The following is a 53,200-nucleotide window of genomic DNA, read 5'->3' on the forward strand; positions in this document are numbered from 1 at the left end:
TAAAAGGTGACGAACAACAGCGCAATAGTTATATCGATGCTTTAGAAGCAGGTAATAAAGATGGCAACATGGATCCTTTTGTCGATTATATTGCAGACAAAACCGAAGAAACATTAATTCAACGCAATGAAATTCTTGCAAGAAACGAAAAGAATATCGAAGAAGCAGCAAAGGAAACTAACCTAAGGCCTAAATTCCGTGATAATGAAAATGATATAGAAAGATAATGCATGTGAAAGGAGTAGCGTCTATGGTAGATAATACGGCACTCGCAAAGTTTATTACATCTTTAGGGTCACTAAACGGTTATGGCAGTACTGTTTTACAAACAAAAAAAGCGTTAGATGAAGGATCAACTAAACCACTACGCCAAAATGTTGACGATATTGCAATCTTTCAAGATTCTTTAAAAGGAATTGATGCCATTAAAAAGATTGGTTTTTCTGCTGATGGTATTATTGCTATTAATAAAGCATTCAATAGTGATTCTGATGAACAACCTAATATGCCTGGCCATTTAAGGAATGCTTATTATAATGATGATGATCGTATTGCCATTACGATTGACGAACATGCTCGTGAATCATATTTTCCTCCTGAAGTTGTCACAAAAAATAATCTTGATGAAATTGTTGATCGATACAATGACTCGGATAAATCAGAGAGAGCTGCTTGGCGGGTTTTTGCTGATTTATCTAAATTACAACCTTTTCAAGATGGCAATAAGAGAACGGCCTTGATTGCTGCTAATGCAGCTTATGGTACTTTAGAAAATGGAAATTATTTAACATTACCGTTTAACGATCTTGATCGTGTCGACTTTGTAGTCGGATTAATGCGGTATTATAACGCTAAAGATCCACAAGCTGAAGAAGCAGCATTTAAAAGAATGATGAGTGTACTACCTTCTAAGCAAGAAAGACAACTTGAATTGAGTAAGCCGATTGTTCAAGAAAACAAAAATGAGTTTAAAACCATTCGCTATAAGCGTGAATTGAATCAGTCAGACGATATTGGTTACTAGAAACCTGTAGTTAGAAAGTAGTTGTGGTGGTATACTAATTTTATTAGAATTACAAAAATTAAGGTTATTTATGGGAGAAGAAAATGAAAAAAGTGGTAAGTATTTTATTGCCTATGGTTGCTGTAATATTAGTACTTGTAGGGTGTGGTAAAAGTAGTATGATGGGCGAAAAAAAGACTGTATCAGAAGTTGATCGATTGTTGACTGAAAAAGGGCAGCAATTTCAGTTAGATTATATGCATTTCGAAGTAAAAACACCCAATCATATAACCGCTACTGATACTACTAATGGATATAAAAATTATCTTTCATTTGAAAAAATTGATACTACAAATGATAAAAGGTATGCTATATACAAAATTCAAAGTACTGGAAATGGACCATATAAGTTTTTAGACGGTAAAACAGCGGCATTAATAAAGCGAAACAAAAATAAAAATTCTGTCCTAACTATTTGTATAGGAAACAAGAAAAAGTTGACGACTAAAAGAATTGATAGAAATATACAAAAAAATCAAAATGTACAAGGTGGCAGCACCTACGATCTAAAAATTCAGAAATAAAATTGATAAGTACGATGAGAGCGTCAAACATGTGAACAGTGGAATTAAAATAGAAGAATAAAAAAAGATACCCCTTTTACAAGGGGTATCTTTTTTTGGAAAGGATTTAATATGAACAATTTTTTACTGGCCACCGCATGGTGGGGTGACAATGATGAGGAAGCGAAGACGGCCCTTAAATTTCTAACGAAACATTCAGATATACTGCATTATCAGGATTTATGGGGCTTTATTCTCGCAAAGTGTAAGTGGGGTATAATTAGATTTTTCTATACAATCAATGAATGGTTGGCCAAACTGATGCCGAGAGTGTTTGATTTAAAAGGCTTATTACATGATGCCGGTTTTACTGATTTAAATTCAGCGATTATTAATGGTGGGATAGTTGCGGCTTTAATGGGTTTTTTCTTGACATGGGCGTTTTTTAAAAAAAGTTTATTTCCCAACAGTTCAGAATCAGTCAAAAAGATCATTACACAGGTCTTTATTGCCGTTATTTTAATTGGTGGTACTGGTTCAATTATTGATACTTTATTTGATATATCCGAAAAAACATATACCTCAGTTACTGGTGAAACAACTAAGAATGATTTGGCTATGACGTTGATCAAAAATAATACAACCGATTTATTTAAAGTGGCTGATAATGGTTGGAAGAGCGATAAAGCAAGTCAGAATAGTTTAAATAAAGATAATTTTGAGAGTTCTGATATGTCAGCTATACTGTCGTATAAAAAAGTAGATGAGTTAAAAGAAGATAACAAGGAAATGGGCTACTTGGCATATAGATCAAATTACGATACTAATGGAAATCAAATTGCTACTAAAATTGCTGATGATCAAGGACTAATCAAAGTTTATGATCCCGGCTATGCACGTTATTCAGCGAAAGGCATTGTATTAATTCCAGGACTAGGGGCTTTGGCAATCGCCAAAGCCTTTATTTTGTATATGACGATCTATACAATTCTCTCCATTGGAATTGCGGCATTAATTGCACCTTTTGTCTACGCGACAGATTTAGAAAGTGGCAAACGTACTAAGGAAGTCATTAGTGATCTATTGAAAATGATTATTCTAATTGCCGCTTTAGGGATTGAATATAAGTTTTATGTCATTGCGTTAAGTTATATCGCAGATAAGTTAACCGATCCATTGCTATATGTCTTGGGTCTAATTGCGGCGACAGTCTTGCTACTATTTGGGTCACAGAAGTTCTTAAAATATTTTGGTGTTGATACATCAATTAAAAGCTCCGGATCAGGTTTATTTAAAGCGGCTGCGGCAACAACAGTGGCGACACGATTACTTAAAGGTGCTGGAACGAAAGGTAAAGAAGGTATTAAGTCAATTAAAGACCGGAATAGTACACCAAACGATGGTGCAACAGCTAGTCTAAATAATGGTGGAGGTTCAGATGTTAATACTGGTGATACAGATAATGCTAGTGATTCAATCAAGAAAACGAATATTCCAAAGGCATTAGCAAAAACAGCTGGTTATATTGGCGTTCGTGGAGTTGATGGTGCATTTCAAGATGGCACTGGTATGGCTAAAGACAAGGTTGTTGATACAAGTAAAGCCGTTGTCAACGGTGTAAAAGATAAGGTTGACGGTATCAAAGATAAAGTTGGTGGAGCGGTTGATAATATGAAAGAGGCTTATAAGTCAGGTCAAAATACCGGAGTCGATAAATATAGTCAACATATGGGTAAACCTGGAGTGGATAATACCCCAAGTGAGATAACGATGACTCCAAGCGGCGGTGGCACTTTACCAGAAGTTGACACAGCAGCTGAAGTAACGCCAACAAGTGGATCTAATACGCCAAAACAAATGTCTAAAGACTTACCAGCTGGCAGTCAAGGACAAGCCGCTGAAGCTCGTGACCAACAAACAACGTTACCAAATCCTAATGAACAAGCAGCAAATAACAAGCCAGTTATGGAAGCACAAGACACTGATACACCACTTAGTCCAAATCCTAATACCCCAAGTGCTGATTCGGAAGCGACTAATGACAAACAGGTTGCGCGTCAAAAAGACCTGAACGAGGTAGTGCACCCAGAAACACCAGCAGTACCTGCTCAAAGTCCGGTTAATGGCCAAAGTGATCAAAAAACTGTAACTGCGCCAAAAGAGATAAACGCACGTCAACAAACAGCTAAAGCACCGGTTCCTAAAAAGGCCCCTAAAACTAAAGCTGAAGTTCAACGTCGATTGGAGGAAATGAACCGTGGATAAGTATTATAATATGAAAAATATTCGAGATGTTAAGCTGCCAATGATGATTGGGAGTATGATACGGTTATTCGACATTATTATATGTGCTGTAGTTCCAATCCTCGTTTATAAATTAACCGAAATTTTTAATATGAATTCTTGGCAAATGCTAGGAATTACAGTTCTTTCATTCTGTCTAACAATTTTTTTAGTTAAACATAGTTCTCACAATCCTAAAGAACCGAATGCTAAGCTACTATTATATGGCTTTGTAATGGATCAGAAACACTATTATGCGTTAGATCGAATGCACAATTATGCTAAAGATTTAGATAACTATCGTAATTTTAAACGAAATGGAGATTACTAATGAAAAAAATTGAATCAGGATTAAATGAACCAGTAGGCTCTTTTTTTAATCACAAAGGAGATACGTCAATTCTCAATGCAGTACCTTACAAACGTTGTACACCTGAAGGAATTGTTATTAAAAAAGATGATACTTGTCAGGCATTTTTATCTGTCAAGACACTTGATTTAGATTCAATGAATGATGACGAGCTAGCAACTTTTGCAGATGCTTATACGCGCCTTAACAAGATTTATAGTGAACCGCTAAAGTTAATTTCAATGTCGCGTAAAACAGCCGTTCCTAAACAAATTGGATATTGGAAGCACAAGAGTCAAGTTTCCGCTAAACAACTGGTCACTAATCAGAATACTGATAGCGCTCGAGTTATGAACGAGATTAGTCGTTCAACGATTGGTAAGCTAGAAGATATCGAGAAAAATAAAGTCGATCTAAAGTTTTATTACATTGTGTTTGCTGATAGTCAACAAAGTTTAATTAAAAAGATTAGAGTTTTACAGGCTGTTGGGAGTCGTGACTTTGGTCTTCAGATGTGTAATAAAGAAGAAGTCACCCATATTCTTTATCGTATGAATAATATGAATGATGAAAGTGAATAAAACAGTATTTAAAAAGTGCTAGATTGAAAAAAGGAAGTAGCTTCTAATTAGAAGTTACTTCCTTTTTCTTCTTACGTTCTTTTAATTTTTTTAACAGAACACTAATCACGAGAATTTCCCAAATAATCAAGTTAATCATTCAATGCACCTACTTATTATTTTCTTTTAACTGCAATATAACACTAATAAAGCATCAACAATCTATAGTTTACGAATAATTAATAATAATAAAGAAAAATTAATGCTGAGAGACGCACGAGAAGGTCGAGTTCGTTTAATAAACCGGTGGTTGGTGGCGAAAAGACTAATAATTCAACTTACAAAAAGAATAATTACAAATATACAATAAAAGAGGTAAAATAAATGGCAAAAGAAGGTACAAATCAAGCGAACCCATTACTTAAAAATGGTCAGTGGCAAATTGAAGACCACACGCAAGGTCAAGATTGTAGTGAAGCATTGTTATTTATGATGAAAGATCGTGATCATGAATTTGCACTGCCCCTATCTGTTGTTTTGAGCTGTTTGCGGGTAGCTGAAACAGAAGGTTATGTGCCATCATTGTCAGATAATTGGTGGATAGATGTAAAAAATGCCTATTAGCTAAATGAGGTGCTCGATTGGATATTTTTAAATTAAAAACTGGCATTAACCCAGCTTACAAAATTACTAAGGTGAATTTTGAAGAAAAAACATTGAAAGAAGAACCTTACGTACAGAAACAGGTCAATACAGTATCATATTATGCAGTCTGCCCTAAATGTGATAATCCAATTCAGATTGTTGGGTTACAAAAAAATACAAGTGAATCTGGTAGAAAACCGTATGGCAGACATAATAAAGGTGACGTTATCGGGTTAGCCCCATACTCTGAAATCGATTATTTAGAGTGCCCTTTTTCTAATCCTAGCTGGGTCAAAAAACCAGGTAAGCGTAGTCCTAAAAGCCCATTAGCGAATAGGACGTTACGCGCTATGCGTGATTATTTTGACTGTGTTATCAAACTATTGGAAGAAAGGACGGGGTTGAGGTTTAGTCGTAACTTAGCGAAACAAATGTTGGAAAGTTATTTATTAGATGAAGGCTGGTTATATCGCCAAGCGACACTTAATAATATTCCCTGGATATTAGGCGAAAGTTCACCGGCAATTCCTTTATTTGGACGATATCTTTATAAAGACAGTGCTTTAAGTCAAGCTATCCACACTAAATGTACGGATATCGCACTAGAACCAGCAGCGTATTCCGCAGACTTGGTTCAAATTAGAAATAAACCAGGGCAATTTATTCGCTTGGAATTTATATTTTGTAATCATCAACAAACGATTAAAGGCGAAAGTATGCAAGAAACGATTGATTTTTGGGTTTTTTCCAAAAACAATGCTGGACATGTTGATACCATATTTAGAAAAACAATCCCAATTGAAGCCAACGATCTTGTTAATTTAATCCAGGAAAGTGAACATCGAAATATTCAATTACTCGCAATTGCGAAAGAACTAACAAAAAATTATATATAAAAATGAGGGCCTGAATCTTAATAGATTCGGCTTTTTTAATACAATCAAATAAGGAGTGAACAACATTTGTTAGAAATTATTGATAAAATTCGTGGACAGGCGGGTATGCCGCTTGATCCGCATAATAAATTTACACGGAAGCAATTAGTGAACCTAGAAAAAGAAGGCTATGACCTAGATTGGTTGAAACAGATTGCGCCACAAGGTGGCCTTTATTTCGATGAAGTCTCCGGAGTTGAAAGTGATGGGTTATTTAACTGTTTAGAAATCAATGGCTTTAGTAAGTTACCGAAGTTTGCCTGGTTGTCGGCCATGATGAACAATCAATATACAATTTCAACCCTCGATACAATGACTGATCCCAAAGATAAATTAATCAATGATATTGAAGCTGGTTTGAACGAACTATTGGATCGCTCACAGAACGCTAACAAAACCATTGATCAAGAAAAGTCTAAATCGGAATATTTAGACATGTTAGCTTACGCCGACGCTTTAACCCAAGGTGGGGAAGTCGCTAAACAAATTCGTCTGAGAATCTATATCTACGCACCGACAAGAGAGTTATTGGAGGAACGAACCGACGCTATTCGTACCGAAATCCAAACTTATGATTATAAGGCGAATGTCTTCTTATTTGAGGCTAGCCTTCAATACCAAGCGTTATTCTTAAATCTAAAAGAACAAAAAGAATTATTAAATAATCGGACCCCATTCTCAATCCGCAGCTTAAACATCGGTGGTGGGCTACCATTCCACCATCAAAGTTTACTGGATAAAAACGGCTATCCTTATGGCACCACCCAAACGGGTGGTGCTTTTATTTGGGATATTTTCGGTAAAACAAACACCCGACTATCTTATAATGGTGCCGTCTTAGGTATGATGGGGGCTGGTAAATCCAACCTTTTAAAAATGATTGAAGAAGCCATGACTGGCGCTGGTAATAAAGTCCGGGCGATCGATATTGTTGGTGACTTTAAGACTTTAACTAAGAAACAGAACGGGGCTTATGTTAATTTGGACGGTTCGGACGGTATGATTAACCCTCTAGAAATCTTTGCCACAATTATTGATCGCGGGACTTTCAAGGTTGATGAGGCCAAGTCCTTTACCCAAAATATTTCACGTATTTCGGATCAGTTTAGGTTTCTAAACCCCAGTTTCAATAATTACATGATTCAACAATTAAGAACTTACTTGAGCCAATTCTATATGACAACTGGACTATTACCGAAAGATTTTCAGACTAATCCGCAATTTAAAATAACGGGGCTGAAGGCTGAAGCATACCCAACATTAAGCGAATTTTTGGCCTATTTAAAACAAATACGTTTACCAGAAAATGCGACACCAAATCAGTTGGAAGCGTTAGAGTCGATTAAATCAACAGTGACCGATGCGATTACGAGTTATGGCAATATCTTTGATGGCCACTCTACAATTTCAGACTTATCAGCAAAGCAAATTGTTGTTTTTGGTACAGGTGAACTAGAAAGCCAAGCGGCTGAAATCTTCCACTGTCAGATATATACTGCTTTAACCATGATGTGGAACCATGCCTTGCAGAATGGGATTCAAATGAAGTACTTATATGATCAAAACAAAATCAAAAATGAGGACATTATTCGTTGTATTTTGTTCCTCGATGAATGCCACAATATTGTCAATACTAACATGTTATTTGCTGTCCAATTTGTTTCGCGATTTGAACGTGAAATGCGTAAGTTCTTCGCCGGATTATGGCTAGCGACACAATCACCAGAAGAAATGGTCCCTGAAAATGCGACTGGCGAAGCACAAGCAGCGATTAAAACGGTGCTTCAATTTACACAAAATAAAGTGTTGATGCGAACTGATTCTAGTACGATTCCGGCCGTTAAACGCCTGTTAGGAGATTCAATTACTGATTCAGAATACAACATGTTACCTAGTCTGCAGGTTGGTCAAGCAGTCGTTAACCTAGGCGCTAAGGAAACGTATAAGGTCCAATTTGAACCCGACAAATCACAATTACGTCGCTTCGAAGGTGGTCAATAGTCAATAAACTTATGAAAAGAGGTTGTTTTGATGGAGGATCAGAATTTTGATGGTGAGCTAAATAAGAACTTAGAGCTTTTAAACAAGATTCGAAAAATAAAAAAATGGTTGTCTTGGTCGACAATTATCGTCGGACTAATCAGCGTAGCAATTGCGTTTATAGTCCTTTTTACTTTTATTGCCATTGTTGGCGGAGCTTCTCAAGATAACAATTCAGGCGATAACATCAATAATGGGCCGGTTACGAACCTAAATTTACCTGCAAAGGTCGAAAGTTATCGCAGTATTGTAGTAAAGGAATGCAATGATCAGGGCTGTCCGGACTTAGTACCATATGTTTTGGCTATAATGGCTGTTGAAACTCGAGGAGAAGGTAGTGACGTGATGCAATCGTCAGAAAGTCAAGGACACGCCCCGGGTTATTTTAGTCCGCCGGAGAGTATTCACTATGGTGTTATGGCCTTACACAACTCACAAAAAACCGCTCAAGCACATGGCATTGATATGAGTGGTGTACTGTTGGGATACAACTTTGGGTCAGGTTACTTAGAATGGCTTGCTAAACAGGGGCTGACACATTCCTCTACAAAGACCGCCGATGTGTACTCTAAAACAGTTGTCGCTCCAGCATTAGGCAATACAACTGGTGCCACTTATAGCTATCCAAACCCAGTCGCCATACCTTATAATGGCGGCTTTTTATATTTAAATGGTGGTAATTTCTTTTATGATTTACTGGTTGGACAGTACTTGAAACAAGGTGGTGGTGCTTCTCCATCAGGTAATAAAATCCTAGATGAAGCTCAAAAGTATCTAGGGATTCCGTATGTATGGGGCGGTCATAATCCCGCAACGGGCTTAGATTGTTCTGGATTCGTTGGTTTAGTTTTAACTAACGTTACTGGCAAGCCTTATCCAATGTATACTGTATCGCTTGAATCATGTGGCACTGAAGTACCATTAAATCAAATTCAAGCAGGCGACATGTTGTTCTGGGGCGCTAAAGGTGCGAGTCACCATGTTGCTTTTTACATGGGTGATGGCAAGGTCATTGAAGAACCACAACCGGGTGACGTTTGTCATATTCGGACATATCATGATGGCAATGAACCCAACTTTGCGGTTCGGCCAAATCTTTAGTGAAAATCATGTCAAACTTTAATATAATGGAGGAAAATAATGGAGTTGAACGTACTAATGAATTGGAGCGCTATTGTAATTTCAGTACTAACCCTCTTTGGGATACTATATAAGGCATCAAAAGACACTAAAAGTTTAAGAAGAGATCATAACGACTTACATCGAGATAACACTGACTTAAGATTTGATCACAATAATATTTTAGATGTAGCCAAGAGTGTCAAAAGTGATACAAACAATCTTAGCCATCATCAGGGCGTTATTCAAAGTCAAATAACTATCCTATTAGATGAACGTAAAGAGAAATTTAACAGGTTAAACGGCCTGACTTATGAACAAAATAAAGTTAACACTGCTCTATCAGAAATAGCGGTATTTAACGAAGTTATGCAGCGAACACAAGCTGATAATCAGCGATTACTTGATGAAAAGCGTCTTTTAGAAGTTAAAGTTCAAAACCTAAAACAAGAAAATGAAAAGTTAATATTAGCGTTGGCAAAGTATCGTCATAAAGATAATCAATGCTCACGAGACAATGGTTTTGAAAGATAAAATCATTGTTTTAGTTAAAAAGAACCCCAAAGCGGGTTCTTTTTTATTTTCACAAATTTATTTAAGAGGTGTCAAACATGAAAAAACAAACAAGTTCAGTCAATCTAGTTTTAGTCGGGATTACCTTAGTGTCTTTTATTATTGCATCAATGAGTGGCTTTGCTTATATGGCAAGTAAAAGTGATTTTAAAAGTCAACTTGCTAATCAAAAGAATACTTACCAGCAGAAAAGTAAAAACAACAACGTTGCTTTAATCGCAAAACAGAACGAGATTGACCAGTTAAAGCGCCGAATTAGTGCCGACAATAATCAAAAAGATTCAACCACGACAGCGACAATCAACGACAATGCAGCAACAACGATTGACCATTTTGTCCGTACGATTCTTGGTGGCCAATCGGCCGCAACCATGCGGAAAACCTTAAAGCCACTTGCAACTGACGGTGTGATTCAAAAAATTGCGCCAGAAAATGTGAATGAAAAATATGATAACCAAAATCAAAGCGCTAAAATTTCCTTCCAAAATATTCAAATTTACCAAGCTTTAAACAGCGATTCTCAACAACCACAATACTATGTCGTCGCCAATTATCAAGCCGATAAAACGATTTTAAAGATGCGCATGGTGATTGAATTAACCCAACAAGCTAATAAAACTTTAATTAGTCGCGCAACCTATGACATGCAAAATACAGCCAATGGAGGTGATTCAAGTGCCAACTAATGATAGTAAAGCGCAAGTTATAACGGATTTAAAACGGCGCTTTGATTACTTTGAAGGTGAACAAAAAACCATCATTATTAAAAAGTTTCTACGCGAACGCCCACATGCAAGTGGTAACGATTATCAAAAAGTAGAGGTCGATTGGTTTGACTATGAGCCTGATTATAAGTGGTTGTTAGTCAGACTCCATGCTTCTAAAAAATACGCCCGGATTCTTTTTAGGAATGTTCATGACTGCTTTATTAAAGAATACGGAGGTGATTAAAGGTGGCCTATCAGAAAGATAAACACCGCAAGTACTACAAAAGAGTCTTATCGTTTTTCTTAATCGGAATTTTAGCGATTAGTTTAACCGCCTTTTTTAGAACGACTTCGACTTCCAAACACAATACAACTAAGACTTTACCATTTATTAGTAATGAACACTTTACGTTAGTTAAACGGGATTATAACCCGCAAACGAAATGTTTAAAGATTGCTTATGCCCTCGAAAATGACCTTGATAATCAATCACAAGAGGCAAATCAAACAACAACGACAACTGATGCAATTGAGACCCTCAGTAATATCAAATATCGCACCAATGTGCTCTCAATTACTGACCCTGGTCATCCGTTAAAGCACACCACGGTTAAAGTTAAGGATGATTTTATTGAACTTGTTGTCGACCAAGTACCCGACGATTTCAAACTCATTAAAGTGCAAATTGCGCCGGAAGCGATCAACACTAAACTTGATACTAGCGCACTGAAAACTGATGCAATCTACACTTTATATATTTTACAAAAAGATTTTAAAACAACGCATGCAACCCAAATGAACACCAAAGCCATTCAAACTAATGACTATTTGAGTTATAAATCAAGCGTTCTAAATACAAAAATAAAAAAATTGGAAACTCAAAATGCTGGTTATAATCTAGATATCAAGCAAAAACAAAAACTCATTAAGACCATTAAGTCTGATATGCAATATGATACTTCAGATCAAAAAGAAACCCATGAATCACAAATTAATGGTTACAACAATACTATCGACCAAGATAAACAGTACCAATTAGATAATGACCATACGATTAAAAAGTTGAAACAACAGTTAAAAGAGTTAGAAGAAAATAAATTGTAAATATAGGAGAATATCGCATTAGATATACCTAAAAACTGTATATCTGATGCGATATGTATCGTTTGAGATACTGCACGCTAAATATTGATATAGCAATGTTTAGCGCAAGGGATACATGTATCTTTTGCGCTCGTTTTTTTAGGGAATTTGTCCCCAGATTTTATGTTTAGGAAACCCATAGGCACAGCCTATGCCCCACCTTTCTTATGAAGGTGGGGACAGTTTCCCTTATGCTCTTTATTACCAAGATAAAAAGAAAGGATTTGATGACTTGCCAGAACTTAAAATAAGAAATGTTAATCAAAGGACAATTGACTTTTTAGACCAGAAAGCGAAGGAAGTTTCCAAAATTAATGGTTATAAAGTAAGTCGCAATGACTTACTAAAAACGATTGTTGAAGGTTATCCGACACAAGAGATTTTGAGGTACAAAGAAGATCACTTCGACCAAGCAGTTAAATTAATGACAAACAAACTACAGGAGTACATCGACAGTAACGATGCTTTAATTAAGGCTCTGCTGTTTGACGATGAAAGGAGTGGTAATCTTGATGACTAGTTTAACTTTAAAACATTTGCGCTTATCAGATGGGAACATAGCCTATCTTGATGGCTACATTCAACAACACGAATTAGTGTCTAATTATTCCGAAGCGCTCCGTGATATTTTGATGAACGCTGAATTAAATGACACCAAAACCGAAAAAAAAAATTCAGCGATTGGTAAAGAAGTTTCGATTTTATTAGAAATGTTGAAAGAGGAATTAGGTGAAGCCGCCTACGACTCGGCCAAAGAAGTTGTTGAGAGTCGCATTAAACGGCAGGTGACTAAAAATTCTAATCCGAAGAAAACTAAAGTAGCACAGACCGAACTACAGGACACTCAAACAAAACAAGATACCTCTTCTAAACCCGATGAGTTCGACGAACTATTAAAACGTAAATTAGGTAGTCGGCCATGAGACCAGGGATTATTTTAACGTCAAAATTTGTTTTACCGCAGGCCAAGGATTTTCAAAAATATATTGATTATCTGACCCGCCAACAAGCTCTATTAAAAAATGAATCTCACTCGATTAATGACCAAATTGAATTAAAACGAATTGAGGTAGGTCTCGGTTCGCTGTTTAATGAACCTGGTGAAATTGAATTAAGTTCAAATTCGAAAGACCCCAGAGCGCTGGAAGCAGAAAAAATTTTGAGTGGCCAATATGACTTTGATCGATATGATGTTTTAGATTTTTCTAAAATGGTTGGATATATGTCTCGCCAACAAGCACTAGAAAATAAAGCGACGCTATCACCATTAGAACAAAGCGAGTTAATCCGGATTAAATTCGCACGGGATAAAATTAGTCATAAGACTGTTAAACCTGACCGACCATTAAATGGGGTGTTCAGTTTAGAATCTGATAGGGTAAAACCGTCTGATTTAGAAGCCATCAAAGACAAGTTTATTACTGGCCAAAAGAACGGTTCTGTTCTATACCAAGATGTCGTAAGCTTTGATAATCAGTTCTTAAAACGCAACGGCATTTTGAAAGGGAAACAAGATCTAGATGAAGATAAATTAAAATCTGTCGCGCGCGACATGATGACTAACTTTTTTGAGAATGAACAACTACAAGACAGTGGCTTTTGGTTCGCTAGTATCCATCGCAATACCAAGCACGTGCATATTCATTTTGCAACGATTGAATTGCACAATACCCGGGAATTGATGGACACTAAAATCGGTGACCACACGTTTAAACAACCCAAGGGCAAGCGACGTTTAAAGACAATTGATCAAATGAAACAAACCTTTGTTAGTCACTTATTGAATCGTGATGAAGAACTAAAGCGTATCAGTGAACTAAGAAACCAAACGACGCTGGAAGCCAAAAAAAAAATGGCCCAAGTCGCCGACCCCAAAACCATACGCCTATTAAACGAACTTTATCGGAGCTTACCAAAGGACCGCAATAAATGGCACTACGGTGACCCCAATAAGTCATCTAATCGCAACCAAGTTGATAATCAAACTAGAACAAGGCTTGATCAGCTAACGAAAAGATTAATGAAAGATAACCCAACCTACAAGGAATATGTTCGCTTAGTCAAGAAGGAATATGTCGTTAGCCAGTCAATTTATGGTGAGTCAACACGCGATTCTAAAAACTATGAGAAAAATAAGCTGGCTGATATTAATAAGCGCATGGGCAATGCCATCTTGAACGATTTAAAAGATTATAACAACACCGCTCGTAAAAAGATACGCTGTTTATCAAAAACCGAATTTGATAAACAGCGCTTTTTTAATGCAAAAAAACAAGCAACACCGAAATTATCAAATCAAATTTTACGTCAACTTAAACGCAGCATGAATGAGGACCTAGAACATTATCGGGCTCGCCATGCTTATGAAAAAACACAACGCGAGATTGATTATTCAAATGGTTACTAACTAGGAGGTTTACTTAATGCCAAATTATAATAAAGAAGATTTTGAAAAAGCAAAACAGGTTGATATTGTTGAGTTCTGTCAAGCAAACGGCATTGCTCTAACCAATGATGGTGAACGTTACTATCGATTGGCTGATCATGACTCACTAGTAATTGATCGGCGTAAAAACACTTTCTACTGGAATTCACACCACAAGGGCGGTGACGCAATTAATTTTGTTCAAACAATCATGTATGACGACGCGCCGCACAGCAGTATTAAGGCAGTTGAAACACTATTAGATGAAGATAAAAATTACTTAAAGACAGAGCAGGTACATTTTGTTGCTGAACCTTATCAATATCAAAACAAAGAAGTTGACCGGTTTGATCGTGTGCCACAATATCTGCATGAAGTTCGCGGGATTTCGAAAAAAACGATCAACGAATTTTATGAAGCCGGTATTTTAGTGCAAGATAACTTTGGCAATGCCGTGTTCAAATGGCACGGGTCTAATCCAAATGAAATTGTTGGGGCGAGTGAACAAGGCACCACGATTAATTATGAAAAATATGGTAAGCGTGGAACACGTAAAATCATTCAAAAAAATTCAACACCTAATTTTGGTATGAGTTATCAAATCGGGGAACCCCGTAACTTAAAATTTTTTGAAAGCTCAATTGATACTATGTCATATCGTGACCTACACCCTGAGCTAAAAGATACCCTGTTAGTCTCGATGGAGGGTTTAAAACAAAACGTCGTCAACAACTATTTAGTCAATAATATTAAAACACGCCAAGCTGCACCCGATTCGATTGAAATTTGTGTCGACAATGATGAAGCAGGCCAAAGATTTTATGAAGATCTTGCTAAAGTTGAGTATACTTGTCGCTATGATGATCGCGACGTTCGTTTTGAAAGTGGGATACCAAATGAACCAGATTGTAAAGATTACAACGACGTTTTAAGGAAGCAGAATAAGCAACTTTCAGCAGAAAAAAATGCGGCGTTATCTTCTGAAATATCACCTGATGCACACTTCATTGATGTTTTAAATAAAGTATCAAACAAAACGCAAGTGGGTAAACTAAAAACCACTCCTGGTCAACAAGTTAGTCAGCGCTTGAATCAACTGTCAGCCAGATTAGGTATCACAGTCCAAAATAATTTGTCCCCCCAACAGTTCACTAAGCAATACGGCCAAGAAGCTGGTGTCTACTTGCAAGATAGTCGCGAACTTTTATTAAATCCAAATAATTCTAAAGATCAAAATGCCACCACCATTATCCGTGAATTAGTGCATCAATCATTTAATCACCCTGAACAAGCACAACTAAACTTAAATACTGAATTTATTGAAAAGCAACCAGTAGCGATTAAGCAATTAAACGCTGACCTGGTTGCTTTTTCAATTAGTCATGGTTTGAATTTGGATACAAAAAACCTTGTCGATCGGATTAAAGACTGGCGTTATGAAGAGCAACCGTTAGAAAAACTAAATCAAAAACAACAATTAATGATTAAAGATTACATTTCTGAAACTTTACCAAAATTCGAAAATCATCTAGCGGCTGACGAACAAACCACTATTGAATCAACTAATGAATTAAACACGTCAACAAACAATCAGACTACTAAGGAGGAAGAAATTCCTATCCAACAAGAACCTGAACCAGAAGTTGAACAGCGTAATCAGTTAGTAAATGCGGCTGAGGAAGAAACAGCTCAAGCGTCTCAAGCAACCGCCACTATTTATGGTAGCGACTTCCACGAAACAATCGAATCAGTCATTAAAGACCGCTACTCAGAGCCTGAAATTAGTCGTCGCGAAGTTAAGCCTGGTATGACCGAAGAGACCATAATCTTTAATACCGCCTATCAAGAACATGAACTAAAGGTCCGTTATGGTCAACAAAACCAAATTGATTTAGGTCAGAATCACCAGTCTGAAGATGGTGTGACGACCCTCAGCATGTCAAGTGATGACCAAGAAGCGGCGCTTTTGAAGTCTTTGATTAGTAGTCCCCGATTAAGTTTCCAGAAAATAACATATACCGCCAATAATGAAACTACTAGCGAGGTGCCATTGACCAAGCAAAACCATCACCAAGTCGAAAATGAACAAGAAAATGGACTTTAATTAAATAACTGACAGAGAGGTGCCTAGTAGGCACCTCTCTTTTTTTGCAGAAAGGACAGACTAACATGACAAAAACAACTCTTTACCACGGTAGCACACAAAAATTTTCAGAATTTGATTTAAAACATCTAGGCCAAAATGGTACGGCGCAAGGCGCAGGTATCTATACGACACCGGACCAAGATGTCGCAGCTATGTACGCTCAGCTGACTGATGAGCCTGGTTATATCTATCAAGTTGCCAGTGATTTAAAAAAACCATTATCGCTAGATCGCATGACTGTTAGTGACCAAGAATTATCAAAGATTATTGATCAACTTCATGAAGAAACCGACCTATTGTCCAACTATGGGGACGTTGAATATTCTGGGTATTCACTCGTAAAAGATGAAGCACTTGAGCTTTTACGTGAAAACGACAACGATGTTGATCTATTTAATGATTTAGCTTCAGCAACTGGTGATCCAGAAATAACTGCTGAAACTTTTGAATCTGTTGGCGACTATACGCACATTATCTCGCATGACCAGACACGTTTGAATAGTGATGTCTATACAATTTTGAATCCAAAGAATGTTGAAATTACAAATATCGAATCTACTAATTATGAAAAAGAAATTCCTGAAGAAATTAACAACTGGCTGCAACAAGATTTAGTACCAACACATGGAAAAGGAAATGATAAATTTTATATTTCTCAAGAAGAAGGAAAGCTTATAATCTCAGATGTCTTATCTATGGACGGAGACGTAAGTTATGACTTAAATAGAAAAGGTATTGAACTTGCAGAAATAGAACAAGAAATTTCACGGCATTTTAAAAACTACAAATCAATCGATAAATTTTATGACGACGCTGAGATTTCTACAAAAAACATGACAACTGAAAGGGAAGCAAATAAATTCACGACAATTGATGCAAGGGCAACAATCTATAATGGTGATTTCCATCAAGAAGTTGAAACGTTAGTTCAAAAGAACTATCAAAACACCACAACTAAGACAAACGAACTTGAACCAGGTATTTATCACGAGACCTTACAGTTTGACGCTGATGGTCGCCAACGACAATTAACGATGCTTTACGGCGAACAGAATAAAGTGGAACTCGGTATGGACCAGCTATCCGAAAATGGGACCACTACTTTGAAAATTGGTGGTGATCAACAGGGTGGCCAGATTATTAGAGACTTATTAGATAGTCCACAGTTGGCTGATAAGGAAGTTACTTTTACGCCGAATGACGCAGTACATTCTGAAATGGATTATCATTCGCCAAACCGAACAAAAAGATCGGTTGACCAATCTATCGGCATAGAATAAAACAAAAAAGCCCCGGCCTCAACGGTCGGAGCTTTCAAGTATTAGTATTAGCGAACTAATATAAAGAAATTGAATGAAAAAATATATCTTAGGCGTAATTAGTATAATATATAAAGTTAGCTTGAATTGCAAGCCTAACAGAATAGGAGTTATTAAAATGACTATTTATGGTATTTTAGCGGAAAAGAAAGACGCTGCCACTTATATGGCGGAAGCACTCGGAACCATTACCAAAAAGGACTTAAAGAATGGCTATATCGAAGTTAATCAATCTATTTTAGGCGGAAAAGCGGTTATAACATGGCCAGACGGACATGTTGTAGGTTTAGCGGATATGGCTAGTTATGGGGATCAGTACACAAAATGGGACTTAGCTAATTTACCGTTTTTACCAACGCATTATCGCTTTGAAGTCGCCAAGGAAGGCTATAAGCGAAAAAAGTTCAACAATGTTAAGGCAGCGCTCCAAACGGTTGATGAGATTATTATCGCGACTGACGCTGATCGTGAAGGTGAGAATATTGCCTATTCAATCCTTATTAAGGCAAGACTTAAATCAAAAATTAAGTGGCGCCTTTGGTACAACAGTTTACAAAAAAGCGAATTCCAACGAGCTTTTAAAAATCTATTACCGGCTTCCAAGACATACCCATATTTTGTGGAAGCTCAAACTCGCCAAATAGCCGATTGGAACGTTGGGATTAACTTAACTCAAGCCTATACGCTACACTTACAACAAGCCCACTTAAAAGGCACATACACAGCAGGGCGTGTTCAATCACCGGTTTTAGCGGAGGTTGTACGCAACGATCTTGCGATTAAATCCTTTAAACCGATGCCTTTCTATCAGTTAAAAGGAAACCATCAAATTGATTCCCAACAAGTTATTGAATTTAAACATGATCAAAAATTCGATACTAAGGACGAATTAATGCACTTATTAGCCGAAAATAACTTGTCTGAAGATGTTCATAACTTTCAAGTCAAAGAGATCAAAACGGAATTAAAACACAAAATTGCACCAAGATTATTCGACCTAGCCGGTATTCAAAGCTATGCAAATAGTCATTGGCAATTTGCTCTCGACAAGACATTAAGTCTAGTTCAATCTCTATATGAAAAGAAGTTGGTCTCTTATCCACGTACGGCTTGCGAATTTATTACGAATGGTGATTTTAACACTTTAAAATCTAATTTAAGCCAATTAGCGCCAATCGTTGGGGTTGAATTATCAGAAATGACCAATCAACTCCCACGACTGCAATATGTTAATGACCAAAAGGTGCAGGAACATTATGCACTGATTCCCTTAAAGCAAGCTAACATTGATTTAACCCAACTTTCAGATGATGAAAATAAGGTTTATAAAGCCATCGTTCAACGAACTTTAATGATGTTTATGGCAGACTACGATTATGAAACCACCAAAGTAACTTTAAAAAACAAACAAGTGACCTTAGCACAATCTGGTATTACGCCTGTTAATCAAGGTTGGCACCGATTTATGAATAGTGATAAACAAGAAAAGGTCGTGTTACCAAGCTATCAAAAAAAACAAACGGTTGAGGTGACTTTGCGAATTGAAGAAGGGGCTACAAAACCACCTAAGCGCTTAACACCGGCTTCATTAGGTGGTAAAAACAGTTTAATGGAACGGTTAGGTCTAGGGACCCCAGCGACGCGTTCTAGTATTGTGGAAGGCTTAATTAAACGTGACTATTTAACCGAGAAGAAAAATCAACTGTTCCCAACGGAAAAAGGCCGGCTATTTTATGATTTAATAAAAGATGATTTACTGGGGTCACCAGAAATGACCGCTAATTGGGAAAAAGCCCTGTCTAAAATTTCTGAACAAAAAATGACACAAGAGCGCTTCTTAGAACAAAATAGAAACTATATTGAATCAGCTGTCGCCAAGATTAAAAGCCAACCTATTTCTAATAAACTAGTCACAGCCGTTAGCCATCAAAATGAGCTAGCGATTGGGACCTGCCCCAAGTGCCAACAGGGGAATGTTGTACTGAAGCCCAAGCTCGCTAAGTGTGACAATAACAAGTGTGACTTTATCGTTTGGCCAACCATCGCTAAGAAGAAATTAACCACCAATCAAATTAAAACCTTAATTACAAAAGGTAAAACTCGCTTAATTAAGGGATTTACCAGTAAAAAAGGTAGCAAGTTCGATGCCAGATTAAAACTTGATGCCGATTACCGGGTCACTTTTGATTTTGAGCACAAAGCATAAAAAGCGCTTATCCCTGAGATAGGCGCTTTTTAAATTTTATTGAAATGAGGAATCTCCAGTGAAAAAAACAATGAATCCAATCGTAAAGACTATTATCATTATCATGTCAATTTTACTACTGTCAGGGCTAGCTTTTGTCAGTTACTTTTATATTCAAAAAGGCAAAGCCTACCTCAATAGTATCGATTTTGCTTTAAATAAGATAACTAACATCAATCCCAATGTTAGCTTAGCTGATCAGAGTTATGACGGGGCTAGTCAGGCCATGCGGGTGGCCCCCAGAGGGAACCGAGAGAATAAACCAAACTTTACCGCTGCCGAACTTAAAAACCAAGCTGGCTTAGCCTTATCACCGCTAGATGCCTTAGGTCGAGTGGGAACTGCGACGGTTACGTTAAGCAAAGCAACTCTTCCTAAAAAACCACAAGAAGCCACTAATTGGCAAGCAACCGGCGACTCCGGTAGTCAAGAACTCCAACATAATTACTTAATCAGTCCAATGTTGTATAATAGCGCTAATGACCAACGTAACCAGGTAACAACCACCAAATCTTTACAAAAACCCTATAAAGTGAAGTTTGAAAAGGGGGTTAAGAATTATCTTGAACGGACAAATCATCATGTTGTTTATCGCGTGACACCCATCTTCAAAGATAATGAGTTATTAGCTAGAGGGCTTCAAATCGAAGCGCAATCTGTTGAAGATCAACAGATTAAATTCAATGTCTATATTCTAAATATCCAAGATGATCAACAGATTGACTATCAAACAGGGAGCGTTACAAAAAATGGCGATCAAGGAGCTAACGCAGCGTAAAATCATATTTACTGGCACTTTACAAAGTTTAAAACGTAAGGACGCTAAAGCGCTGGCAACAATGTTAGGTGCTCAAGTTCAACCGAGTATGAACCAAAAGCTTGATTATGTTGTTGTCGGGGCCATTCAAAAGACCTTACTAGATGAAAGTTCAACTAAAAAGTTAACTTACGCTAATATTACTGAAAAACAGTTTTTAGAGTGGGCAGCCTATAAGCTAACTAGTTGGTCATATAACAGTTAGTACTTCCTTAAAGTCAAACGAATATTAACTACTTTACCTGTTCTGAATAGAAAAATCGGTCTGTTTCGGGGTGCAAGCGGCGGTGGCGGTTGGAGCGCAGCGCCCCCGTTAATTAGGGGTGTATGACGCAAAAACCACGTCATACACCCCTAATTTAAAACTAACCTTAACCCTAATCAAAAAAGCGCTAGAACCCTTGATAACAAGGTTTTTCTAGCGCTTTTGTATGGTATAATAGTTACAAGCAGTAAGTTAATGACGGTGGCTAATCTCCATGAAAGTGGGGTGATGCCTATGGTTAATAAGTGTTACTCCAGAAAGGAGAACATGTCTATATATGATGCTCTAATGCTTGCAATTACATTTGCTAGCTTAGTAGTTGAAATATTGAAATTTAACCAAAAAAAATAACCGTCTCAACTTTAGCCGGTTGACGATTATTTAGGTTAAACTATTTGATTTAAAACTACGCTACCGTCTTAAACGGACTGCGAGGGAGCTATGTTGTCGCATAGCTCCTTTTTCTATGCCTTTATTATATCACGAATTTATTACTTATGATACTAATAGAATTCTCCATTTTCATTGATTTTGCCAGATAAATAGTCGTCGATTTCAAACCTTTCATTCAACCAGTTAACAGCTTGAGATAAGGTTTGAAAATCTTCTGTGAATGCCTGACCATTTATATTGTCAATAGCAATAAACCGCCCGTTAGCTTGAACAATGTATTTACCATATAATATATCACCAACAGTCTGATTTTGATAATTCTCCAATAAGTAACTTGCTTGAGATTGTGTAATTAAGTTAATCATTTTTGCCACTCCTCTCCACGCTCTCTTGTCATTGTGGCAACTTGTGTTTCTTCGTTGACATACGGTAGAATTTCAATCATTGCGCCATAATAAAGCTCGGCACCTTGTTCCATATCCACAAATTTTATTTCTATCGGAATGCCACTTTTTGTAAAATACTCAATCATAGTTCTAAACTCTGTTTCGCAGTGATATTGACTTGCTACGTACTCTAACATTTCGTAAAAGGACTCAACATTATTCGTATAAGACCAACGTCCAGTGCCATCAAAATCTATTGACAATTCATACACGTCTTTTATTGCATCTTCAAGCAAGCTTATACTGTTTTCAAAATCAATATAGGTTTCATAATCAACGTAGTTTGCACTCAATGAAACTAGTTTTAAAAAGGTCTGGACCGCATAGGCTCCATTGAGTAAAAGTTCTTCGTTAATGACAATCTGTCCTTGTGCTGATGAAATATTAGCCATTATTTTAAAGCCCCGCTTTCTGACGCGCCAGTATCGCGTATTTCTTTATACAATTCTAAATATTCAAGGTCAATATGTTTAGCTTTCTGCTCCTGAAATTTAGCGTAGGTCAGCTCAAGTGACTGATATTCTTCAGCTTTAATCGTGCTTGGTTTTACTTTCATGTCGATACACAATAAAGCTTGCATGAACCATTTAGGATTTTCATCAACTAATGTCTTCAACGTTTTGTAGTAAGTATTTAGAAGATTTATCGCGATACTTTCTTCAACTAATTCTTCGAATGGTTTACTTAACAATTCTTTATAATGCTTTGTAGGCACACGTGTTTCTTTGTATAAGAAAGTCATATCTGACATTTCTTGTGCCATTTTAGCCATTGGTAATTTAGTAAAATCGTCATAATGTGTTTTCATAGTAACACTCCCTTTTAATTTTTAAGCTAGCTTACGCTTTCTTAAGAAGCGTGGAATAAAAATAAGACAACCTTGCGAAACAGCGTGGAGCACGCGTAGCGCTTGAGGTTGTCTTATTTTTTTGGAACGCTAGGTTTTTTCTTTAATGGGGTTCCTGGACACCAGGAACTTCATTTTGGCTTTAAAACAGTCGCTTGCGACTGTTAGGTGTTCGTGCGGTGGAGGTGGTTGGAGCACGATAAGCCTAAACAACAAATTACGAAATGAGGATCAACAATGAAATTTAAAAGTTTAACATTATTTGCGCTCTCTTCTCTTTTAATACTAAGCGGCTGTTCTCAAATTACCTCTAATAAAGCAAATAGTGGCTATTCTGACAAATCTAGGGAATTATAAATCTTTGGCTGACAAAGACTTTAAAAGCGATTCTAGCGCTTATAAGTATATCGAATACTGCAATCTCAATCTATTCAATTGTGCCGCTACCGCATATTTATCAAACAAGTCTATCAATACAAAAAATCCCGTAATCAGCAGTGATTACGAGATTTTTTCCTTTAATGTATATTGCTAATGTCATCAATCACACAAGTATTTTCATTCGATATCTGCATTAAAAATTATTGGGTTATATAATTACTTTATAAAATTAGTAACAACCCTTGGTAATTAGCGTTAATCATTATATATTAATACACACTTTTGCAACGAAAAAAAATAAATGATATGGTAATAGAGTTTAAGGGAGGGATTTTATAGACAGGAGTGGCAAGAAACCATTTTAAGGTAATTAGTAATTTATTACTCGTCCTAATAAATTGATGGATAACATGCAAGCCATTAAACCATTTTCAAGGGGAGTTTAATTATTGGAAATATTAAAAACTAGTCGTATTAGTGGGTGACATGTGTTAGAAAGGTAATCTAGCACAAAAACATTGCGCAAAATTATATTGAACAGCCAGCAATTGTGTGCTAAAAACTATAATGATTTTATAGGACGTGTAAAATGAATGGTCAAAATAATTTAATAACATGGTTTAGAGTTAATCAAAGGGTCCTAATAGAGTTAGAAAAAATAACAGCATCTTACTATATCAGTTTTTCATCTTTTGTTATGATTGATGTTCTCTACAGAAAAGATTATTTAACACCAAAAGAAGTTTCTGAAATTCTAATGATTTCAAAGCCAGCTACTTCTAGAAGATTAAATATTTTACAATCACATGGCTATGTAAAAAAATTTAGAGGAGACGATGACGATCAAAGGGTTATCAAATTGGCTGTTACAAACAAGGGAAAAGTAATGTATCTAAAAATTATTAATAGCTTGAAAAAATATATATTACTCACGTGTGAAGACATTCAAAACTTAGAAAAGTTATTATCGGAAGTTAGCCAGCTTATAAATAACGCCTAACGTATACCTTGTTTTCTTTAGTATTTTATGGTGGAAAGTTTCGCATATACAACTGATTCACACATCAGTTTTTTGGAAATTATTTAAAAATGATAACAAGATAAATTTTTACAAACCAATATACAGTAATAACTTATACTATCATGGAAAAATATGGTTAATTGGAAACCAATAATTCCGAAAAAGATTTACTAATGATTCTTCAAGTTTAATAGCAAATAGTTTAGTAATTCCAAGTATCGTATTATTCTCCTTAAAGTTCTTAAAGTAAATATTATGAAAGAGTGATAAAAATGAAACTAAGTAGAAGCGTCTTGTTTTTTAGTGGTATATCAACTTTGTGTTTATTGTCATCAGTTACTGAAAGTCCAGATAAAGTAAATGCTAAAACACCATCTTCACAAGTAAATTCAAATGCAAGTGTAACATTTAAAGCAAATGATAATACAGTAGGCCCGGTAGATCCAACAAATCCAGACAGCAACTTTACCCCTGATAATCCGAATAAGCCAAGTAATCAAAAAGGGCCTTTATCAATTGATTTTGTATCAGTGTTCAATTTTGGGGTACAAGACATTACAACTAATGATAAAACATATAACGCAGCTTTAGTTACAGGGAAAAACAAATCAGATACAGATTCAGTTGATAAGCCAAATTACGTTCAAGTAACTGACAATACTGGTGAAAGTTTAGGGTGGAAATTAAGTGTAAAACAATTAGACCAACTTAAAAATAATTCTGATGAATTAAAAGGAGCTCAAATCAAACTTTCAAACTTAGAAGCAATCACTTCTAGCAGTTCAAACGCTATTAAGCCAACAACAAATTCAAATGTAATACTAGTCCCAGGGAATGCTGTACCCATTACAACTGCTGAAAAAGGCCAGGGTGAAGGGACATGGGTAACCCGTTTTGGATCTACCGCAGAACAAGGAAAAGAGTCAGTACAATTATTTGTTCCTGGTGCTTCTGTTAAAAAAATTGGAGCATACACAGCATCATTGGAATGGTCTTTAAATAAAACACCAGATAACACAGTTGCATAATAATTTATTACAAGTATTTTGGAGGATAACAATGAATAAATTAATACTTTCCAGCTTAACGCTGACTGGATTCTTTAGCATTAATACTTTACAGCAAGCAAATGCTGCAAGTAATAATCAATATAATACTGACGGGAAAATTAATTATTTACCCTCGGCTAACTCAACCAAACCTGTTGACCCCACAAATCCTGATCCCACACAGCCTATTACACCTCAAAATCCTGATGGAAGCAATGCAACTCCAGGTACAAAAGGGCCGTTATCTATAGATTTTGCATCAAGCTTAGACTTTGGCAGCCAAGCCATTGTTGCAACAAATAGAAGCTACAACGCATTAGCACAGAAATACACAACAAATTCCGGTACATCAACAAGTGGCCCAAATTTTGTTCAGATTACAGATAATAGAGGATCTTTTAGCGGATGGAAATTGTCTGTAAAACAAGATACTCAATTTAAATCTGCCAAAAAAAATATTAGTTTAGATGGTGCAAACTTAACATTTAATTCTGGTATACATGTCAGTCAAAATACAAGTGACGAAGGTATAACAGCAACTAATAGTTTTACCCTCAATCCAGGTGAAGAGGTTACTTTGATGACTGGTAGCCCTGCAAACGATTCTGGAATAAACGGTACCGGTGGGACTCATATTTTAAGATTTGGAAACAATACAAGTGACTTATTAGTAGACGAAAAGAACGGTGACGGAAGTGATCGAGGAGTTACTACCTCAGCTATTAAATTAAATGTTCCAGGAAAAGCTCCTAAAGTCGCTGATAACTATACAACAAATCTTAATTGGATACTCTCTGATACTCCAAGTAATACTAACTAATAATAACAAAAAAATTAAGGGATCGAGAGTAATAGTCTTTCGGTCCTTTTTATATAGACTAGGAGAGTATAGTATGAGAAGAAAAATTATTTATTCCTTATTCTTATTAATATTTTGCTTACTAAGCAAAAAAAATATAGCCCAAGCAAATGAACTAACATTTTCAGTATCACCCATAATACCTGAGAATCAGATAGATAAAAAAGTTGGTTATTATAATTTACTACTAGATAATGGTAAAACTCAAGATCTGACTATTAGAGTAGAAAATACATCAAATGATAAAATTTCAATTAAAACTAATATAGTATCTGCAAAGACAAATTCTAATGGTGTAGTAGATTACAATAATAGAAAAATAAAAAAAGACTTGACGCTTAAATATAATATTGAAGACATTGCTAAAACACCTAAAATTATAACACTAAATAAAGGAGAATCAAAAGATATTAAAATCCATTTAACAATGCCTTCAGAAAGGTTTAATGGTCTTATATCTGGGGGAATTAATTTTAAAGACATAAGTACAGAGCAAAAGACGGACATAAAACATAAAGATAGTGTTTCAATTAACAACACCTATTCGTTTCAACTGGGACTACTTATAAGGAATGATACAACACCAATAAGTGAATACAGTAAGCAAAAAAATGGGCTTAAACTTACAAATGTTAAACCATCACAAAGTAACTTCAGAAATGTGATAGATATTAACTTTCAGAATCCCCTCCCTAATTATTTAAACCAGCTTGCTGTTAAAGCTCGAATATACAGACACGGTAAAAAAAATATTTTATACGAAAAAAATAGCAAATTGATGCAAATGGCTCCTAACTCTAATTTTAATTATTCAATTTTATTGGGAAACGGAGAAAAGATGATTCCAGGAAAATATACCATGGAAGCCGAAGCATACTCTGAATTGAGTCCTACGGGTAAGTACAAAGCTAAATTTAAACAAGAACATTTCGAAAATTATAAATATAGATGGAAATTTAATAAAGATTTTATTATTACTAGAAAATCAGCTGTTAAGTTTAATAACTCTGATGTCACTATTAATAAAGTTAATTGGGCATTAATATTTATTATATTAGTAATCGGTTTATTAGCTATGTTAGCTATTATACTCTTCCTTCTACTATTGAGAAAAAAAAATAAAGAGGAAGTTACTGTAGAGCAAATCATATTAGATAATAGCGGAAGTAAAACTGTTATCTGTAGAACAATTACGTATAAGGAATATAAATATTTGAAAAATAACGGCACAGATATAGCCATTATTAGTAAATAGGACAACATCTAAATGGAAAAGATTACCTACTATCCTTATACGTCTCTTACTCGTAACAACTTTCTTATTAATTCTTCAATAAGTAATCTGAATAAGAATTTAAAAATAAACTATTAGAAAAGGATGCAGGATATGACTAAGTATACAAAACTGTCAATCGTAACATTTATACTTATCGCTTCTTTATTAAAGGTGGAGACTTGTTTTGCTGATTCTACAAGTCTACGCGGTATCACCTCAATTAATGTAACATCATCAAGTCAAAATGCTTTATCTCTCCAGCATTATCCATCATTTAATTTTGGAACATTTCTAATTGGTAAAACAAGTTCAGCCACAACAACTAGTGATTCAACGTACTCAATTCTTGACTTAAGGGGTGGAAATGATGGGTATAAAATTCAAGTTTCAGTTAGTGATTTTAAATCAATAACTGCTCCAAATAAAAAATTACCAATCGTTTCATTGACAATGACTTCCGACAACAATAGTAACGGACATTTAAAAGGAGCAAATAGTGTAGATGTGCTGAATAAGCAAGGAATTATTATAATAGGAGACAAAGATTCAAATGGGGTACAGACATCAGGTTCCGTGACTTTATCGTTATCTTTAAACGAAAAAAATAGTTCGGTTGCCCCAGGTGAATATCGGGCAACAGTTACTCACAACATTATTTCTGGTGTTTAATAATAAGATAAGGATGTGAACAAAGTGAATAATTTTAGAAAAGTGTTAATTTTATGTACTGCACTTTTACTAATCATAGCGTTTGAAAAAAAACAAATACAGGCAGCAACTATAGATGGTGCCATTGATACTAATGGACTAGTAACTGGAGTAAAAGGAGCAACTTATTATAATGTGTCTTCTTGGAAAGATATGTTTGACACATATAAAAACGTAACACCGACCAATGATTCTAATAATACTGTTTATTTCAATGTAATATCTGATTTACCCGGTAATAATAGTGTTTTACAAGGCACTCCAATTATAAGTAATAAAAGTGTAAACATAAACGGAAATAATCATAAACTCTACTATGATAATGATACTAACTATACAACAGGACTTAATGGGCAGAATAGAAGTATTGGTTTTTACGCACAAGGAAGTATCACTGATCAAACAAATGCAACCATTAGAAATGCTACTTGGATTAACAATCAATCCTCCGGTCTATTCCCTGCTTCAGGACCGTCAGCCAAGCTTAACCAATATTATATAAATATAACTGAATATAACGGTGATCCATATAATGCCGCATCACCTATTAATAACGAAGGCGGGAAAATATTTTTCTCTGGAAACAATAAATTCGATGTCTTATATGGTGGAGCTATTAACGCACCAGGTACTAATCCTGATACTGCTTTCGAATGGATAAGGGGCGGGAAATATATTGAAGTTTTAGATGGACAGACTGATGTTAATTTAAATGCACTGATCGACCAAATGATTTATCCAAACGGAGTAGGCACAGGACAAACTATTAAAATAGATGACAATGCAAAGATGAATTGGAATAGCGGTCAATACTACTCACTGTACTATGGATCTGCAGATACGGGTCCTTTAAATTGGATACTTGGAAAAAATGCAGAGTTTAATATAAAAGATATAGGAACTGCTTCTAACACTGGAAGATGGTTTGATTCCACTAATTTTACTACATGGAAAATTCAAGCGGGTACAGGTTCCAAGCTTACTGCAGATACAGCTGGCGGTTCGATAAATCTTGATGCATTTTTAACCAACGTTCAGTGGGATTTTGATAAAGGTAGTGAACTATTCTTAAATAACAAGGGAAAGAACAATTTATTCACTGGTTCTCCTAGAGGTGATTCAAAATTTAATTTTAAAAGTGCGGATCAAGTTACTCTTTCATCTACGTCCTCACCAGTATTTTCAAACAGTTCTAAAGTTCCAATAAACTTTTATGATGAAGGTCTGCGATTACATGCATCTTCACAAGTTGTTAACACAAATGACACTGTTGATGACCGGACTGATTATTCAGGTAATGATATTTGGGAACGAGTTGCAACAGGCACTATACCAAGCGATTTTAATACTTCAAATATGCGACCTAATTATACAAATGATACGTTAAACTATTTAAAAACAGCAAAATATATTAGGTGGTATCACCCTGATGGCTTACTGGCTAATAATTCTGATACCAATCGAGTATATAATATTGATCTTAATAATCTACCTAAAACAGGTGCTTTGAGTGAATTGATCCCAGGCAATTCAGGTATGCAACTCAATATCACCGACGATCGTGGAAGCACACCTAACTTTTCAGTTCAACTAACAGAAGTTTCTAATAACACGCCAACAATGACTAAATATTTCTGGAAAAATACAGAGGAACCTAAATCTATTCAAGAATTAGGAAGCATACCTATTCAAATTGCATTAATAAACGATGACAATAATTTACCAAGTAATGTTTCAATGACTATGGCTGGTGGAAACTATCAGTTTAATTATAAGACAACTGAAGGTCTACTAGTTAAAGCTAATAATAAATTAAAATTACAATCTAATAAAAATAATGCTACGTTTTTATACTCAATAATAAACGGGGTGTAAAGGCCTCTGGAAAAGAGAGTTCGAAAATGTTTAAATTAAAATTTAACTTTCTATGGATAGCAGCAACGCTAATAATAATAATATTTTGTATGAATAAAAACATTGTCTCTGCAAGTAAAGTAGAATACGGAATAGCTACTAGCAAGGAAGAAGCGACTCTTAAGAATAGTTCAACTGGATTTTTTGCGGTTCCAATAGATGAAGAAAAGATAAACACGATAAATGGTAACTACTGGCAAATAAATACAGTTCCTAACAAAGAAATAACGCTAAAAATAAAAATTATCAATTCTGATAAAAAAAATAATTTTCTAGTCTCTGTAAATCAAGCTGCTACAAATTCAAATTTAGTGGTAGACTACAACTTGACCCAAAAGAAAATAAAAAGCAGTTTTTATAAACAAGTTCCTCTAAACTTCAATAATGCAGCAAAAGTAGCAGGGAACAAAAACCATAAAGTAATTAGGTTAGATAGTCACGAAACAGCTATTATCCCTATTAAAATTAAAATACCAAAGAACAATTTTAACGGTAGTGTAGTTGGAGGAGTTAATATTACTAAATCTATGACTCCAGCTGAAGAAGTAAATCTTATAAATAACACCTTTAGATTTACTTATGCTGTTGTTTTAAACCAAGGAAAACATCACAACCAGAACACAAACTTAAAGACCAACTTTACTAATAACTCAAAATTTAACAATATTTTAAACTTTAATGTTACTAATAAGAATATGAATATATTGCAAGACATTAAAGCTGTAGGGACAGTAACTCAAGGGATTCGAAGTATTTCAAGCGTTAAGCTTGATAAAGGCACCATTACTCCTTTAACTAGATTCTCTTTAAAATTTGCTGCTAATAACCCTTGGAAAACTGGTGAATATAATCTTAAACTTAAAATTTATAGTAACAAAAGAGTAATTAAAAATATAAATCAAACATTTTATATTAAACCCAATGGGAAAATTATTGAACGCAAGAATAAGAGTATAATCGGATATTTCAAATATCAGAGACAGAAACTTTTGCAGAATTCTCTATAATAGTGAATAAATTAGTCTTATCAAGAATCAGCAATGAATTCTACTGAAATTTTAATTATTGAAAAGGTCTTAAAAACTAAAGAAATTGATACTAGATCATCTTTAAAAAAAAGCATCAGATTATCAAATAAATTAACTTATCAAAGACTTGTGAACACTTAACTTTAGCCTAGCAGTCATTTAAAGTGAGCTATACGACAAATAAAAAAGGATGGTACATCATGGAAAAAATTGATGTCGAATTATTAATTGATTGGTATGTCGAAGTGCAAAACATTGTTGGTACTTTAGATCAAATTGCGGCTACCTATAATTTAAACTTTGCAGCATTCAGGATACTAGATCAGATATATCAAAGTAATTCACTTTCGCCTCGAGATTTATCGGAAATCGAAAAGACTTCTCCACCAGCGGTTTCTCGGAAATTAAATCTATTACAAGTAAAAGGTTATATTTGTAAGCGCAGAGATGATCCTCACGATCAACGACTTGTTAAACTTGAAATTACGACTAAAGGTAAAGAAGCCTATTTTGCAATTAAAGAATCCCTAGATGCTAAGTCAATTGAAATCCTTTCCTATATTAAAAAGGCGGAATACCGCTCTATCGATAGAAAAAGTAATATTTAAAAAAGCTCACAGAGTACCGTATAGCCTTTAGACGACTATTAGTTTATAATAGTTTCATTAATTTGGGGAATTTAGCGCCCGCTACAATAACGGATCAAATTAATGATTGTTGTGAGGTTATGCAGGTAGTACTGCTCTTAGCAGATGTCTCAACAGGTGAGTCTATCTTAGTCTTATTGCTTGCTATTTTTGCAGTTGTTAATATGGTCCCAACTACTATTAATTTTAGATTTACACATGTCAGATGGCCATTAATTATCGTCATAGCAATTACCCCTATACTAGAAGCCTTAATGTATGGCTCATAACTTCACTGGAGAACCATCAATAAACGAGTTGTATATTAATCAAAAGCCGCCTATTAAGGCGGCTTTATAATTTTATCATGTAACCTCGAACAAGTCTCAATTACTGAACAGTTTTTGAGACTGAATCAAAAACGTGTTATACTAGGATTTATCGAGTCTCATATTCTTAGTCTCACAAAGGAGCGATAAATTTGGCTAAAATTTATGGTTACGCACGGGTTTCAACTTCGAGTCAAAATTTAGAAGAACAAATTGCGCAACTTGTCGACGCTGGTGTTGATCAAACAAATATCTATTCAGAAAAGTTTACTGGTACAACAACTCACCGGCCAGTTTTTGACTTACTGTTAAATACAATCTCGAGTGGTGATACTTTAGTGATTACAAAACTTGATCGCTTTGCCAGAAACACACGTGAAGCCTTAAACAGCATTGAACCATTGTTAAATCAAAATATTAGTATTAAAGTGCTTAACTTGGGAACCATTGAAAATACGCCAATGGGTAAGATGATTGTTCGAACCCTGCTATCTGTAGCCGAAATGGAGCGGGATATGATTGTTGAACGAACACAGGCTGGTAAGGAGTATTCTAAAAAACACAATCCTAACTTTAAGGAGGGCCGGCCGAGGCGCAAGATTGGCCCACATGAAATGGCGATTTATGAATATTATCAAAATCATTCAATCAAAGAAACAGTAGAGGCTTTTAACACTTCTAAAGCAACGCTCTTCAGGATTAAGCAACAGATTGAATTGGAAACACTGCAAGGATCCTAAACATTCAAAAAGCGGGTTTAACACCGATAGTCGGTATTAAACCCGCTTTAATTTTGGTATAATGACACCCGTAGTAGTTAGTTGCAAGCACGTCCCCTTCGTCAACTCAAAATTGACTGTTTGGAGGTGGCTGCATGCAAAAAAACAATGAGGAGATCGGCTGTGAATTTGCTATCGCAAATTCTCGTTGCGATTGCCCCAGTAGCTTTAAAGGAAGCTATTGGTTGGGTAAAAGCACGAAAACATAAAAAAAGACGCTAATTTAAATTAACGTCTAACAACTTATTGCAATACTACTACATGAGCGAGGTACTGGCCGGTACCTTGCTCTTTTTTTGCGTAAACTTATTATATCACATAATTCTTAAGAGTGTAATTCCTCGTATTCATCAGAATAAATAGCTTTACGGATCTTTCCTGCAAGCCATTTTAAAATAAAGTAGCCAAAGATCAAACTGTAAAATATGAATTGTCCTACTAATTGAACAGTCCAAATTATTGCTTGAAAAATATAAGGTAACGCTGCAAAAAGAAATGAAAACACTCCAAATACTGTACCTAATATAATGCCAATTATTGCTCCAATGGTAGCACCTAAAGGTGATATTAAAAACCAAATCATAGATATTCCTCCGTGTAGATGCAGTAGTGAATTTTCTACGGCTCTCCATAATAATTTGTATACATGGTGATTTCAATGTATTAAAAATTTTGAAACGCAGCTAAATAGACATTATAGAAACAATATCAAATGTATACAAAGTATACTCAGTAAACTTTGTATACGAAGTTTACCAATTATATTTATAGGCGCTTACCGTTTATTTCGTATTTAAATATATTGATACTCTATCTATGCAAACATATACACATGTATACATATATATATGTTTGCATTTTTACATGTTTGCACAATATTACAGCAGCTCTAACAATATATCAGATTGTTTCGTATACATGTATACACATATATATGTATACATGTATATCGCACGCTATGTCTTACCCTTTAGCTTTCATTTTTACATCTTTTTCCTCTAATGTTGCCACTTGATTCTTATAGCTTCTTTTCTCATCTTCACTCAGCTGGTCTATAAAGGCATCCAATGCACGATCGATTGCCTCTTTTTGCGACTTAACTATACCTATAATAGACAGTGCTTCTGCTTTATTTTTAATATGATTGTTGATTCTAACATTTGCATAGTAAGTCACACTCTCAATCTTACTACTACTTTTGTCGTTTGTTTTATCTAAATCACTTAAGCTCATAGGCTGCGCTGGTTCAATTCGCCCTCCACGATCTAGGCTATTTTGTCTTGTTCTATTTGAATTTAATAAACTACCCATTTTCAATCGCTCCTATTCTGCTAATCATTTCTGTAGCAACATTTTCATACACATTTTGTACCGCATGGTCAAATTGATCTTTAAACATAACTCCTGTAACGTCGTAACGTTTAAGTCGCTCCATATTTTTAATTGTAATATCAAATATATTTTCTTTTCCAAATAATTCTTTAGCAACTTCTAAAGTGCTGTTATCTACTGGCGCTCCATTTTTCAAAAGAACTGGCAATATACCAATCAAATCAAGCGTCGGCGCTTTAAATGTATCAATAACTTGTTCTTGCATATAATTGATGAAAGCTTCAGCTCCTTGCAATGATCTCTCTTGCGTCTGTAGTACAATCACACAATAATCTGAAGCATACAAAGCACTATCCGTGATTAATGAAATTGTTGGCGGAATATCAATTAAAATATAATCGTAAGTTTCTTTGAATTCTTTCAATAATTTTGAAAAATACCAAACTCTTTCATTATAATTACCACTTACTGTTTCCATGAAACGTGGATATAGAGAAAAATCCGCACTAGAAGGCAACACATCTAGGTTAGGAAGTATATTAATAATTGTTTGACTTAAATCCTGATCTTTAATCCCAGCCATCAAAGTTTTGTTAAATGAGACGATTTCATTATCGACGTTTTCTTTAGTTTTAAGATAAAGGTTTGTCGCGTTTCCCTGAGGATCAAGGTCAACTAATAATGTTTTAAGATTTCTTCTAGCAAGTTCAATTCCTACCATTGTGCTCGTTGTTGTTTTACCAGTTCCGCCTTTGAAATTACCAAATGTAATCACTCGACTGCTCATAAATCCCACGCTCCTTATTAAATAGTACATGTATACATTACCACATACGAAGAAATAATCAAGTGGTAATGTAAAAAAGTATTAATGTATACATTAGTATTTTATGGGCATGTTCCTTTTAAAATCAAGGTTTTCACTATCCTTTTAATATACATGTACACATTATTATTTTTAAACAAGTATACACGGAAGGTATTTTTCTATATTAATGTATATTTGTATACATTAATATAGATTATGCCTTTACATTTCTCTTTTAATAATTTATTGTTAACTTAAATAAAAAAGTCACCACGAATGGGGATTCGTGATGACCTACTTCAGAAAGAAATTATCTGTCTATTTCTTTTTTCGATGCCTTTAATTATAAGTTATTTTCCTAAAAATGGCAATACCTAAAGGCTTATTTGAATGTACATAAAAGTAGGTTAATGTGGCTTTCAAAAGAGTTTATGACCATTTGTCAGACTCGCATTTGCATTTGCCTACTCTAAAAAAATTAGAGCGAACTCGCAAATGCGGGTTCGCTCTTTTTAATTTAAAGGAGATCACTATGAATAATCAACCTAACTACTACAACATCAAACGCCAATATGCGCTTAAGTTTTTTCAGGTACCCAAAGTTTTTATGACCAGCGACAAGTACAAAAAATTAAGTGCTGAGGCAAAATTAGCTTTCGCTGTCTTATCTGATCGCCTACAGCTATCCATCAAGAATCACTGGTACGACCCTGAAGGTAATATTTATTTCATCTACACAGGAGAACAGCTTGCCGAAATACTAGGTTGTGGCCACTCAAAAATTACTGCAATCAAAAAAGAATTAACGGCTGCTGATTTGTTAGTCATGAAACGAATGGGGCAAGGCAAAGCTAATCGTATGTACTTACTTGAACCGGAAATTACTGATAGCGATATTTATGGCATCGATCAACTTGAAACAGCTGAAAATCCACTCGCAGAAGAAGTTGTAAACATTGATTTACCAACATCTATGAATGATGAACAGCCTGAAACCCTTGATAAATCTAGATTGCTGAAAAACAGTAATCTAGATTACCGAAAAACGGTAACTAGTGATACTGATATTAATAATACTGATTTATTAAAAAACATAAATACAGATTCTTTAGAAGCAGATACTATCCCTGATCGCGAAAAATCAATTATCAACCAACAAGACGCTGCGCTATTTAAAACCCATTTGAATAACGATTCAATCTTCACTAAGCAACACTTACTAGATCTAAAACTACTATCCGTCAATGACTTTGGAACCTTTTTGACCCTCCAACAAACTGTTCTACGCGCCAAAAAACAGGCTTTAAATGCTCATAAACTGCAAAGCAGCTTATTTGATCTACACGATTCAGATATTGCGCTGCCTATTCATGAAACCTTGATGCGTGCGGTACAACAAGTTCGTTTAAACAAAGTAAGTGACATTAATAACTATCTCTATAGCGTCGTATATAACGAATTTGAGAAACTAGGAAACGCTAGATGTATTGCGAATTCAGAAGCAGGAAATAGCCCGCTCTACTGGGATTAATACGTTGCTATTTTACTGTTAGAAAATTGAATTACTCAAAATTTATATTGCAACTAATCTCACAATTATGTTATGCTTATTCCGAAAATAAGAACATGTGTTCGATTTTCAGGGAGGATTAAACATGGCTGACAAGTTCAAGGCTGATAAACAGCGAGCTCAGATTAAACAAGAAACAGATATAAATGGGCGTAAGGCGGCTTTAAACAATGCTTTGAAAAAAATTCAAAAAAACTTTGGTGATGGTGCTATTATGCGCATGGGAGACAATAAAGCCACAAATGTCGAAGTAGTACCTTCAGGCATTTTATCGCTTGATCTAGCGCTAGGTATTGGTGGCTTCCCGAGAGGGCGTATTATCGAAATGTATGGTCCGGAGAGCTCTGGTAAGTCAACAGTCGCAATGCAAGCTGTCGCAGAGGTCCAAAAGCGCGGAGGAACAGCTGCGTATATTGATGCTGAAAATGCCATGGACCCAGTCTATGCACGCAAGTTAGGGGTCAATATCGATGATCTGTATTTATCCCAACCTGATACCGGCGAACAGGGTCTTGAAATTGCTGATGCTTTAGTAAACAGTGGTGCGATTGATATTTTAGTCGTCGATTCTGTCGCAGCGTTGGTGCCTCGTGCTGAAATTGAAGGCGAAATGGGTGACGCACATGTTGGGTTACAAGCCCGGCTAATGTCGCAAGCCTTACGAAAATTATCTGGATCTATCAACAAAACCAAAACCATTGCGATTTTTATTAACCAAATTCGTGAAAAAGTGGGCATTATGTTTGGCAATCCGGAAACAACACCAGGTGGTCGGGCATTAAAATTTTATGCATCAGTTCGCCTAGAGGTTAGACGTGGTGCAAATATCAAAGATGGCACGGAAACCATCGGGAATGAAGTACGCATTAAAGTTGTGAAGAATAAAGTTGCCCCGCCATTTAAGGTGGCTGAAGTCACTAACTATTTTGGCGAAGGAATTTCATACATTGCCGATGTTTTAGATAATGCTGTCGAACAGGATTTGGTTGAAAAGTCAGGCTCCTGGTATCGTTTTGAGGACGAAAAATTGGGCCAAGGCCATAATAATGCTGTGCAGACTTTGAAAAATGATCCTGGCAAGTTTGAACACTTGAATGAATTATTGCGTGCTAAATTGTTCAACGGCTCTGATACTGCTGTAGACGATAAACAAGATCAAGATACAACCACCAGTGCTGGTAAGAAAAAAACACAAGATGAAAAAGCTGGTAAGACGCCAGAATATGGCACTGCACGCTTAGATTTGGAGAAAACATTTGAACTTGATTTAGAAAAAGAAGTCCAGGCTGAAGACAGTGAAAGGGGCGAAGAAAATGATTAAATTTAAAGTGCGGCCATTAACGGGTGAAGAAATTAAATCATTAATTCGTTATCATCAGTGTGCTGAAGCAATTAAAAAGGCTGCCTAGAGGCAGCCATTAGTACATAAATAAAGCTTACAAGGAGCCATCAATGTACCACAAAACGACGACGGATAGTTCACCACCAAAAAAATAATTTCACAAAAAAGTTTGCGTTTATTAAAAAAGCGTGGTAACTTTAAAACAGTTAAATGCCATCACGAATTGTTTAGTTATTTTCGTGTTGTTATAAAAGTGGATAGACACAAAAAAAGAGGAGCGACCCAGTATTCCGTTTTGGCGAACGGATACTAGGTGTAGCTCAACAAAGTAGCTAAGATACTTACGTTGAACCTGCTCCCCTTTGAGTTAACACTTTCGTGCAACCCGTTCTTAAGTATACAAGACTACGACTGGTTTTTCTATGGATTTGCATGAATTAGTGCCTAAATTTTTAGGTCATGTTCTAGACGTCAACGACGTTAAAATCGACAGAAGCCACTAGTGGGATTGGATCTTACCAATGGGTGAAGTGAAAGCAAAACTCAAGGGGGCCCGCAACGAAGTATGTTGCGGGCCCCTTTTTTTGTGGTTGATTTTCTGAAAATCAACGTCTATCTGCTTTTATAACAACACGAACCTAGCTAAATTTGTGAACATTAACTAAGTTTTAGCGATTAAACAGGAATGAGAGGAAACACTATGGCAATATGGCAACCACCGAGGGGGAGATGTCGATTATTAATTTGTGACTTAGAAAATTATATTCAAGACGAAACCAAGTATGTATTGCATATTAAACGTTCAGCGTTTAAAAAGAGCTACAAGCAAAAATGTCAGGTTGGGAATGAATTATTAGTTTTACAAGGAACCCAACCGATTAATGAACAGCTGCGCGGAATTTTTATTATTGACGGTTTTCGAACGACTGCCGCCAGTTCAATGATCTTCGCGCATAAAATTTTACAATCGGAGGCTTAATTAATGACAAAGACAGAAGTTAAAGTAAAGAAACGTTCCAAGTTCAAATATCGACAAGTATTTACAGTAAGTGACCTACTAATGGAATCCTATAGCGTTCGAACAATCACCGGGAGAATTTTAATTAACCTAGGGAATGGATATTTTGTTGATCGGGATAATCCGCAATATATTAATTCTTTAGACTTAGTTTATCGCAACGCAAAAACTGTAATGAACGGGAAACACAAGCTACTAGCGAGACGCTTACAGACAACTGATGGCACACGATTAAGACGAATAGTTAGTTGTTGATTTTATAAAATAAGGGGTGTTTAAAACGTATAGATTATTAGATCATTATTTAATTAAGCCTAACCGGAATACTAATCAACTACCAGTTGGTATTGTGAATGGAATTTTACTATCGATCCCACTGTGGACTGTAATTATTGGCTTTGTATTGATGTTTCATCGTATTTTAAGCGATTAACTTTTAACTGTTGCTGTTTGCAAATATTGAATTTGCAAAAATTTATTGTTTTTTAATTTATAGTAAATGGTTCTTTGAAAGCTGAATAGAGTCATCACCTAGTGGGCTGCACACTGGGCAGGTGAGTAAGTATGACTTAAAATTTAAAATCTATGGAATGCAGCTGGGCGTAAGGAGCGCCCGACAACTATATTTAGTTGTCATGAATGGCTGAAAGCTGAAAGATGTGTACGGTTGTGAGCGCCGTGTCTTGATGTGTAACTTAGGGTTACCATTCGGGAAGTAGCGGCCATGATCTAATACGGCACAATATCTGATGTGGAGGTACCCTGATATGCCACGACTCAAATTTATTTGACGAGCGTATTAATGCGACATGCCAAGACCTCGAAAGAGCGAGCGTTGTCTACCGTAGTCGAAGTTTGGCGATAATGACTAAAAACGCCCTAGTGTGGTTTACGGTGCGACCAAAAACCGTGATTAAAAAATGTAGTACTTGATTTACAAAGTCAACATTTGTAAACAGCAGCGGTTAAAAGTAGAAGAAATAATGTTTAAAGAGAAATCGAGCTAGCCGGAATCGAACCGACTTCAAGCGAAGGCGCTTAGTTACCAAAGCTACAGCTCATTTTGTATAAGTAGTTTTCTTATTTAGATTACAAAGTTCATTTTAGCGGTAAGAATTGAAGTTTTTTTGAATTAAAGCTAAAAAAATATTTAATTTACTGATTGGAGAAAATAAATGTTAACACAAACAGAAGTCCCATTAATTAAAGAACTCATTGACAATATGCGCCGATGGCATCTTGAAAGAATTACCTTAAAGGAGTATAAGGCCAGGGCATTAAGAAAAGGACATGAATTAACGCCTAAAGAACTGCGACTATTATCAGAACAAGCCCGAAGAAGTCGCATTATCCGAATAACTTATCGGCAAGCGACTAATAAAATTGAAACGATTTTCACCCTGCATGAACCTTTGTGAGGGTAATTGATAGAAAGAAGGAGTGTTTATGTTAAAGTATCATGTCGAAAGACTTGGGTTAGAAGATGGTCATCGTTTTGGTATATTTGATAGTCGAGATACACTGTTAAACCAATTTATTTTTAAAAATGAGACTATCGCGCTTCACGTTTGCGAACTATTAAATCAAGATAATACAGCATCTTATTAAAAAAAGTGGGCCACCTTCTAATCTTTTAAATTAAAAGGTGGCCCACTTTTTTTGTGGAGGTTTTATGTTAGCTAAAGGCAATAAACGGATTAAAGCTACTTTAAATCAAGATAGACAAGCAAAATTAAAAGTAATACAAGCGGCAACCCATTTATCTAAGTCGCAGCTTTTTAGTGTTTTGATTGATCAGAACTATAACTTACTGAAAGCTGGTTTTGATTTGAATATGAAGGAGAGAAAATAAGTGAGATTAAAAATGGTTTGGATAATCGGCATTATTGTATCGCTTTTCATTGCTGTTCGCGGTCTTTGGTTTATGAATAGTAGACATGTTACTGAAAGGACATTTAGCTATAAAGTTGAATATTTAGGTTCATGCAAAAGCGACAATAAGTCGCAGCAATACTTTTATAAAATAGAAGGACAAACAGGTGTTTATAAAACAGGTATTAAGCCTATCTTTTATCAGGATTTACAAAAGCCTATGCCAATCAAGATTGTTCAGGCTGAAGAACTTGTATGGTACGGGAGGTTCTGGGGTATTGAAAATAAATTACCGAAAGTGAAGTATATTAATACTAATACAGATAACATTAAGTTTAGCCTACCAATTAAGGATAAGAATAAAGCTTACGTACCGTTTTATAAAAACGGGACTGAGAAAGATTTCTCGGCATTTTTAGAAAAATTTGGATATCACAAACATCTGAATGAAATTTCATCAGGACTGTCTATCTTTTGGTTACTTTCAGCTGTTATCTTATTTGCACTGAGCGGAGCGTTTTTTCTAGGAAGCCTGGTATCGTGTTTTGTATTTTGAGTGATTATATTTGTAAAAGGAGAGTAAAAAATGCTAAAGAGAATAATTAATATGGTCGTTTCGGTATGGGGCGACTTTTTACGTTGGTGGAATGCGATTCCCCAAGAGGTACTGTCGACAAAATTAATGCACCATTATGAAGTTACACGTTTTCTAATGAGTACCGAAAGTTTTATTGCGTTTATAGGGGTACCATACTTGTATATAAGACAATACTGGAATCAATTCTCGATCCATGTTCAGGAAAATGTTCAGGGCACAATTATTTTAGTTAATATTGCGGCTGTCTTCGGCGTTGCTTATTTAATGATTATCAATGGGAAACTTTCAACTCCCTTCCGAATGAGAGCAATATTTGCGTCTTTGATTGTTATTAACAAATTCCTTTTCTTTGGCTGTACGCTTTATGCTGCAGCTAATAGTGGTGGCATAAATAATGCGGCTCCTGGACCGGACATTCTGCTGTATCTATATCTATGGTTCCTTTTATACTGCTACTCAAAGGTTATTCAGTGGTTAATTAAGTTGTCAGTCAACAAGGATATTGTTTGGTCAGAAACCGCTGTTGGCAATACAAAATATTTTAAACTTGATAGCGTTTGGCGGCAATACAATCAAATGACAAGGCCTGATAGAGATATGTACCCTGTTGGTATATCGCAAGAAGAAAAGGACGAATTTGATAAAGAACTTCATCGATATCCTGAAAGTGTTAATACTAATGAATATATCGCAAGAAAAGCAGGATTGCCCAAACAATTAGTTCAACAGGCAAAAGAGTTAGATCGATTTGGTGCATATTCGCTACCAAACGTTCAATTAGAAACACCATGGCCATTAAGGTACCAATTTAAAGTCCCTGTGAATTACTATATGCAGCGGACAGCGATTGTACCAAAGAAACGATAAATACTAATAAGTTATGGAAGGAGAATTTGATGAAAAAGAAAAAACGGCGTTTTGGCGCTAAAAAAGCAGCAAGGAAAAAGAGATTATTATGGTGGTTATTGGTTGGACTACTCGTATTAATCATTGGTAGCTTTGTGACCAATAAGGTTTATCAACACCATGAACGTCAGGCGCTTGAAGCAAATATTTCCAAAATTAACCCAAGACGGTCTGTTGAACAAGAAAATAGGCGTAATAAGGCACTTCAACAGCAAATTAAACAAAACAAAGTAACACCGAAATCCACAAGTTTTGACTTTACTAAAGTGAAACCAATTAATTACGCCGATTCTAAAAAAGCACAGAAGTATGCAAGTCAATATACGCATACTGGCATGATTAGTATTCCGGAAACTGGAGTGCGAGCTGCGATTACCGAAGGTATGAACAACTACGCTTTATATAGCAGCGTTGGCACCGCAAAACCTAACCAAACAATGGGTACTGGTAACTATGCTTTGGGTGGCCATAATAATTACAATTATGGTCGAAATGGTTATCTGTTTTCAACGTTATCAGCTGCAAAAATTGGACAACGGATCTATCTAACAGATTTTAAACAAGTTTATGTATATCGAATCTATGATCGACAAGTAATTAATGCTAGTCAAAGTGAGATTATTCAAGATGATCAAGCTACAGATAAACAACCAGTGGTTACATTGTTCACTTGCTGGTCTCCAAATCATGAAGTTTCAACCAATAAAAGGTTAATGATTCGAGGTCAGTTAGAATCTAAAAATTCGAATATTAATAATTTTTAAGCCTAACAGTAATTGTTGGGCTTTTTATGTAAATGGAGGTGTCATTATGAGTAATTTGACTTTTATTAGAGGTCAACCCAAATAAATTGACCCTAGCAAAAAATATATAGAAAAAAGGGGATTTACACATGAAACCTGGAAAAAAAGTTAAAAAAATTAGTATGGTTATTGCTTTATCGCTGACAATTTCGGGCACAGCTGCATCTGTATGTTTGCCTGTTTTGAATGCGCATGCTGATAATTTGAGTCAGACTAAAGGCACCCAAACGGCGGCCCAAACGACTACTGAACAACAAGTCTTAGATGCCGTTAAAGCTGCGAAGGCGGCCGGTGTTTCGGTAACAGAAAAAACGCGGACAAATAAGACGGTGGCTTCAAAAGATTATGAAGCGACCAAGAAGGCGGTCTCTGATGGCTATGCCCAACAGATTAAAACGTTAAATGACCAAGCAAACAAGCAAAAAGCACAAGACGCTAAGTACCAAAAAGATTTAGCGGACTGGAATGCTAAATACAATAATAATAATGACCCAGATGGAACAGTTGATCCTGACAGCTTAATTCAAAAGCTGGTGCTTAATTCAGAACCCGATGCAAAAATGAGTGTTAAAAATTTAAATCCAGATAAAGTTGATGCACGAGTGCTTAGCGATCAGCAACAAGACCCTAACTTTGCAATTTTCGGTGAAGGTGATGGCCATCAAAATCAGGTATTAGGTGCCTATGCAATGTCGGCTAAAGGACGGAATGATGTGGACGGTAATCTCGGAGAAGTCACGTATACGAATTTAAAGAATTCTGAATACAACGGTCAAAAAATTGCTAAAATCGTCATTACTTTTTCAGATTTAAAATTAGGTGGTAATTATACTGTCGTTAACCAAGGTCGACCAAGTGTTCTAGCGGCTAAAGATCCGTATGTTACATTGTCTTACTTTAACACAAGCTCTGTAACCTACGCGCCTAAATATTACACAGAAGATGGGAAGCAGATTAATTTTTCAGAAAAACACGCCTATATCAGCTTAGGATCACTAAATTCAAACGGTGGTGACTATATTGAAAAGGCGCAAGTTTTAACAGGCGGTAAAGCATTCACCTTCAGTGGGTCTTCCGTTTCTGCACATACAGACAGTGTATTATATTCGGATAAAGCGAATGGTGATGGGACAATCCCTACAGAATATCAAGGCTGGGATAACGCTGGTTCGTCCAAAGCGGCCTACGGTGCGGGTCTTGTTTCGGTAAATAGTTCGAACTTTAAAGTACGGTATTTCGTTGACAAACCAGAGAACGGACAGTACGTATGGGCCAAAGCTGGCACAACACTACCTCAATCAATCGTTCCCCCTAAACCAGTTAAACCGGCACCTTTAAAGGCTGATTATCAGTTTACAGACATTAAAGTGACGCCAGACCAACCGAACAAAACCGCTGATAAAGATGGTAACTCGGTATTAAAAGGTGACGTGATTACGCAACACATTAGTCAGGCAACAGGTGTTGGTAATGATAATACGAAGTATTGGGTTGGAGACGCAATTTTCTATGATAAAGATGGTAAATTGCCGGTTAAATATGATTTAAAAGATTTCACGGTAACCGATAGCAAAGGCAAAGATGTGACAAAATTATTCAAGTTATCAGAATCAGACGGCACAGTTACGAATAAGAAAGCTAAACTAATCAAGGCAACACCTATCAATGGTAAAACTTTGACCGATGACACCTACACACTGAATGCCAAAGAAACAGCGATTGGTGATTTATCTGCTGATAAGATTACCGACGTAGGGATTTCAATGAGTGGAAATACTGGTGAACACAGCTATCCGCAAATTAATCCAAAAGCTGAAAAACATTGGACAGATGGTGATAAATCTACAGATAACCAAGCCTATATGGCAGGTGATTTAGCAGACGCCACGGTTTCAACAGATTATCCTGATCAAACAAAACTAGTTAATAAAATAACAAAAATTGGCTTAGTTGATGATTACAGTAACTTTGCTAAATATGTTGATTACAAATCATCGAAGGTCTTTGAAGGGACTAAAGAGGTTACGGCTGAATACACGATTACTAATAAAGACGGTAAAGTAACTGCGGTGCGAAAAGACCCAACAAAGGCAGCAGCTGGAAAAGCGAAACTTGTGACAACCTTTAAGATTAAGGAAAACGTCCCGAGCGGCACAGTCTTTACTAACTCCGGATCTTATATCTTAAATGATCTTACAACACCATCTGATAAACCTAAAATCAACACATATGATCCAAAAGCGGTCAAAGATGTCGAAGCAGGAACGGTTAAAGGCGATACTGATGCTACGATTGATAAAAAAGAAGTTAAAAAGGGCGACAAGATGACTTATATCCTATCAAGTGACGACTTGCCGGCTAACCGTAAAGATGATATTAAATCACGGGTATCAAAAGATCCATTGCCAGACGGTGTTGAATATAACGATTTTAAGGCCTATTTACCAGACGGTCAGGGCGGTTACACAGATGTGACAAAAGATGTTACCTTGAAGGCAGACGCAACTAAACACCAATTAGAATTTACAGAAGGCAAAGCGTTATTAGATGGTTACAACAAGGATAAAACAAAGGCTGCCAAAACGGTAGTAATCGATATCTACGTAACAGCAAGCAAAGATAATGTATCGTTCGAAAACACATACACGTTAGATACAAATGACCATACTGATACCTCTAATAAGGTTGAAAATCACACAGGTAAGGCCCCAGAACAACCAAAACAAGATTTACCGCAAACTGGTAGTCAAGTTGGACAATCAACTCTATGGAGTTTCCTTAAAGGTTTATTTTAGCACTTACAAATATTAGTAAGTGCTATTTTTGTGCCTTGAAAGGAGGTGGTAATAATGGCCAAAAAGAAAACCAACAACGATTTGATTGTCGAACGGTTGTTAAAAGATAAAGGTATGTCTCCTAATGAATACCGTAGATCTGTCATTGTTAAAGCTGGGACAGCTTTATTGCAAGGCGATACACCAGAAAACAAGCATTTGATTGATTTGTTGGAAAACTATTATAAGCAAGAAATGTATGAAGCAGCATTAATTAAAAAATTAAATATTAATAAAGGGAGCGAAATAAATGTTTGATTCAATTTTAACGAAAGCAATTACAGCTAATCCACTGGTTTTAGGTAATATTTTTTCTGGTGCGACTACTGGGTTCAAGTCGTTACAAGGTGAATTAAGTCTGGCAGGAACAGCTTTGGCTGGAGTTGCATTAGTTTGTGGTTTTGCAGCACATTCGTTAGGGCGAAAAGCAAGCGCTGAGGGAAAAAGTTTAATTGTTAATGGTTTGATCACAGTTTGTGGGATTGCCTTAACAGGTGCAATTATTTCTTATGCAATCTCATGGAGTGGACAAGGATTCTAAAAAGGATTGACTAGCCTAGTCGGTTTCGTCGCCGGCTAGGCCTTTTACCCATTAATTAGGGAAATAAAAAAATCGAGGAGTTGAGGTAATGTATAGCGTACTGTTTACTAGCGTTAACAAAAATATCAAAAAAAGTTTAGGGATTCCCACTAGAAGAAAAGGCCCGCTAGGCTTACTTAGTAAGCCAGAAATAGGGCTTGTAGAGGCCGATCAGGCCCTGTTAGCCATGGTTAATTGGTTAAAGGAACATGATCAAAAACAAACTTATATTAGCTTTGAAGTGATTTCATCTAAAGATGATGTCATTTGGCCCTTTGAGAATATTAAGTTATCAGCGACCGATAAAGGAACGGAACAACCATTAATCGCAATGAAAGTCGGTGAGGCTGTGGCCGAAGCTAGTCCAGATGTGGAGGAAGAAGATATTGCTTTGCCTGGCCATCTAACCGAACAATTATTAGCGGAAGAAAATGGTCAGGTGAATGTCGATGAAGAAAAACCTTTCAACCATTTGTTTTCTAAAACTGACGATAAAGACAACGCAAAACTAGCAACTAGTAATCAATCGTTAGCGGATATTAAAACAACTGAAGCAAATGTTGACTCTACCGAGAAGACGCCTGATATCGATCAAGTAATCAGTACCCAACAAGCTGCGATTGATGACCCATTTGCTGATATTGATGATGAGGAAGAAGACATTGCTTTACCAGGTACCACAGCTGAAGTTGATTTGAATAAACCTACTCAGCAAGATGACCATGCAGAACAAAACGATAGTAACGTTGATTCATTAGAAGATGAAGCTCAACTCGCTAGTGTAAACCAGTTTGATTATGCTTCATATGTCAACGCTGCGGTGGAAAACAATAGTTTGATTGATTTGAATCAATCAATATTAAGTCGTTCAGGATTTTTTGAACATTTTAATTTACCAGAAGATGTTAAGAGTATTGAAGTAAGTGACCAATTAGCTTTAGAAAAACATGACTTTTTAGAACAAGCTTGGCAAAAAGCACATATTGAAAGTATTGAACGGGATTATTTAACTCGAGTTAATAAGGTAAAAGCTGATTTACGCGAACAACTGGGGAATTACTTAAAAGAGCACACTGATCCTAAAAAAGTCGATGATTTAATCAATGAAAAGATTGCCGCAGAAGCTGAGACTGCCATGTCGCAATTAAACGAAGATTTAAACTTATACAAAGAGGAACTACTGAAGAGTGTCGAAGCTCAAATTACAGCGATTCAAGATAAGGCTGAAAGTGATAAGCGAGCCTACAATCTAGAAATCGATGAAGAAGCTAAAAACGCTATCGATCGATTGAAGTCGGATTTCGAAAAAGACAAGAAATTAAAATTTGATGAGCTTTATCAAAAATATGATACTAATCAAGAACAAAAACGCTCTGAATTAAAGGCAATGTTTAAAGAAGAGCTCCACCAACAACTAACTGAATATCGAACAAAACAATTAACTGAAGTTGAACGAAAATTAGCTAACATTTCAGCTGACGTAGCTAATCAATATGAAAAGATTCTGACAAGTGTTGAAGCCAACTTAAATGACCAACTACCACAACTAAAAGCAAACGTTAATGAAAAACGATCACTAGAGTTACAAGAAGAAGCCGTTAAAGTTCAAATCGAGGAAAAAAATCAAAAGATTAAATTACTGGAAAAGGAATTGCAGGCACAAAATAAAAAAACAAGTCAAAATACCGCACCAGTAGTTGTGGTTCCAGGAAATAAAGAATCAAAAAGTGATAATAAGGAGTTAGTTCAACTTGTTGAAAAGTTGGTGGCTGACAAACAGTCACAACCAGTTGCTGCACCAGAACCAGTTAAAAAGCAGGGACATAAAAGTGTGATTGCTTTAAGTGTTGCCACTGGGATATTAGCACTATCTAGTTTAGGACTGGGTGGTTATACCGTATTGAACAACCAACATAACCAAGAACGGATTAATCAACTAAATCAACAGCTGATTAATAAGACTAATGCGACAACGTATAACGCTAAGGACGTCAAAAACACTAGCAAAACAAACAGTTTGGAAGCTTTATTAGCAAAGAAGTTGTATGTTGATGCTTATTCTAAATATCAAGACGAGGATAGCTTAAATAAGATTGCGAACACAATGTTATCTAATGGTGATTTAACAGCATTAAAAACATTCAATAAGAAGTTTGATTCAACAGCTGGCCAGATAGATCAAGCCATTCTAGAAAAAGATAATGCTAGATTAAAAGTTTTGAATAACCAGTTATCAGATAAGCAAAAGGATCAGTTAACAGGCCAACAAGTTAGAGCTTTATCAGAGGCTAGATAATATAAGCAAAGGATAAAAAAACCAGCTAATAAAATAGATGGTAGTAAAGCAGTTATCATTTTTGGCAACTGACAATGAATATAGTAAATATATCGTAAAAAATAATAGCAGTAAATTATGGTTAGTTGCAAAGTACGACGGTTTTAAATGGCTTTATCTTGTGATAGTTCGGCACCGGAACTTATTACTTGGCTAATTTGTATCGCCTGAAACTTCTGGTTTTTTCGATATGACATAATCGTTTGATAATTTTCTAAATTATCTTGGTTTATAACACGATATAAATCGATAGTAGTTGAAATATATTGTTGAAATGCATTATTTAAATTCTTTTTAAGTTCTAAACAATCATTTTCGACTGGAATTTCAATCACTAATCTTGAGAAATGCTTTAGTACTTGAAGGTTTTTATAAAAACGCTTTTGAAGTGATGGTAAATTTTCATCAACTAACGCTCTTCCAGTAATGATATGTTTAGCTGTTTTGACATATTCACTAAAAACTTTTTCAAAGACAACAAGCCTATTCGTTACTTGGTTCAAAACGGTTATATACTCCAAATGATTTAAAACTTTGACATTAATCGACATAAAGATACCCCATTTCTTAAAATATTTAACAAATACAATAGTATCACTGCGGAAATGGTTTATCAAAAATAACAATTTTTTTATAATCAAAATACGATAGTAAAGTAGCAAGAATTAAATTATAAAAAGAGAGGCGTTAAAATAGTTGAAAAAGAAAACAAAAGGCAGAAAGTATAGAGGTAAAAAGTACCTATCACATGCTTATGAGTATGAAGCTGCGGGCGAAAAATTAGCAGAATCGCCCGATCAAAGCATTAATAAGGTTCGCATTATTGCTTTGATGACTGTGCCGATTTGGCTATTTTTAGTCTATATAATGAATGGCGTATGGTCGCTTGGTTATTTTTTAATCCACCAATTAAATATGCAAGTAGGATTTTGGAGCAACTTTAAAAAGGCAGCGCAGGGTTTTTTACTAAAAAACTATACGTTGCCTTTTTTTGTGGTCATAATGACATTATTAATGGCAATAGGCCTTGCGACAGTTATTGCTTATAAATTTTATTTTGTTAAGAAAAAGATTGCTTACGGCCAAAAGGGTGACGGACGGCTTAATACGCTTGAAGAAACTCAGGAACAGTTTAAGGCGATCCCTGAAGCAGGCGAGCCCTTTGAGGGCTTTGGTGGCGCGTTAGTGTCCCACTACGAAGATAAGTTCTATATTGAAGATGGTCAGTTAAATACGATTTATGCCGGGACTTCTCGTTCAGGGAAGGGGCAAACGGCGGTTTTACAATTAATTGATAATTTGAGCCGCGCTAATAAGCAAAGTAGTATGGTCATTAATGACCCGAAAGAAGAACTCTACGCGGCCTCAAAACAAGTTTTAGAAAGTCGTGGCTATGACGTGCTAGCCTTTAACTTAGTTGATCCTCTGGCGGGTATGGGCGATCAACTGTTAGCCTTAATCGTTAAATATTATAAGCGTGGTAATATTGAATATGCGCTTCAATTAGTTAATGCATTGACGTATGCACTGTATTTTGATCCTGAAGCTGGCGCTAATAAGCATTTTAGTGAAACAGCCCAGGGAGCTGTATCCGGGATCATTATTGCATTGTTAGAAGTAGCTGAAAAAACAGGTGAGTGGGAAAAATGTACGATGAACAATGTAGCAGGTATGATGACTGAACTCGCCTCATTTAAATATATGAATGCCGATGGTGTGGAAGTTAATGCGCTCGATGAATACTTTAAAAACTTACCGGCTAGTAGCTTAGCTAAGAAGCAATATGGGTCAGCCTCGTTTGCTGGCTCACGGGAACAAGGTTCAATTTATTCAACCGTCTATCGGGGCTTAAAACCCTTTGTACTACCTTCATTAGCGAAGATGACTTCAAGAGATAGCTTTGATTTAAAATCAGTCGGCTTTCCTAAGTACATTGATATGCGGGTTAAAGACGAGCTAGTTGGTCAATTGTTAAAGGTTCAGTTTTGCCGTGGCGATCAAATAATTGGGGTTAGTGCCATTAAAGTTGGTTATCATGGCTTTATTGAATTAAACTTTGATTTTGAATTAGTTTCAGGTGACTTCTTTAACGTTATTGATCCAAATACGGGGTTATTTAAACAGTATCAAATCCAATTAACAGACCGTAAAGTAAATTACCGAACTGAATTAACAGTCACAGGTGGTGACTTAGCGATTAGAAGTATTGAAATGCACTACAGTGACCGGCCAACTGCAATCTTCATGTTAGTGCCTGATTATGATCCTTCTAACCATGTGCTAGCTTCTATTTTTATTAACCAGTTATATACTGAATTAGCTTATCAATGTTCACGTACGTCTGGAAATGAATGTACAAGACGAGTACATATGATTCTAGATGAATTTGGGAATATGCCACCAATCAGTAACCTTGATCAAATATTGACGGTTACCAATGGTCGGAATATCTTGTGGCACCTGTTTGTCCAATCATTTAACCAGATTGATAAATATGGTGCAGATGCCGCCAAAACAATTAAAGATAATTGCCAAACCCAGATTTATATTTTCTCGACGAATGAAGATACCATTAAAGAGTTCTCAAATAAAGTCGGTAGTAAAACAATTGTTAGTCATAACGCAGCGGTCAATGAAGTTAATCTCAATAACTCAATCAGTAATACTGCTGAGGCGCAACAGATTTTAACGGTTGAGCGAATTTCTCAGTTTCTAGAAGGTGAGACATTGGTTTTAAGGCCATTACACCGCAAAGATTTAGCTGGGCGTAAAGTCCGGCCGTATCCAGTTTTTAATACTGGAAAGACTGAAATGCCATATGCTTATCAATTCTTAATCAAATATGGGTTTGATACCAAACGTGATGTTAATAAACTGAAGTTTGATATCGGTAATGCTGAAGTAGACTTAGAAGCACTTAAGATTGATTACTCACAATTTATCAAAGGTGACTATGCAAAACGTTTGTATCTACAGCAACAAACCAATAATGCTGTTTAGTAATTACATATGTAATTACTATTGTGATATAATACGGTTAAGGAGGCGGAAACTATGACGGTTAAAGCAAGAATACAAGGAAATGCGGTCGTTGTGACGTTGCCTAAAGCGTTTAAAATTGAAGCAGGTACTGTGTTTGAGCCTAGAATAGACGAGCATGGTGTTGTTACTTTGATCCCAACAAAGCCGGTTCCTGACACTATTGAAGAGTTATTTAAAGATTGGAAAGGAAAATATAAAATGCCTGACGATTTGATGGCTTGGAGTAGCGAAAAAACTGTTGGTGAAGAATTATGGTAGGGCCACAAAATGGTAGTATTGTTGACATTGATTTTAATCTTTCTGGTGGGCTGGAAATTCAAAAGCGCAAACCTGCGGTCATTATTAGTAATGAAATGTTAATGAAAACATCTCAATTTGTTTGGCTTGTGCCTATTTCTCTTGATTTGAACAATGATGAAGATTACCCATTACATGTTTCTTTGGATAAGAGATCAAAAACAAGCGGAACAATATGTACTGAACAAATAAAGTCTTTTGACTACATTAATAGTAAATGGCAATTTATAGAGCGATTGCCGCAAGATTTACTTGAAGAAGTAAAGCAAAAAGCGCGACTGATTTTGCAATAAAATTTATTGATTACTGAGGTGATACAAAATGGTTGATCGAAAAAAATTAGCATGGCTGACAACATTAAAAAAAGAAATGGACAGTTATCGGCCACTTGACGAGAGTCAACTCGCAGCGTTAGAGCAAGAGACCAAGTTGGAACATGTTTTCAATTCCAATAAAATTGAAGGTAACACGTTATCCAGAAATGAAACTGAAGCGATTATGCGTGGTGTTACGGTTAATGAAAAGTCTTTAAAAGATACGTTAGAAGTTGTCGATTTAAGTGAAGCCTATGATTACATGCAAGACTTGATTACGACTAAGCAGCCGTTGAATAAAACGATTATTCGGGATATTAATAGAATTGTTACTTACAACACGAGTAGGGATAGATCGAACGCTGGTGCTTTTAGAGCTATAAATGTTAGACCAAGTAGTGTTCCTTTAGACGAAAACCCTTATGCTGATGCGGTTGATGTACCTTTTAAAGTTGATGAATTGGTTGACTGGTCAAGGGAGAACGCCACTAAGTTGCACCCGGTTGAATATGCTGCCAAACTTCACTATAAATTTGTGACTATTCACCCGTTTGCTGATGGTAACGGCCGAACGGCAAGATTGTTAATGAACTTTGCTCTTGCCGAGAATGGCTATCCAATTGTTAATCTAAAAGGTGACGAACAACAGCGCAATAGTTATATCGATGCTTTAGAAGCAGGTAATAAAGATGGCAACATGGATCCTTTTGTCGATTATATTGCAGACAAAACCGAAGAAACATTAATTCAACGCAA

54 protein-coding genes and 1 pseudogene are annotated in these 53,200 nt (G+C 35.8%); 48 read left to right on the top strand and 7 right to left on the bottom strand.

The genetic code is table 11. The features are described 5' to 3' along the window. From J7Q78_RS08485 to J7Q78_RS08590, 22 genes and pseudogenes are all read left to right on the top strand, one after another. Window positions 1-227 (top strand): annotated as a pseudogene (locus J7Q78_RS08485) (hypothetical protein); the annotation flags it as partial. Between the two features lie 23 nt (window positions 228-250). Further along, the gene (locus J7Q78_RS08490; protein WP_208423022.1) at window positions 251-1,024 is read left to right on the top strand and encodes a Fic family protein; all 774 of its coding nucleotides are present in this window, start codon (window positions 251-253) and stop codon (window positions 1,022-1,024) included. An 83-nt stretch (window positions 1,025-1,107) separates the two neighbouring features. Beyond that, on the top strand, window positions 1,108-1,587 hold the full coding sequence (locus J7Q78_RS08495; RefSeq protein ID WP_208423021.1) for a hypothetical protein: 480 nt from the start codon (window positions 1,108-1,110) through the stop codon (window positions 1,585-1,587). Window positions 1,588-1,698: 111 nt separating this feature from the next. Next, window positions 1,699-3,831 (top strand): pLS20_p028 family conjugation system transmembrane protein, encoded by a 2,133-nt coding sequence (locus tag J7Q78_RS08500; protein ID WP_407929566.1) that lies wholly within the window; start codon window positions 1,699-1,701, stop codon window positions 3,829-3,831. Further along, entirely contained in the window at window positions 3,824-4,180 is a 357-nt protein-coding gene (locus tag J7Q78_RS08505) for a hypothetical protein (RefSeq protein ID WP_208423019.1), read from the top strand. Before J7Q78_RS08500 ends, J7Q78_RS08505 begins: the two co-directional genes overlap by 8 nt. Then, window positions 4,180-4,779, top strand: coding sequence for a hypothetical protein (locus J7Q78_RS08510; protein ID WP_208423018.1), 600 nt, complete (start codon window positions 4,180-4,182; stop codon window positions 4,777-4,779). Before J7Q78_RS08505 ends, J7Q78_RS08510 begins: the two co-directional genes overlap by 1 nt. A 363-nt stretch (window positions 4,780-5,142) precedes the next feature. Beyond that, window positions 5,143-5,382, top strand: a complete 240-nt coding sequence (locus J7Q78_RS08515) for a hypothetical protein (protein WP_208423017.1) — start codon at window positions 5,143-5,145, stop codon at window positions 5,380-5,382. 17 nt (window positions 5,383-5,399) lie between these two features. Further along, window positions 5,400-6,299 (top strand): hypothetical protein, encoded by a 900-nt coding sequence (locus J7Q78_RS08520; RefSeq protein WP_208423016.1) that lies wholly within the window; start codon window positions 5,400-5,402, stop codon window positions 6,297-6,299. 66 nt (window positions 6,300-6,365) lie between these two features. Beyond that, the gene (locus J7Q78_RS08525; RefSeq protein ID WP_208423015.1) at window positions 6,366-8,339 is read left to right on the top strand and encodes a VirB4 family type IV secretion system protein; all 1,974 of its coding nucleotides are present in this window, start codon (window positions 6,366-6,368) and stop codon (window positions 8,337-8,339) included. A 30-nt stretch (window positions 8,340-8,369) separates the two neighbouring features. Continuing rightward, the gene (locus tag J7Q78_RS10040; protein WP_235688092.1) at window positions 8,370-9,479 is read left to right on the top strand and encodes a lysozyme family protein; all 1,110 of its coding nucleotides are present in this window, start codon (window positions 8,370-8,372) and stop codon (window positions 9,477-9,479) included. 39 nt (window positions 9,480-9,518) lie between these two features. Further along, window positions 9,519-10,031 (top strand): hypothetical protein, encoded by a 513-nt coding sequence (locus tag J7Q78_RS08535; RefSeq protein ID WP_208423014.1) that lies wholly within the window; start codon window positions 9,519-9,521, stop codon window positions 10,029-10,031. Between the two features lie 77 nt (window positions 10,032-10,108). Further along, entirely contained in the window at window positions 10,109-10,756 is a 648-nt protein-coding gene (locus tag J7Q78_RS08540) for a hypothetical protein (protein ID WP_208423013.1), read from the top strand. Continuing rightward, window positions 10,746-11,021: a hypothetical protein gene (locus tag J7Q78_RS08545; protein WP_208423012.1), complete on the top strand. Its 276-nt coding sequence runs from the start codon at window positions 10,746-10,748 to the stop codon at window positions 11,019-11,021. Before J7Q78_RS08540 ends, J7Q78_RS08545 begins: the two co-directional genes overlap by 11 nt. 2 nt (window positions 11,022-11,023) lie before the next feature. After that, window positions 11,024-11,881 carry a hypothetical protein gene (locus J7Q78_RS08550; protein WP_208423011.1) on the top strand — a complete coding sequence of 286 codons (858 nt, stop codon included), beginning with the start codon at window positions 11,024-11,026 and terminating at the stop codon, window positions 11,879-11,881. 190 nt (window positions 11,882-12,071) lie between these two features. Beyond that, window positions 12,072-12,440: a hypothetical protein gene (locus J7Q78_RS08555; protein ID WP_208423010.1), complete on the top strand. Its 369-nt coding sequence runs from the start codon at window positions 12,072-12,074 to the stop codon at window positions 12,438-12,440. Then, complete coding sequence (locus J7Q78_RS08560; protein WP_208423009.1) at window positions 12,433-12,843, top strand: hypothetical protein; 411 nt, start codon at window positions 12,433-12,435, stop codon at window positions 12,841-12,843. The genes J7Q78_RS08555 and J7Q78_RS08560 overlap by 8 nt, the downstream gene beginning before the upstream one ends. Then, window positions 12,840-14,327, top strand: coding sequence for a MobP2 family relaxase (mobP2, locus tag J7Q78_RS08565; protein ID WP_208423008.1), 1,488 nt, complete (start codon window positions 12,840-12,842; stop codon window positions 14,325-14,327). The genes J7Q78_RS08560 and mobP2 overlap by 4 nt, the downstream gene beginning before the upstream one ends. Window positions 14,328-14,343: 16 nt before the next feature. Then, entirely contained in the window at window positions 14,344-16,449 is a 2,106-nt protein-coding gene (locus J7Q78_RS08570) for a DUF3991 domain-containing protein (RefSeq protein ID WP_208423007.1), read from the top strand. A 65-nt stretch (window positions 16,450-16,514) separates the two neighbouring features. Then, on the top strand, window positions 16,515-17,771 hold the full coding sequence (locus J7Q78_RS08575) for an ADP-ribosyltransferase-containing protein (protein WP_208423006.1): 1,257 nt from the start codon (window positions 16,515-16,517) through the stop codon (window positions 17,769-17,771). 157 nt (window positions 17,772-17,928) lie between these two features. Continuing rightward, window positions 17,929-20,016 carry a type IA DNA topoisomerase gene (locus J7Q78_RS08580; protein WP_208423005.1) on the top strand — a complete coding sequence of 696 codons (2,088 nt, stop codon included), beginning with the start codon at window positions 17,929-17,931 and terminating at the stop codon, window positions 20,014-20,016. A 58-nt stretch (window positions 20,017-20,074) separates the two neighbouring features. Continuing rightward, complete coding sequence (locus J7Q78_RS08585) at window positions 20,075-20,833, top strand: DNA/RNA non-specific endonuclease (protein WP_208423004.1); 759 nt, start codon at window positions 20,075-20,077, stop codon at window positions 20,831-20,833. Continuing rightward, window positions 20,805-21,077: a BRCT domain-containing protein gene (locus tag J7Q78_RS08590; protein WP_208423003.1), complete on the top strand. Its 273-nt coding sequence runs from the start codon at window positions 20,805-20,807 to the stop codon at window positions 21,075-21,077. Before J7Q78_RS08585 ends, J7Q78_RS08590 begins: the two co-directional genes overlap by 29 nt. 563 nt (window positions 21,078-21,640) lie before the next feature. On the opposite strand, the gene J7Q78_RS08595 is transcribed toward J7Q78_RS08590, so the two are convergent. From J7Q78_RS08595 to J7Q78_RS08605, 3 genes are read right to left on the bottom strand one after another with little or no spacing between them, the layout of a single operon-like run. Further along, window positions 21,641-21,895 carry a hypothetical protein gene (locus tag J7Q78_RS08595; protein ID WP_208423002.1) on the bottom strand — a complete coding sequence of 85 codons (255 nt, stop codon included), beginning with the start codon at window positions 21,893-21,895 and terminating at the stop codon, window positions 21,641-21,643. Then, window positions 21,892-22,368, bottom strand: a complete 477-nt coding sequence (locus tag J7Q78_RS08600; RefSeq protein WP_208423001.1) for a hypothetical protein — start codon at window positions 22,366-22,368, stop codon at window positions 21,892-21,894. Before J7Q78_RS08600 ends, J7Q78_RS08595 begins: the two co-directional genes overlap by 4 nt. Then, entirely contained in the window at window positions 22,368-22,784 is a 417-nt protein-coding gene (locus J7Q78_RS08605; RefSeq protein ID WP_208423000.1) for a hypothetical protein, read from the bottom strand. The genes J7Q78_RS08600 and J7Q78_RS08605 overlap by 1 nt, the downstream gene beginning before the upstream one ends. 1,009 nt (window positions 22,785-23,793) lie before the next feature. Here J7Q78_RS08605 and J7Q78_RS08610 point away from each other — a divergent pair. The 9 genes from J7Q78_RS08610 (at window position 23,794) to J7Q78_RS08650 (ending at window position 32,754) form a co-directional block, all read left to right on the top strand. After that, window positions 23,794-24,204, top strand: a complete 411-nt coding sequence (locus J7Q78_RS08610; RefSeq protein WP_208422999.1) for a MarR family winged helix-turn-helix transcriptional regulator — start codon at window positions 23,794-23,796, stop codon at window positions 24,202-24,204. Window positions 24,205-24,497: 293 nt separating this feature from the next. Next, the gene (locus tag J7Q78_RS08615) at window positions 24,498-25,253 is read left to right on the top strand and encodes a WxL domain-containing protein (RefSeq protein WP_208422998.1); all 756 of its coding nucleotides are present in this window, start codon (window positions 24,498-24,500) and stop codon (window positions 25,251-25,253) included. 31 nt (window positions 25,254-25,284) lie between these two features. Next, window positions 25,285-26,094 (top strand): WxL domain-containing protein, encoded by an 810-nt coding sequence (locus J7Q78_RS08620; protein WP_208422997.1) that lies wholly within the window; start codon window positions 25,285-25,287, stop codon window positions 26,092-26,094. A gap of 73 nt (window positions 26,095-26,167) precedes the next feature. Then, window positions 26,168-27,388 carry a DUF916 and DUF3324 domain-containing protein gene (locus J7Q78_RS08625; RefSeq protein WP_208427755.1) on the top strand — a complete coding sequence of 407 codons (1,221 nt, stop codon included), beginning with the start codon at window positions 26,168-26,170 and terminating at the stop codon, window positions 27,386-27,388. A 132-nt stretch (window positions 27,389-27,520) separates the two neighbouring features. Then, window positions 27,521-28,078 carry a WxL domain-containing protein gene (locus J7Q78_RS08630; RefSeq protein WP_208423048.1) on the top strand — a complete coding sequence of 186 codons (558 nt, stop codon included), beginning with the start codon at window positions 27,521-27,523 and terminating at the stop codon, window positions 28,076-28,078. Between the two features lie 24 nt (window positions 28,079-28,102). After that, on the top strand, window positions 28,103-29,992 hold the full coding sequence (locus J7Q78_RS08635) for a hypothetical protein (protein WP_208423047.1): 1,890 nt from the start codon (window positions 28,103-28,105) through the stop codon (window positions 29,990-29,992). Between the two features lie 26 nt (window positions 29,993-30,018). Next, window positions 30,019-31,038 carry a WxL protein peptidoglycan domain-containing protein gene (locus J7Q78_RS08640; RefSeq protein ID WP_208423046.1) on the top strand — a complete coding sequence of 340 codons (1,020 nt, stop codon included), beginning with the start codon at window positions 30,019-30,021 and terminating at the stop codon, window positions 31,036-31,038. Window positions 31,039-31,259: 221 nt separating this feature from the next. Further along, a complete protein-coding gene (locus J7Q78_RS08645; RefSeq protein WP_208423045.1) occupies window positions 31,260-31,667 on the top strand; it encodes a MarR family winged helix-turn-helix transcriptional regulator in 408 nt (135 codons plus the stop codon). A 499-nt stretch (window positions 31,668-32,166) separates the two neighbouring features. Continuing rightward, window positions 32,167-32,754: a recombinase family protein gene (locus J7Q78_RS08650; protein ID WP_208423044.1), complete on the top strand. Its 588-nt coding sequence runs from the start codon at window positions 32,167-32,169 to the stop codon at window positions 32,752-32,754. Window positions 32,755-33,118: 364 nt separating this feature from the next. Here J7Q78_RS08650 and J7Q78_RS08655 read toward each other — a convergent pair whose 3' ends face one another. From J7Q78_RS08655 to J7Q78_RS08665, 3 genes are all read right to left on the bottom strand, one after another. Next, on the bottom strand, window positions 33,119-33,376 hold the full coding sequence (locus J7Q78_RS08655; protein WP_208423043.1) for a hypothetical protein: 258 nt from the start codon (window positions 33,374-33,376) through the stop codon (window positions 33,119-33,121). Window positions 33,377-33,756: 380 nt separating this feature from the next. Next, on the bottom strand, window positions 33,757-34,104 hold the full coding sequence (locus J7Q78_RS08660) for a DUF5388 domain-containing protein (protein WP_208423042.1): 348 nt from the start codon (window positions 34,102-34,104) through the stop codon (window positions 33,757-33,759). After that, window positions 34,097-34,912, bottom strand: a complete 816-nt coding sequence (locus tag J7Q78_RS08665; protein WP_208423041.1) for a ParA family protein — start codon at window positions 34,910-34,912, stop codon at window positions 34,097-34,099. The genes J7Q78_RS08660 and J7Q78_RS08665 overlap by 8 nt, the downstream gene beginning before the upstream one ends. A 553-nt stretch (window positions 34,913-35,465) precedes the next feature. On the opposite strand from J7Q78_RS08665, the gene J7Q78_RS08670 reads away from it, so the two are divergent. The 13 genes from J7Q78_RS08670 to J7Q78_RS08730 all read left to right on the top strand — a co-directional run bounded on the left by J7Q78_RS08670 (window position 35,466) and on the right by J7Q78_RS08730 (window position 48,752). Continuing rightward, window positions 35,466-36,464, top strand: coding sequence for a replication initiator protein A (locus J7Q78_RS08670; RefSeq protein ID WP_208423040.1), 999 nt, complete (start codon window positions 35,466-35,468; stop codon window positions 36,462-36,464). Window positions 36,465-36,588: 124 nt separating this feature from the next. Next, window positions 36,589-37,824 carry a recombinase RecA gene (gene recA, locus J7Q78_RS08675; protein ID WP_208423039.1) on the top strand — a complete coding sequence of 412 codons (1,236 nt, stop codon included), beginning with the start codon at window positions 36,589-36,591 and terminating at the stop codon, window positions 37,822-37,824. A 721-nt stretch (window positions 37,825-38,545) separates the two neighbouring features. Continuing rightward, window positions 38,546-38,824 carry a hypothetical protein gene (locus tag J7Q78_RS08680; RefSeq protein WP_208423038.1) on the top strand — a complete coding sequence of 93 codons (279 nt, stop codon included), beginning with the start codon at window positions 38,546-38,548 and terminating at the stop codon, window positions 38,822-38,824. A 3-nt stretch (window positions 38,825-38,827) separates the two neighbouring features. Then, window positions 38,828-39,118, top strand: a complete 291-nt coding sequence (locus J7Q78_RS08685; protein WP_208423037.1) for a hypothetical protein — start codon at window positions 38,828-38,830, stop codon at window positions 39,116-39,118. Between the two features lie 920 nt (window positions 39,119-40,038). Next, complete coding sequence (locus tag J7Q78_RS08690; protein ID WP_208423036.1) at window positions 40,039-40,281, top strand: hypothetical protein; 243 nt, start codon at window positions 40,039-40,041, stop codon at window positions 40,279-40,281. Window positions 40,282-40,535: 254 nt separating this feature from the next. Further along, the gene (locus tag J7Q78_RS08695) at window positions 40,536-40,715 is read left to right on the top strand and encodes a hypothetical protein (RefSeq protein ID WP_208423035.1); all 180 of its coding nucleotides are present in this window, start codon (window positions 40,536-40,538) and stop codon (window positions 40,713-40,715) included. Next, complete coding sequence (locus J7Q78_RS08700) at window positions 40,716-41,291, top strand: hypothetical protein (RefSeq protein WP_208423034.1); 576 nt, start codon at window positions 40,716-40,718, stop codon at window positions 41,289-41,291. Window positions 41,292-41,321: 30 nt separating this feature from the next. Next, window positions 41,322-42,200, top strand: a complete 879-nt coding sequence (locus J7Q78_RS08705) for a hypothetical protein (RefSeq protein WP_208423033.1) — start codon at window positions 41,322-41,324, stop codon at window positions 42,198-42,200. A gap of 29 nt (window positions 42,201-42,229) precedes the next feature. Next, window positions 42,230-43,003: a class A sortase gene (locus tag J7Q78_RS08710; RefSeq protein ID WP_208423032.1), complete on the top strand. Its 774-nt coding sequence runs from the start codon at window positions 42,230-42,232 to the stop codon at window positions 43,001-43,003. 128 nt (window positions 43,004-43,131) lie between these two features. Next, window positions 43,132-45,837, top strand: coding sequence for a GbpC/Spa domain-containing protein (locus tag J7Q78_RS08715; RefSeq protein WP_208423031.1), 2,706 nt, complete (start codon window positions 43,132-43,134; stop codon window positions 45,835-45,837). 54 nt (window positions 45,838-45,891) lie between these two features. After that, on the top strand, window positions 45,892-46,134 hold the full coding sequence (locus J7Q78_RS08720) for a hypothetical protein (RefSeq protein WP_208423030.1): 243 nt from the start codon (window positions 45,892-45,894) through the stop codon (window positions 46,132-46,134). Continuing rightward, a complete protein-coding gene (locus J7Q78_RS08725) occupies window positions 46,127-46,417 on the top strand; it encodes a hypothetical protein (protein WP_208423029.1) in 291 nt (96 codons plus the stop codon). Before J7Q78_RS08720 ends, J7Q78_RS08725 begins: the two co-directional genes overlap by 8 nt. 88 nt (window positions 46,418-46,505) lie before the next feature. Next, on the top strand, window positions 46,506-48,752 hold the full coding sequence (locus tag J7Q78_RS08730) for a coiled-coil domain-containing protein (RefSeq protein ID WP_208423028.1): 2,247 nt from the start codon (window positions 46,506-46,508) through the stop codon (window positions 48,750-48,752). A gap of 143 nt (window positions 48,753-48,895) precedes the next feature. Here the strand turns inward: J7Q78_RS08730 and J7Q78_RS08735 are convergent, their stop codons facing one another. After that, window positions 48,896-49,342: a hypothetical protein gene (locus J7Q78_RS08735; RefSeq protein WP_208423027.1), complete on the bottom strand. Its 447-nt coding sequence runs from the start codon at window positions 49,340-49,342 to the stop codon at window positions 48,896-48,898. 145 nt (window positions 49,343-49,487) lie between these two features. On the opposite strand from J7Q78_RS08735, the gene J7Q78_RS08740 reads away from it, so the two are divergent. From J7Q78_RS08740 to J7Q78_RS08755, 4 genes are all read left to right on the top strand, one after another. Further along, a complete protein-coding gene (locus J7Q78_RS08740) occupies window positions 49,488-51,791 on the top strand; it encodes a VirD4-like conjugal transfer protein, CD1115 family (RefSeq protein ID WP_208423026.1) in 2,304 nt (767 codons plus the stop codon). 54 nt (window positions 51,792-51,845) lie between these two features. Continuing rightward, window positions 51,846-52,091, top strand: a complete 246-nt coding sequence (gene mazE, locus J7Q78_RS08745; RefSeq protein ID WP_208423025.1) for a type II toxin-antitoxin system PemI/MazE family antitoxin — start codon at window positions 51,846-51,848, stop codon at window positions 52,089-52,091. Further along, window positions 52,085-52,423, top strand: a complete 339-nt coding sequence (locus J7Q78_RS08750) for a type II toxin-antitoxin system PemK/MazF family toxin (protein WP_208423024.1) — start codon at window positions 52,085-52,087, stop codon at window positions 52,421-52,423. Before mazE ends, J7Q78_RS08750 begins: the two co-directional genes overlap by 7 nt. Before the next feature lie 28 nt (window positions 52,424-52,451). Further along, window positions 52,452-53,200, top strand: a 749-nt coding sequence (locus tag J7Q78_RS08755) for a Fic family protein (RefSeq protein ID WP_208427756.1), incomplete at its 3' end; no start/stop codon positions are given.

The sequence above is a fragment of the Latilactobacillus fragifolii genome (assembly GCF_905332535.1).
In the GTDB taxonomy this organism is placed as follows: Bacteria; Bacillota; Bacilli; order Lactobacillales; family Lactobacillaceae; genus Latilactobacillus; species Latilactobacillus fragifolii.

Bases quoted from the DNA above. Each gene is read 5' to 3' on its own strand.
- J7Q78_RS08600 (WP_208423001.1), bottom strand. From the start codon at position 22,368: ATGGCTAATATTTCATCAGCACAAGGACAGATTGTCATTAACGAAGAA.
- J7Q78_RS08640 (WP_208423046.1), top strand. From the start codon at position 30,019: ATGTTTAAATTAAAATTTAACTTTCTATGGATAGCAGCAACGCTAATA.
- J7Q78_RS08595 (WP_208423002.1), bottom strand. From the start codon at position 21,895: ATGATTAACTTAATTACACAATCTCAAGCAAGTTACTTATTGGAGAAT.
- J7Q78_RS08660 (WP_208423042.1), bottom strand. From the start codon at position 34,104: ATGGGTAGTTTATTAAATTCAAATAGAACAAGACAAAATAGCCTAGAT.
- J7Q78_RS08620 (WP_208422997.1), top strand. From the start codon at position 25,285: ATGAATAAATTAATACTTTCCAGCTTAACGCTGACTGGATTCTTTAGC.
- J7Q78_RS08735 (WP_208423027.1), bottom strand. From the start codon at position 49,342: ATGTCGATTAATGTCAAAGTTTTAAATCATTTGGAGTATATAACCGTT.
- J7Q78_RS08720 (WP_208423030.1), top strand. From the start codon at position 45,892: ATGGCCAAAAAGAAAACCAACAACGATTTGATTGTCGAACGGTTGTTA.
- J7Q78_RS08580 (WP_208423005.1), top strand. From the start codon at position 17,929: ATGACTATTTATGGTATTTTAGCGGAAAAGAAAGACGCTGCCACTTAT.
- J7Q78_RS08645 (WP_208423045.1), top strand. From the start codon at position 31,260: ATGGAAAAAATTGATGTCGAATTATTAATTGATTGGTATGTCGAAGTG.
- mobP2 (WP_208423008.1), top strand. From the start codon at position 12,840: ATGAGACCAGGGATTATTTTAACGTCAAAATTTGTTTTACCGCAGGCC.
- J7Q78_RS08590 (WP_208423003.1), top strand. From the start codon at position 20,805: ATGGCGATCAAGGAGCTAACGCAGCGTAAAATCATATTTACTGGCACT.
- J7Q78_RS08535 (WP_208423014.1), top strand. From the start codon at position 9,519: ATGGAGTTGAACGTACTAATGAATTGGAGCGCTATTGTAATTTCAGTA.
- J7Q78_RS08560 (WP_208423009.1), top strand. From the start codon at position 12,433: ATGACTAGTTTAACTTTAAAACATTTGCGCTTATCAGATGGGAACATA.
- J7Q78_RS08715 (WP_208423031.1), top strand. From the start codon at position 43,132: ATGAAACCTGGAAAAAAAGTTAAAAAAATTAGTATGGTTATTGCTTTA.
- J7Q78_RS08680 (WP_208423038.1), top strand. From the start codon at position 38,546: ATGGCAATATGGCAACCACCGAGGGGGAGATGTCGATTATTAATTTGT.
- J7Q78_RS08615 (WP_208422998.1), top strand. From the start codon at position 24,498: ATGAAACTAAGTAGAAGCGTCTTGTTTTTTAGTGGTATATCAACTTTG.
- J7Q78_RS08605 (WP_208423000.1), bottom strand. From the start codon at position 22,784: ATGAAAACACATTATGACGATTTTACTAAATTACCAATGGCTAAAATG.
- J7Q78_RS08500 (WP_407929566.1), top strand. From the start codon at position 1,699: ATGAACAATTTTTTACTGGCCACCGCATGGTGGGGTGACAATGATGAG.
- J7Q78_RS08750 (WP_208423024.1), top strand. From the start codon at position 52,085: ATGGTAGGGCCACAAAATGGTAGTATTGTTGACATTGATTTTAATCTT.
- J7Q78_RS08690 (WP_208423036.1), top strand. From the start codon at position 40,039: ATGTTAACACAAACAGAAGTCCCATTAATTAAAGAACTCATTGACAAT.
- J7Q78_RS08510 (WP_208423018.1), top strand. From the start codon at position 4,180: ATGAAAAAAATTGAATCAGGATTAAATGAACCAGTAGGCTCTTTTTTT.
- recA (WP_208423039.1), top strand. From the start codon at position 36,589: ATGGCTGACAAGTTCAAGGCTGATAAACAGCGAGCTCAGATTAAACAA.
- J7Q78_RS08570 (WP_208423007.1), top strand. From the start codon at position 14,344: ATGCCAAATTATAATAAAGAAGATTTTGAAAAAGCAAAACAGGTTGAT.
- J7Q78_RS08555 (WP_208423010.1), top strand. From the start codon at position 12,072: ATGCCCCACCTTTCTTATGAAGGTGGGGACAGTTTCCCTTATGCTCTT.
- J7Q78_RS08685 (WP_208423037.1), top strand. From the start codon at position 38,828: ATGACAAAGACAGAAGTTAAAGTAAAGAAACGTTCCAAGTTCAAATAT.
- J7Q78_RS08710 (WP_208423032.1), top strand. From the start codon at position 42,230: ATGAAAAAGAAAAAACGGCGTTTTGGCGCTAAAAAAGCAGCAAGGAAA.
- mazE (WP_208423025.1), top strand. From the start codon at position 51,846: ATGACGGTTAAAGCAAGAATACAAGGAAATGCGGTCGTTGTGACGTTG.
- J7Q78_RS08540 (WP_208423013.1), top strand. From the start codon at position 10,109: ATGAAAAAACAAACAAGTTCAGTCAATCTAGTTTTAGTCGGGATTACC.
- J7Q78_RS08630 (WP_208423048.1), top strand. From the start codon at position 27,521: ATGACTAAGTATACAAAACTGTCAATCGTAACATTTATACTTATCGCT.
- J7Q78_RS08495 (WP_208423021.1), top strand. From the start codon at position 1,108: ATGAAAAAAGTGGTAAGTATTTTATTGCCTATGGTTGCTGTAATATTA.
- J7Q78_RS08705 (WP_208423033.1), top strand. From the start codon at position 41,322: ATGCTAAAGAGAATAATTAATATGGTCGTTTCGGTATGGGGCGACTTT.
- J7Q78_RS10040 (WP_235688092.1), top strand. From the start codon at position 8,370: ATGGAGGATCAGAATTTTGATGGTGAGCTAAATAAGAACTTAGAGCTT.
- J7Q78_RS08610 (WP_208422999.1), top strand. From the start codon at position 23,794: ATGAATGGTCAAAATAATTTAATAACATGGTTTAGAGTTAATCAAAGG.
- J7Q78_RS08670 (WP_208423040.1), top strand. From the start codon at position 35,466: ATGAATAATCAACCTAACTACTACAACATCAAACGCCAATATGCGCTT.
- J7Q78_RS08730 (WP_208423028.1), top strand. From the start codon at position 46,506: ATGTATAGCGTACTGTTTACTAGCGTTAACAAAAATATCAAAAAAAGT.
- J7Q78_RS08490 (WP_208423022.1), top strand. From the start codon at position 251: ATGGTAGATAATACGGCACTCGCAAAGTTTATTACATCTTTAGGGTCA.
- J7Q78_RS08655 (WP_208423043.1), bottom strand. From the start codon at position 33,376: ATGATTTGGTTTTTAATATCACCTTTAGGTGCTACCATTGGAGCAATA.
- J7Q78_RS08665 (WP_208423041.1), bottom strand. From the start codon at position 34,912: ATGAGCAGTCGAGTGATTACATTTGGTAATTTCAAAGGCGGAACTGGT.
- J7Q78_RS08575 (WP_208423006.1), top strand. From the start codon at position 16,515: ATGACAAAAACAACTCTTTACCACGGTAGCACACAAAAATTTTCAGAA.
- J7Q78_RS08695 (WP_208423035.1), top strand. From the start codon at position 40,536: ATGTTAGCTAAAGGCAATAAACGGATTAAAGCTACTTTAAATCAAGAT.
- J7Q78_RS08625 (WP_208427755.1), top strand. From the start codon at position 26,168: ATGAGAAGAAAAATTATTTATTCCTTATTCTTATTAATATTTTGCTTA.
- J7Q78_RS08515 (WP_208423017.1), top strand. From the start codon at position 5,143: ATGGCAAAAGAAGGTACAAATCAAGCGAACCCATTACTTAAAAATGGT.
- J7Q78_RS08725 (WP_208423029.1), top strand. From the start codon at position 46,127: ATGTTTGATTCAATTTTAACGAAAGCAATTACAGCTAATCCACTGGTT.